This is a genomic window from Streptomyces sp. NPDC032822 (assembly GCF_055578825.1).
This window is the reverse complement of the sequence record NZ_JBVIOL010000009.1, coordinates 57672-115342: the sequence shown is the minus strand read 5'-3', so window position 1 is coordinate 115342 and position 57671 is coordinate 57672. Positions and strand designations below refer to the sequence as shown.

At 71.8% G+C, this 57671-nt stretch carries 39 protein-coding genes (1 of these 39 only partly in view); 27 read left to right on the top strand and 12 right to left on the bottom strand.

The window, feature by feature from the left end:
* Positions 1 to 157: 157 nt before the first annotated feature.
* The 4 genes from ACZ5VD_RS25530 to ACZ5VD_RS25515 all read left to right on the top strand — a co-directional run bounded on the left by ACZ5VD_RS25530 (position 158) and on the right by ACZ5VD_RS25515 (position 5220).
* Positions 158 to 763 (top strand): eCIS core domain-containing protein, encoded by a 606-nt coding sequence (locus tag ACZ5VD_RS25530; protein ID WP_468552438.1) that lies wholly within the window; start codon positions 158 to 160, stop codon positions 761 to 763.
* Between the two features lie 171 nt (positions 764 to 934).
* The gene (locus ACZ5VD_RS25525; RefSeq protein WP_468552439.1) at positions 935 to 2374 is read left to right on the top strand and encodes a hydrolase; all 1440 of its coding nucleotides are present in this window, start codon (positions 935 to 937) and stop codon (positions 2372 to 2374) included.
* A gap of 15 nt (positions 2375 to 2389) precedes the next feature.
* Positions 2390 to 3826 carry an RICIN domain-containing protein gene (locus ACZ5VD_RS25520; protein WP_468683436.1) on the top strand — a complete coding sequence of 479 codons (1437 nt, stop codon included), beginning with the start codon at positions 2390 to 2392 and terminating at the stop codon, positions 3824 to 3826.
* Positions 3827 to 3831: 5 nt separating this feature from the next.
* Complete coding sequence (locus tag ACZ5VD_RS25515) at positions 3832 to 5220, top strand: ricin-type beta-trefoil lectin domain protein (protein ID WP_468683434.1); 1389 nt, start codon at positions 3832 to 3834, stop codon at positions 5218 to 5220.
* 36 nt (positions 5221 to 5256) lie between these two features.
* Here ACZ5VD_RS25515 and ACZ5VD_RS25510 read toward each other — a convergent pair whose 3' ends face one another.
* The 3 genes from ACZ5VD_RS25510 to ACZ5VD_RS25500 form a co-directional block, all read right to left on the bottom strand.
* Positions 5257 to 7308, bottom strand: a complete 2052-nt coding sequence (locus ACZ5VD_RS25510) for an ATP-binding protein (protein ID WP_468683433.1) — start codon at positions 7306 to 7308, stop codon at positions 5257 to 5259.
* Complete coding sequence (locus tag ACZ5VD_RS25505) at positions 7305 to 7985, bottom strand: Pvc16 family protein (RefSeq protein ID WP_468552443.1); 681 nt, start codon at positions 7983 to 7985, stop codon at positions 7305 to 7307. Before ACZ5VD_RS25505 ends, ACZ5VD_RS25510 begins: the two co-directional genes overlap by 4 nt.
* A gap of 206 nt (positions 7986 to 8191) precedes the next feature.
* Positions 8192 to 8860, bottom strand: coding sequence for a helix-turn-helix transcriptional regulator (locus ACZ5VD_RS25500; RefSeq protein WP_468552444.1), 669 nt, complete (start codon positions 8858 to 8860; stop codon positions 8192 to 8194).
* A gap of 269 nt (positions 8861 to 9129) precedes the next feature.
* On the opposite strand from ACZ5VD_RS25500, the gene ACZ5VD_RS25495 reads away from it, so the two are divergent.
* Entirely contained in the window at positions 9130 to 12642 is a 3513-nt protein-coding gene (locus ACZ5VD_RS25495; protein ID WP_468683431.1) for a helix-turn-helix transcriptional regulator, read from the top strand.
* Positions 12643 to 12762: 120 nt separating this feature from the next.
* A complete protein-coding gene (locus ACZ5VD_RS25490; protein WP_468552446.1) occupies positions 12763 to 13284 on the top strand; it encodes a hypothetical protein in 522 nt (173 codons plus the stop codon).
* Between the two features lie 45 nt (positions 13285 to 13329).
* Here the strand turns inward: ACZ5VD_RS25490 and ACZ5VD_RS25485 are convergent, their stop codons facing one another.
* Positions 13330 to 14499: a serine hydrolase domain-containing protein gene (locus tag ACZ5VD_RS25485; RefSeq protein ID WP_468683430.1), complete on the bottom strand. Its 1170-nt coding sequence runs from the start codon at positions 14497 to 14499 to the stop codon at positions 13330 to 13332.
* 323 nt (positions 14500 to 14822) lie between these two features.
* Between ACZ5VD_RS25485 and ACZ5VD_RS25480 the strand changes: the two genes are divergently transcribed.
* A complete protein-coding gene (locus ACZ5VD_RS25480) occupies positions 14823 to 16520 on the top strand; it encodes an RNA polymerase sigma factor (RefSeq protein ID WP_468683428.1) in 1698 nt (565 codons plus the stop codon).
* A gap of 296 nt (positions 16521 to 16816) precedes the next feature.
* Here ACZ5VD_RS25480 and ACZ5VD_RS25475 read toward each other — a convergent pair whose 3' ends face one another.
* Positions 16817 to 17503 (bottom strand): glycerophosphodiester phosphodiesterase, encoded by a 687-nt coding sequence (locus ACZ5VD_RS25475; RefSeq protein WP_468552449.1) that lies wholly within the window; start codon positions 17501 to 17503, stop codon positions 16817 to 16819.
* Between the two features lie 35 nt (positions 17504 to 17538).
* Positions 17539 to 18600 carry an adenosine deaminase gene (locus tag ACZ5VD_RS25470; protein WP_468552450.1) on the bottom strand — a complete coding sequence of 354 codons (1062 nt, stop codon included), beginning with the start codon at positions 18598 to 18600 and terminating at the stop codon, positions 17539 to 17541.
* 156 nt (positions 18601 to 18756) lie between these two features.
* Between ACZ5VD_RS25470 and ACZ5VD_RS25465 the strand changes: the two genes are divergently transcribed.
* Positions 18757 to 19641 (top strand): DUF4190 domain-containing protein, encoded by an 885-nt coding sequence (locus tag ACZ5VD_RS25465; RefSeq protein ID WP_468683427.1) that lies wholly within the window; start codon positions 18757 to 18759, stop codon positions 19639 to 19641.
* A 347-nt stretch (positions 19642 to 19988) separates the two neighbouring features.
* On the opposite strand, the gene ACZ5VD_RS25460 is transcribed toward ACZ5VD_RS25465, so the two are convergent.
* On the bottom strand, positions 19989 to 20579 hold the full coding sequence (locus ACZ5VD_RS25460; RefSeq protein WP_468552452.1) for an NADAR family protein: 591 nt from the start codon (positions 20577 to 20579) through the stop codon (positions 19989 to 19991).
* A gap of 220 nt (positions 20580 to 20799) precedes the next feature.
* Between ACZ5VD_RS25460 and ACZ5VD_RS25455 the strand changes: the two genes are divergently transcribed.
* The 7 genes from ACZ5VD_RS25455 (at position 20800) to ACZ5VD_RS25425 (ending at position 28580) form a co-directional block, all read left to right on the top strand.
* On the top strand, positions 20800 to 22335 hold the full coding sequence (locus tag ACZ5VD_RS25455; RefSeq protein ID WP_468683425.1) for a gamma-aminobutyraldehyde dehydrogenase: 1536 nt from the start codon (positions 20800 to 20802) through the stop codon (positions 22333 to 22335).
* 59 nt (positions 22336 to 22394) lie between these two features.
* Positions 22395 to 23642 carry an ABC transporter substrate-binding protein gene (locus ACZ5VD_RS25450; RefSeq protein ID WP_468552454.1) on the top strand — a complete coding sequence of 416 codons (1248 nt, stop codon included), beginning with the start codon at positions 22395 to 22397 and terminating at the stop codon, positions 23640 to 23642.
* Entirely contained in the window at positions 23639 to 24802 is a 1164-nt protein-coding gene (locus ACZ5VD_RS25445) for an ABC transporter ATP-binding protein (protein WP_468683423.1), read from the top strand. Before ACZ5VD_RS25450 ends, ACZ5VD_RS25445 begins: the two co-directional genes overlap by 4 nt.
* Positions 24802 to 25725, top strand: a complete 924-nt coding sequence (locus ACZ5VD_RS25440; protein ID WP_468552456.1) for an ABC transporter permease — start codon at positions 24802 to 24804, stop codon at positions 25723 to 25725. Before ACZ5VD_RS25445 ends, ACZ5VD_RS25440 begins: the two co-directional genes overlap by 1 nt.
* Positions 25726 to 26553, top strand: coding sequence for an ABC transporter permease (locus ACZ5VD_RS25435; protein WP_468552457.1), 828 nt, complete (start codon positions 25726 to 25728; stop codon positions 26551 to 26553).
* 29 nt (positions 26554 to 26582) lie between these two features.
* Entirely contained in the window at positions 26583 to 28001 is a 1419-nt protein-coding gene (locus ACZ5VD_RS25430; protein ID WP_468683420.1) for an NAD(P)/FAD-dependent oxidoreductase, read from the top strand.
* Between the two features lie 126 nt (positions 28002 to 28127).
* Positions 28128 to 28580: a bifunctional DNA primase/polymerase gene (locus tag ACZ5VD_RS25425; protein ID WP_468552459.1), complete on the top strand. Its 453-nt coding sequence runs from the start codon at positions 28128 to 28130 to the stop codon at positions 28578 to 28580.
* Between the two features lie 79 nt (positions 28581 to 28659).
* On the opposite strand, the gene ACZ5VD_RS25420 is transcribed toward ACZ5VD_RS25425, so the two are convergent.
* Together ACZ5VD_RS25420 and gabT are read right to left on the bottom strand one after the other, a co-directional pair.
* On the bottom strand, positions 28660 to 29226 hold the full coding sequence (locus ACZ5VD_RS25420; protein WP_468683417.1) for a phosphatase PAP2 family protein: 567 nt from the start codon (positions 29224 to 29226) through the stop codon (positions 28660 to 28662).
* Between the two features lie 490 nt (positions 29227 to 29716).
* Positions 29717 to 31051 carry a 4-aminobutyrate--2-oxoglutarate transaminase gene (gene gabT / locus ACZ5VD_RS25415; RefSeq protein WP_468552461.1) on the bottom strand — a complete coding sequence of 445 codons (1335 nt, stop codon included), beginning with the start codon at positions 31049 to 31051 and terminating at the stop codon, positions 29717 to 29719.
* A gap of 250 nt (positions 31052 to 31301) precedes the next feature.
* Here gabT and ACZ5VD_RS25410 point away from each other — a divergent pair, with 250 nt between their 5' ends.
* From ACZ5VD_RS25410 to ACZ5VD_RS25400, 3 genes are all read left to right on the top strand, one after another.
* On the top strand, positions 31302 to 33431 hold the full coding sequence (locus ACZ5VD_RS25410; protein WP_468683415.1) for an ATP-binding protein: 2130 nt from the start codon (positions 31302 to 31304) through the stop codon (positions 33429 to 33431).
* Positions 33432 to 33563: 132 nt separating this feature from the next.
* A complete protein-coding gene (locus tag ACZ5VD_RS25405; protein ID WP_468552463.1) occupies positions 33564 to 35246 on the top strand; it encodes a PucR family transcriptional regulator in 1683 nt (560 codons plus the stop codon).
* Between the two features lie 471 nt (positions 35247 to 35717).
* Entirely contained in the window at positions 35718 to 37163 is a 1446-nt protein-coding gene (locus ACZ5VD_RS25400; RefSeq protein WP_468683414.1) for an aldehyde dehydrogenase family protein, read from the top strand.
* Between the two features lie 119 nt (positions 37164 to 37282).
* On the opposite strand, the gene ACZ5VD_RS25395 is transcribed toward ACZ5VD_RS25400, so the two are convergent.
* A complete protein-coding gene (locus tag ACZ5VD_RS25395) occupies positions 37283 to 40228 on the bottom strand; it encodes a glycoside hydrolase family 3 C-terminal domain-containing protein (protein WP_468683412.1) in 2946 nt (981 codons plus the stop codon).
* A 328-nt stretch (positions 40229 to 40556) separates the two neighbouring features.
* On the opposite strand from ACZ5VD_RS25395, the gene ACZ5VD_RS25390 reads away from it, so the two are divergent.
* From ACZ5VD_RS25390 to ACZ5VD_RS25360, 7 genes are all read left to right on the top strand, one after another.
* On the top strand, positions 40557 to 42242 hold the full coding sequence (locus ACZ5VD_RS25390; RefSeq protein ID WP_468683411.1) for an extracellular solute-binding protein: 1686 nt from the start codon (positions 40557 to 40559) through the stop codon (positions 42240 to 42242).
* 26 nt (positions 42243 to 42268) lie between these two features.
* Entirely contained in the window at positions 42269 to 43309 is a 1041-nt protein-coding gene (locus tag ACZ5VD_RS25385) for an ABC transporter permease (RefSeq protein WP_468683410.1), read from the top strand.
* On the top strand, positions 43306 to 44271 hold the full coding sequence (locus ACZ5VD_RS25380; RefSeq protein ID WP_468683409.1) for a carbohydrate ABC transporter permease: 966 nt from the start codon (positions 43306 to 43308) through the stop codon (positions 44269 to 44271). Before ACZ5VD_RS25385 ends, ACZ5VD_RS25380 begins: the two co-directional genes overlap by 4 nt.
* Before the next feature lie 148 nt (positions 44272 to 44419).
* On the top strand, positions 44420 to 46642 hold the full coding sequence (locus ACZ5VD_RS25375) for a WD40/YVTN/BNR-like repeat-containing protein (RefSeq protein WP_468683407.1): 2223 nt from the start codon (positions 44420 to 44422) through the stop codon (positions 46640 to 46642).
* Positions 46639 to 48621, top strand: coding sequence for a beta-galactosidase (locus tag ACZ5VD_RS25370; RefSeq protein WP_468683406.1), 1983 nt, complete (start codon positions 46639 to 46641; stop codon positions 48619 to 48621). Before ACZ5VD_RS25375 ends, ACZ5VD_RS25370 begins: the two co-directional genes overlap by 4 nt.
* A complete protein-coding gene (locus ACZ5VD_RS25365; RefSeq protein ID WP_468683403.1) occupies positions 48618 to 50828 on the top strand; it encodes a glycosyl hydrolase family 95 catalytic domain-containing protein in 2211 nt (736 codons plus the stop codon). The genes ACZ5VD_RS25370 and ACZ5VD_RS25365 overlap by 4 nt, the downstream gene beginning before the upstream one ends.
* A gap of 47 nt (positions 50829 to 50875) precedes the next feature.
* Positions 50876 to 51592 carry a glycoside hydrolase family 12 protein gene (locus tag ACZ5VD_RS25360; RefSeq protein ID WP_468683402.1) on the top strand — a complete coding sequence of 239 codons (717 nt, stop codon included), beginning with the start codon at positions 50876 to 50878 and terminating at the stop codon, positions 51590 to 51592.
* 85 nt (positions 51593 to 51677) lie between these two features.
* Here ACZ5VD_RS25360 and ACZ5VD_RS25355 read toward each other — a convergent pair whose 3' ends face one another.
* Entirely contained in the window at positions 51678 to 53729 is a 2052-nt protein-coding gene (locus ACZ5VD_RS25355; protein ID WP_468552473.1) for a glycoside hydrolase family 31 protein, read from the bottom strand.
* A gap of 76 nt (positions 53730 to 53805) precedes the next feature.
* Positions 53806 to 54819, bottom strand: coding sequence for a LacI family DNA-binding transcriptional regulator (locus tag ACZ5VD_RS25350; RefSeq protein WP_468552474.1), 1014 nt, complete (start codon positions 54817 to 54819; stop codon positions 53806 to 53808).
* A 708-nt stretch (positions 54820 to 55527) separates the two neighbouring features.
* On the opposite strand from ACZ5VD_RS25350, the gene ACZ5VD_RS25345 reads away from it, so the two are divergent.
* The gene (locus tag ACZ5VD_RS25345; protein WP_468552475.1) at positions 55528 to 57459 is read left to right on the top strand and encodes an acyl-CoA dehydrogenase family protein; all 1932 of its coding nucleotides are present in this window, start codon (positions 55528 to 55530) and stop codon (positions 57457 to 57459) included.
* Between the two features lie 94 nt (positions 57460 to 57553).
* A protein-coding gene (gene dxr / locus ACZ5VD_RS25340; RefSeq protein WP_468552476.1) for a 1-deoxy-D-xylulose-5-phosphate reductoisomerase crosses the window boundary here: on the top strand, positions 57554 to 57671 show its 5' end (the start). 1157 nt of this gene lie beyond the right edge of the window; only the first 118 of its 1275 coding nucleotides appear in the window; its start codon is at positions 57554 to 57556; its stop codon lies off the right edge, out of view.

Genomic DNA, 57671 nt, shown 5'->3' with positions numbered 1-57671 from the left:
CTGCCCTCGGGACTGCCCCTCAGGTCCTTCCGCCCGCCGGGGCCGGTCGGCTATCCCGGGAGGGCGGCGCACCGTTTTGACCGCTGTCACAGCACCCGTACGCCCGCTTCCACAGCACCCCAGCCTCAGAGCACCGCCGCCCGACCGGGAAGGGCCCATGCGCGCACACGAAGAGAACCGACCGTCAGGCGAGCGCGGCCCCGGGCGCGTCGTGCCCCCGCAGGCCGCCGCGCTTCCGCCGCTGCTCGCCCTGCAGCGCACGGCGGGCAACGCCGCGGTGGCGCGCGCGATCGAGGCGGACCGCCATGAGCACGGGTCGGGCTGCGGCCACGACGACCCGGCCGTCCAGCGGGCCGAGGCGCAGCCGGCCGTCCAGCGCCGGTCGTCGGTGTTCGACGCGGTGAACTCCCCGGCCACTCGCCTGGAGCCGCGCATCCAGCAGAAGGCCGAGCAGGCGTACGGCATGAGCTTCGACCATGTCCGGGTGCACTCGGGACCGGTGGCCCAGCGGTCGGCGCAGGAGCTGGACGCCCGCGCCTACACGACCGGCTCCAGCATCGTCGTGGGGCCGCAGGGCGCGGACGACGAGACGATGTTCCACGAGATCGACCACGTCCGTCAGCAGAGCCAGGGGCCGGTGGCGGGCACCGACAACGGGTCGGGAGCGAAGGTCTCCTCGCCCGACGACGCCTTCGAGCGCCGGTCCGCGGAGAACGGCCGCAGGGTGGACCAGGGCGTCGCCCCCGATCTGGGCAGTGTCTGACGCTCGGACGCCCGTCCTCGGCGTGGGCGGAGCCCGACGCCGGACCGCTTGCCCTCGGTGACCGCCCGCCGGTCCGCGGGGGCGGGCCGGGCTTCCCGGTGGGCCGTGAGGGCAGCGAGCTGTGCACGGAAGGCTCCTGACCTGCCGCCGGTGCCGCACTAGCGTCGACGCGTGAGCCTGTGGACTTCTCTGGAACCCGCCTCCGCGACAGTGGACCCGGGTGGCAGTACGCGTGTTCGGCTGCGGTTGCGCAACACCGGCGATGTCGTGGACGAGTACCGCTTCGAACCGGTGGGGCCCGTGGCTCCGTGGACGACGGTGGAGCCGCAGACGCTGCGGCTCTTTCCGGGGACGACGGGAACGGTCGAGCTGACGTTCTCGCCGCCCCGCACGCCGGATGCGACGGCGGGTCCGAACGCGTACGCGGTACGGATCACGCCGACCGAGCATCCCGAGGCGGTGACCGTCCCCGAGGGCAACCTGACGATCACTCCGTTCACCGAGCTGCGCGCCGAGTTGGTGCCGCCGACGGTGAAGGGCCGTTTTAGGGGTCGTCCTCGTCTGGCGATCGACAACCTGGGCAACACGAAGCTCACCGCGTCGCTGAACGGCAGTGACACGGGCGACCAGTTGTCGTACGACCTCCACCCGAGCAATGTGCAGATCGAGCCCGGCCGCGCCGCGTTCGTGAAGACGACGTTGAAGCCGCGGGACATCATCTGGTTCGGGTCGAAAGAGGAACGGCCGTACACGCTGTCGGTGATCCGTTCCGGGGCCACCCCGCTTCCCGTGGAGGGCACTTATGTCCAGCGCGGGTTCCTGCCGCGCTGGCTGGCCACGTTCTTCGGTATCTTCTTCGCCCTCGCGCTGACCTTCGTCCTGCTCTGGATCGCCTACAAGCCGCCCGTCAAGAGCGGGGCCAACCCGCAGGTCGTCGAAGCCGGCAGCACGCTCGCGCCCAGCCCCTCGGCGTCGGAGCTGCCGCCGGCGGCGCCCTCCGACGTGGCCACGACCCCCACGCCCGTGGCCTCGCAGCAACAGGAGGACTCGGCCGGTTCCAGTGCGGGCGGCGGCGGAGGCGGAGGCGGCGGTGCCACGGCCACCGTGACCGCGAAGCCGAGGCCGGACACCGCGGCCACCGCCGTGCGCCGCCTCGCCAAGGACGACCCGTCGGGACGGCACATCTGCTACCGCGCCTTCGTCACGGGACAGGGCTGGCAGAAGCCGGTGTGCGACGGCACGATCGCCGGCACGACGGGACAGCAGAAGCCGATCAGGGCCCTCAACATCGCGGTGGCGGGCACGGGGGGCTCGTCCGCCAACGCCTTCTCCTACTACGCGGACTCGACCGACGGCAGGGGCAAGTGGGCGCCGAACTGGACGGCCGTCAAGGCCGACGGCAAGGACGTCTACGTCGGCAGCTCGAAGCAGGGCGCCCCGTACATGACGGGCTTCGCCGTCAACATCGGCAGCGGCAAGATCTGCGAGTCGTCCCGTGGCAAGGACTACGGCTGGAGTCCTGCGGAGTGTGCCGACGCCCGCCCCGACTACGAGTTCGGCGGCAGCCTCGAAAACGCCCGCTGGCTCGAAGCCGTCAAGCTCACGGTCTGATGGGTGCTCGGTGACATGACCCTCTGGACTTCTCTGGAGCCCGCCTCCGCGACCGTGGATCCCGGTGGCAGTACGCGTGTTCGGCTGCGGTTGCGCAACACCGGTGACGTCGTGGACGAGTACCGCTTCGAACCGGTGGGGCCCGTGGCTCCGTGGACGACGGTGGAGCCGCAGACGCTGCGGCTCTTTCCGGGGACGACGGGAACGGTCGAGCTGACGTTCTCGCCGCCCCGCACGCCGGATGCGACGGCGGGTCCGAACGCGTACGCGGTACGGATCACGCCGACCGAGCATCCCGAGGCGGTGACCGTCCCCGAGGGCAACCTGACGATCACTCCGTTCACCGAGCTGCGCGCCGAGTTGGTGCCGCCGACGGTGAAGGGCCGTTTTAGGGGTCGTCCTCGTCTGGCGATCGACAACCTGGGCAACACGAAGCTCACCGCGTCGCTGAACGGCAGTGACACGGGCGACCAGTTGTCCTATGACCTGCAGCCGAGCAATGTGCAGATCGAGCCCGGTCGTGCGGCGTTCGTGAAGACGACGTTGAAGCCGCGGGACATCATCTGGTTCGGGTCGAAGGAAGAGCGTCCGTACACGCTGTCGGTGATCCGTTCCGGGGCCACTCCGCTTCCCGTGGACGGGACTTATGTCCAGCGTGGGTTCCTGCCGCGTTGGCTGGCGACGTTCTTCGGTATCTTCTTCGCCCTCGCGCTGACCTTCGTCCTGCTCTGGATCGCCTACAAGCCGCCCGTCAAGAGCGGGGCCAACCCGCAGGTCGTCGAAGCCGGCAGCACGCTCGCGCCCTCCCCGACCGCCACTCCGACCCTGACCCCCGCAGCGCCCGAGGCGCCCGCGCAGTCACCGGAGACGGCCGCCGCAGGCGACGGCGGCGGAGGTGGCGGCGGTGGCTCGGGCGGGGGAGGCGCGCCGCCCAAGCCCACCGCGACCAAGAAGGCCCCGAAACCCGTCGTGCCCGCGAAGAACGTCCTGCTGCGCAACCCCACCACCAAGAAGTGCGCGGACATCCCGAACTACGACAAGGGCAAACTCGACGGTCCTGTACGCCAGTTCACCTGTGACGGGACCTCGCGCGACAACCAGCTCTGGAACCTTGAGGTGGTGGACGAGAAGGGCGGGCCGGGAGGCCAGGCGCTCTTCCAGATCCGCAACGTCAAGGACCAGCTCTGCATGGACCTGCCGTACTACGGGGCGCAGCCCATCCGGACCCCGATCACCGAGTTCACCTGCGACGGCACGACCGCGGACAACCAGCTGTGGTGGATTCAGAAGCAGCCGAGCGGCGCCTACTGGATCCGCAACGTCGCCAGCAAGAACAAGTGCCTGGACGTGGCCGGCTACAGCACCGGTGGCAACGACGCCAACCTGACCCTTTTCGACTGCTCCAATGACGACGACCAGGAGTGGCTGATCGTCCGTACCTCGGGGGACTGACAGACATGACAGGGTTGTGGACTTCTCTGGAGCCCGCCTCCGCGACAGTGGACCCGGGTGGCAGTACGCGTGTTCGGCTGCGGCTGCGGAACACCGGTGACGTCGTGGACGAGTACCGCTTCGAACCGGTGGGGCCGGTCGCGCCCTGGGCGACGGTGGAGCCGCAGACGCTGCGGCTCTTTCCGGGGACGACGGGAACGGTCGAGCTGACGTTCTCGCCACCCCGCACGCCGGATGCGACGGCGGGCCCGAACGCGTACGCGGTACGGATCACGCCGACCGAGCATCCCGAGGCGGTGACCGTCCCCGAGGGCAACCTGACGATCACTCCGTTCACCGAGCTGCGCGCCGAGTTGGTGCCGCCGACGGTGAAGGGGCGTTTCAGGGGTCGTCCTCGTCTGGCGATCGACAACCTGGGCAACACGAAGCTCACCGCGTCTCTGAACGGCAGTGACACGGGCGACCAGTTGTCGTACGACCTGCAGCCGAGCAATGTGCAGATCGAGCCCGGTCGTGCGGCGTTCGTGAAGACGACGTTGAAGCCGCGGGACATCATCTGGTTCGGGTCGAAAGAGGAACGGCCGTACACGCTGTCGGTGATCCGTTCCGGGGCCACTCCGCTTCCCGTGGACGGGACTTATGTCCAGCGTGGGTTCCTGCCGCGTTGGCTGGCCACGTTCTTCGGTATCTTCTTCGCCCTCGCGCTGACCTTCGTGCTCCTGTGGATCGCGTACAAGCCGCCGGTCAAGTCCGGGGCCGACGAGCAGGTCGTCGAGGCCGGCAGTGCCCTCGCTCCCTCCCCGACCGCCACTCCGGCCCTGACCCCCGCGGCGCCCGAGGCACCTGCCGAGGAACAGCCCGGCAAGGAGGTCGAGGTGCCGAGCGGCTCGGGCGGGTCCGGCGGGTCCGGCGGGGCGGGGGGCTCCGGCGGTTCGTCCGGGGGCGGAGGGTCGGGCTCCGGCAAGTCGAAGGCCACGCCCAAGCAGTCCGCCCCGCCCGTGGGGCAGTTGATCATCGGGAACCCCTCGAACCGGTGCATCGACGTCACCGACGCGCAGGACGGCAAGGTCAAGGACGGCACCCGGCTCCAACTCTGGGACTGCGCGGGCACGGCCAACCAGACGTGGGACTTCCGCGGCGACGGCACCGTCCGCGCGGGCGGCATGTGCATGGACGTCGCGTGGGGATCCAAGGACGACGGGGCGGCGATCCAGCTGGCCCGCTGCAGCGGCAACCCCGCGCAGCAGTTCGTGATGAGCACGGCCGGTGACCTGGTGAACCCGCAGGCGGACAAGTGCGTGGACGCCCTGGACAACGGGACCGGCAACGGGACCAAGCTCCAGCTGTGGACCTGCTCGGGGACGCCGAACCAGAAGTGGCACGTGCAGGACTGAGCGGGACGAGCCCCGGCGGGCGGGGCCCTCGTCCCGCTACCAGGTCCCCTCGCCCGGAACCAGCCGCCCCGCCTTGCGGTACTCGCGCCGCGCGCCCTCCAGCAGGTCGGCGGTGGTGACCGGGTCGCCGCGTCCGGCGGCGAGATACGCGGCCGTCACCACGGCACTGCGGATGGAACCGCCCGCCAGCTCGAAGTCGTCGGACACCGCCCCGAAGTCGATGTCGTCCGTGCGCGGCACATGGGAGAGGCTGTGCCGCCACAGGGCGCGGCGCTGCCCGGCGTCCGGGAACGGGAAGTCGACGACCAGGTCCAGGCGCCGGGTGAACGCCTCGTCGATGTTGGCCCGCAGGTTGGTGGTGAGCAGCGCGATGCCGCTGAAGGACTCCAGGCGCTGGAGCAGGTAGGCGCTCTCCATGTTGGCGTACCGGTCGTGCGAGTCCTTCACCTCGGACCGCTTGCCGAACACGGCGTCGGCCTCGTCGAAGAGCAGCACGGCGTCGGTGCGGTCGGCCTCGGTGAAGATGCGTTCGAGGTTCTTCTCGGTCTCGCCGATGTACTTGTCGACCACGGACGACAGCTGGACCACATAGAGATCCAGGCCCAGTTCGGCCGCCACGACCTCCGCGGAGAGCGTCTTGCCGGTGCCCGACTCGCCCGCGAACAGACCGAGGACACCCCGGCCCCGGCCGCCGCCCGCGCTGAGCCGCCAGTCGCCGAGGACCCGGTCGCGGTGGCGGGCCCGCAGGGCGAGTTCGTGCAACTGGGTCAGGGGCCGCTCGGGCAGCACCAGGTCCTGCCAGTCGACGGCGGGCCGGATCCGCCGGGCATGCTGCTCCAGTCCCGACGCCGACTGCTGGCGGGCGCCGAGCCGCAGATGGGCGGGGGTCAGCGGGGTGCCGTCGAAGCCGGCGAGAGCCCGGGCCGCACGGGCGGCGCGGACGATGTGGTCGCCGGCCAGATGGTACGGGGCGACGGTGGCCGCCAGGTCGAAGCCGGGCTCCTCGCCCAGCGCGTCCGACCAGGTCCGCACCACTCCGGCGCGCTGCGGGGGCGCGTCCAGGACCAGGGGGTCGTGGTCGCACCAGTAGGGATCGTAGGGGCGTGGTCCGGCGATCAGCACGGACACGTCGGTCGTCGCGGCCAACTGCCGGACCAGCGCCGCCGGTTGGTCGGGCAGGCCGGAGACGACGACCGCCCGGCCGCCGAGTCGGGCCTCGCGCAGCAGGTCGGGGACGCGGTCCTCCGGGCCGGAGAAGCGCAGCGCGGGGAGGCCCGCCGTGTGCAGGGCGGCGGCGACACAGGCGAGTCCGTCGCCCTCGCGGGCCTCGCGGAGGTAGACGGTGAACGGCGGACCGGAGGCGAGTCGCGCGGCCAGCAGACGCACGAAGCGGGCGAACTCCCCGTCCGCGCCCCGCTCCTCGTCGTCGTACGACTCCGGCGGCGGGGTCAGCCGGTGCAGATGACCGGCGAGGGTGGCGTCGGGGGTGTCGTCGCCGAGGAGGTGCGCCACCAGCCGGTCCGGGACCCGCAACGAGCGGCTGAGGAAGGGGCGTTCGGGCTCCTCCACGGTGAGCAGGCCGAGCGTGGACAGCGGGGCCGAGGGGTGCAGCCGGGCCCGGGCGCCCACCAGATGGACCGGGACACCGCACAGGTCGAGGGCGAGCGCGACCGTGGCCCGCCGTCGGCTCACGTCGTCGTTGAGGTAGCCGTACAGCGGCTCGAAGGTGCGGTCCAGGTCCGGGGCGAGCGCGATGAGGAGGAGGGCGGCGTCGACTTCGGTCAGGCCCAGGCGTACGCACAGGTCGGTGAGCCGGTCGTCCGGAGTCGTGGCCCCCAGGGCGTCGACGCCGCCGAAGTGGTCGGCGTGGGGCGGCTCCACCGGGCGCAGGAGATGCCGTACGGCCTCCTCCGACAGGTAGAGGCCGCGCAGCGGATCGGAGGCGGTGGGGTCGTCGGCGGCACGGTGGTCGACCAGCAGGGCGACCCGGTCCCGCAGACCGTCGAGGCGGCCGAGCAGTGCGACGGCCGGATCGTCGTACGGCGGCTTCGGCTCGGTCGTCTCGCGTACGGGTGACTCCGTGGTCACGTCGTCCTGTCCCGGCCTCGGCCGCGCCGCGCGGCGTTGCGGGCGGCACGGATCGCGGCCACCTGCCGGGGCCGGTGCGCGCGTTCCTCCGCGTCCGCCGTGCCGTCCAGGGGGCGCACCCGGAGCGCCGCGCCCTCGGTGACCGGCGGACCGACGTCGTACTCGGGGTAGGCCGGGAAGGGGGCGGTGACCACGAGGTCGAGGGACGGCTTGAGTTCGCCGCCGAGCGCGGACCAGATCTCCGCGAGGGACCGCGACTCGGTCTGGATGCCCGCCACCGACATCGGCACCGACAGACCCAATTGGGACAGCGAGGGGGGCAGTTCGGAGGGGGCGAGCAGTTCGCGCGGGATCAGTGTGGCCAGCACGGCGGACAGCAGCCGGTGTTCGTCCTGGGGCAGCTTCGTCCACGCCGTCAGCAGATACGACAGCCGGAACCAGCGCGGTGGTTGGCGGCGCTTGACCACGATGTCCTGCTCGTCGTAGACCGGGACCTGCCCCCGCTGGCGGCGGTTGATGTCCTCGCGGATGTCGTACAGGTAGGCGTTGATCGTGGGGGCGTTGCGGCGGGCCGCCCAGTCGCGGGTGGGTGCCTCAAGGGCCACGTCGATACCGGAACCCGCCAACGCACCGCTCTTGAGCAGGTTCTTGAGTACCTCGTCCACTTCGTGGATCACCGTCGTGCTCCCGCCCTGCCGTGCTCAACCCCGCGTGTCACCGGCCGTCGTACCCGCTGCGGCACCGCGGCCGCCGTACTGGATCCGGCACTTCGCGGCCGTCGTATCCGATCCTGCCCTCCGTGCCGCCCGTCCCGCAGGCACGCCGGGGACGACGAGGGGGCAGACCGAGTTGCCCGGAGAGTCGATTTCGGATGCACGTTCGGTCAGATGTAGCCTTCCCGAAGGGCATACGCCACGGCGTGCGCCCGGTTACGCAGATGCAGTCGGGTGGTCAGCCCGTGCATGACGTTCTTGACGGTGCGTTCGGAGTAGGACAGCTTGCTGGCGATCTCTCCGGTGTCGAGCCCCTCGGCCACCAGCCGAAGGACGTCCACCTCACGGGGTGACAGCCCCGACGACGGCGTGCCGGACCGGCCGGCGGCGCTGCGGTGCAGCGTGCCCACCTGGTTGATGAGCCGGCCCAACAGGTCGGACGGCAGATCCCCGTCACCGCGCGCGGCGGCGACGACGGCCTGCACCAGCCGGGTCGCGGTGGCCTCCCGGCGCCACACGATGGCACCGACCCCACACTCGATCACATCGAGCAGTTCGCTCTCCCGCAGCGCGCCCACCACGAGCACCGCCCGCGTTCCCTCGCTGCGCACCAGACGGCGCAGCCGGGTCAGGGCGGTCTCGTCGAGCACGTCCTCGATGAGCAGCGCCACCGTGCCGGGCCCGGATTCGCTCTCCTCCCGGAGGTCGACCTCCGGGAACCGGCGCAACTGGCTGAGCGCTCCCTCGCGCGAGATCGGGTCCGGGGCGTGCACCGTCACCGGTATCCGCTCCGGTGTGTCGGCGGCGCCGGAGCCTGTGGTCCGCGTAGAGCTGAGCAACCGTCTCCCCTATGTCCACGTACGCGCCACCCGGGTGGAGTCGGTGGCAGGCGTGCGCTGTTCACACTCGTGGGGCGGGTGGGACCGGCGCAATCGTGGAGCACCACGAGCAGCACCACGAGATCGGCCGCACGACCACCACGAGAGCGACGGTTCGTCCGGTTCCCGGGGGTCTGGATCCGGCCGTCGTGGCACTTGTCACGGCACCGCCTGCCCACGGTCCTCGTCCTCGTCGGCAGAAGACGTCACGTCCGAGCAAGGAGGCAGGGATGTCCGAACCTCAGCGTGAACAGCTGTGTGCACCTACCCACGAACAGCCCCGCGAACACCGGGAAGCCGCCGCCTTGTTGGCGGACCGGGCCGCGCGCGCCCGGGCCGGCGCCGGCGGCCTCGTCCTGCTGCGCGGCGCCACCGGCACCGGCCGGACCACCGTCCTGGACGCCGCCGCGGAGGCCGCCGCCGGACACGGCATGCGGGTGCTGCGCGCCCGGTGCTCACCCGGCGACGCCACCGTGCCCTTCGCCGCCGTACTCCAACTCCTCGGCTCGGAAACGGGCTTCGCCCACGACGACCTGCGGGGCAGCGAACGGGAACAGGCCACCGAGCTGTGGCGGATCCTGCGCTCGTACGCCGACACGTCCCCGTTGCTGGTCGCCGTGGACGACGTCCACCTCGCCGACGCGCCCTCGCACCGCTGGCTGGTGGAGTCCGCCCGGCACGTGGGCCGATTACCCGTACCGGTCCTGCTCGCCGTCACCGAGCGCAGCCAGTACGACATCGACCCGCCCGTGCCCGGCTTCGCCCACACCCTGCCGCCCGCCCTCGTGCACACCCACACCCTCGCCCCGATCGGCCCGGACTCGGCCGCCGCTCTCGTGCGCGCCCGGTTCCCGGACGCCGCCGACTCATGGGTCGAGGACTGCGTGCGGGCCGGCGCGGGCAGCCCGGTGCTGCTGCGCGCCCTCCTCGACGACCTCGACGCCCCCGGCCGCCACCCGGCGTTCCCGGCGACGACCGCGGCGCTCTACCCCGGGGCCTACCCGGAGGCCGTGTCGTGGTGGCTGGACAGTGCCGGACCCGGCACGGCGGAGGTGGCGCGGGCCCTCGCCGCCCTCGACGAGGGCTGGGACCACACGGTCGCCCAGGACCCCGGCTGTCCCGCCGAGAACCTCGTCGCACTGCTCGCCGGCCTGGCGGACGCCGACCCGGCCCGGGTGGCGGGCTGGCTCACCGCGATGACCGGTCTCGGCCTCCTGCGCCCCGGCCCCGCCGCCTGCCCACACCGGCCCACCTGCACGACACCGTGCACCGATCCGCACCAGGTACCACGACAGCGCCGGGCGGGGGACCGGGAAGAGCGCCGAGGCGAGGAGCCGGAAGAGCGCTGGGCGGGGGACCGCGGAGAAGTCTGGGCGGAGCACCGAGGGGGACGTCGGGCCGAGGACCGGCGGGGAGAGGACGGGGAAGGGCGCCGGGCCGGTGACCGAGGGGAACGCTGGGCGGAGGACCGGAGAGAAGTCTGGGCGGAGCACCGAGGGGGACGTCGGGCCGAGGACCGGCGGGGAGAGGACGGGGAAGGGCGCCGGGCCGGTGACCGAGGGGAACGCTGGGCGGGGGACCGGGGAGAAGTCTGGGCGGAGCACCGAGGGGGACGTCGGGCCGAGGACCGGGGAGAGCGGCGAGGCGAGGAGCCGGAGGGGCGCTGGGCTGGGGACCGCGGAGAACCCTGGGCTGGGGACCGCGGGGGACGTTGGGCGGAGGGCGGGGGAGAGCCCCGAGGTGAGGAGTCGGAAGAGCGCTGGGCGGGGGACCGTGGAGAACCCTGGCCGGAGGGCCGGGGAGGGCGTTGGGTGGCGGGGCGAGGGGAGCGTCCCGTGGGGGACTGGCGGGGGCGCCGGGGGGAGTACGTGCCCACGGCGACACGGGCCGGCGGCCCGAGGGCCGTCCTCCGGGCGGACGGCGAGCGCGCGACGGGAGGGCCCGGCGGCCGGCCTCACTACGCCCATCCCCTGCTGCGGGACGCGGTGCTCACCGGCGTGCCCGCGACCCGGCGCCGCGCGGCGCACCGGGCGGCCGCCGAGGCGATGCTGCACCGCGGCGCCCCGACCGAGACGGTGGCCCGGCAACTCCTGCTGTCCGACCCGGTGGGCGCCGACTGGACGCCCGCCGTGCTCCAGGACGCCGCCGCCCAGGCCCTGAGCGAGGGCCGGCCCGACGACGCCGTCGACTTCCTGCGCCGGGCCCTGGACGAGCCGCTGTCCGACGGGCGCCGCCAGCGGCTGCTGACCGAACTGGGCTCCCTGGAGGTCGCGGTACGGGAGTCCGCGGCCGGGATCCCCCGCCTCACCGAGGCATTGAACCTGCCGGGCGCACCGCAGGACCGGGTGCGCGCCGCCGTGGCGCTGGGCACCGCGCTCGCCGGACGCGGCCGGACCCGCGCCGCCGTGGAGGTGCTGCTCACGGTGGACGGCCAGCTCGACGACCGCCCCGAACTGGCCACCATCCTGCAGAGCGCGTCCGCCCTCCTGTCCGACCAGGACCAGACGGTCCGCCGGGAGGTGTACCGGCGGCTGAGCGACACCGCCGAACGCTCACCCGAACTCGTCGGCCCGCCCGTCCGGGCCCTCCTCGTGCGGTACGCGGCCACCGCGGGCCTCACCTCGGCGGCCGACGCCATGCGGCGGGTGCACGACCTGCTCGCCGAGTCGGCCGATCCGCTCACCGAACCCTTCCTGTTGGGCACGGCCGCCGTGGTCGCCCAGTGGGCCGACGAACTCGACGAGGCGGACCGGCTGGTGGACCGCGGCCTGGCCGGGCAACGCCCCGACCTGCTGCACCCCATGCACGAGGCGCTCCTCAACACCCGGGCCGACATCGCGGCGGCGCGCGGCGAGTACGCGCACCTCCCGGCCGAACCCCCGGTACTCTCCGCCGCGGGCCCCTCCAACGTGCACGCCCTCACCCTGGTCGCGCTCGTCGACACCGGCCGCACGGCCGAGGCGGCCCGCCTCGCGAACGGCTTCGACCTGCGGGAGGCGCCCGACTCCTGGGAACTGAACCGCTTCCTGTACGCGCGGGGCGTACAGCGCGCCGCCGCGGGAGACCGGGCCGGAGCACTGCACGACTTCCTGGAGTGCGGCCGGCGCCAGACCGCCCGTGAGGTGGTCAGCCCGGTCGTCACCCCCTGGCGGACGGCCGCCGCCGAGTGCCGGCTCGCCCTCGGCCACCCCCGGGAGGCGCTCACCCTCGCCGCGGAGGAACTGCGCCTGGCCCGGGTCTGGGGCACCCCCCGCACGGTCGGCCGCGCCCTGCGCGTCCTCGGCACGGCCACCGGGGGCCGCCGGGGTCTGGAACTGGCCGAGGAGGCCGTACGACTGCTGCGGGACGCGTCGGCCGCGACGGAGACGGAACTGGTGGCCGCGCTGATCGCCCAGGGCCGGCAGCTGACCGCCGCCGGGGACCGTACCCGGGCCCGCGCCTGCCTGCGGGAAGCGGCCGAACGCGCCGAACGACGGGGCGTGCTGCGGCAGTTGGCCCTCGCGGAGGAAGCCCTGCGGGAGGGCGGCGGGCGCGGCGTGACCACCGCCCGCACCGGATCCCGCTCCCTCACCGACAGCGAGCGCCGCATCGCCCGGCTGGCCGCCGACGGCCACACCAACACGGAGATCGCCGCCCTGCTCCACCTCGCCCGACGCACCGTGGAGACCCATCTCACCAGCACCTACAAGAAGTTGGGCATCAGGCGGCGCGGGGAGCTGAGCGGGCTGCTGGGCGCGGACTAGTCGGCAGGCGGCGGAGGCGGACCCGTGGCCTCGCGCGTGCCCACGCGTCGTTCTCCGGGCCCGAGGCACCCTGTCCGGAACTCTTTTGAACATGTTCAATTCGGGGCGTAGGCTGCTGCCATGAACGACAGAGCCGCCCTGCTCAAGGGCATCCGCGTCTGGCTGGCCCTCTTCGTCGTCTGCCTGGTGCTCAGCGGCGCCACCGCCTTCCCCCTGGTCCACGAACTGCGCTGGACCGAGGAGCTGCTGGGACACCTGCCCGTGCCGGACGCCCTGATGGACTGGATCGTGCGCGTACGGCAGGGGCTCGACACCGCCGACGCCGACTACCCCTTCCTCCTCTACGGCACGGACTGGCTCGCCTTCGCGCACCTCGTCATCGCGGTCGCCTTCTACGGCCCCTACCGCGACCCCGTACGCAACATCTGGGTCGTCGAGTTCGGCATGATCGCCTGCGCCGGGATCGTGCCGCTCGCGCTGATCTGCGGGCCGCTCCGGGGCATCCCCTTCTGGTGGAGCGTGATCGACCTGTCGTTCGGGGTGTTCGGGGTGATCCCGCTGTACGTCGTGCGGAACAAGATCAAGCGCCTGGAGGGGCTGACCGCGAACGCGCGCCCGGCGCCCGCCACTTGGGCTACGTGAACCGTGTGAAGCGCATGAACCGCATGAACTACTTGACCGCGTGGGCTACTTGAGCGCCGCGCGGGCGATCTGCTCCGTCACGGGGTTCATGCCCTCGCCCTTCGCGTCCGTCGCGCCGACGGAGACGACCAGGGTGCGCGAGAGGTCGCGGGTCGCGGCGATCAGCGTGCCGTAGCCGTAGCGGGCGCCCGACTTGAGCCAGTAGACCCGGCCCTCGAACTCGAACCTCTGCAGGCCGGCGCTCATGGTGGCCCCCTCGATCCGCGAGGGGACGGTGAACATCTCCTTCAGCTGCGGCCGGGGGACCAGGTCGCCGCGGAAGAGCCGGACGACCAGCCGCTCCAGGTCGGCGGTGGTGGAGATCATGTCCCCGGCCGCGAAGCGGTCGGCCTGGTTCCATTCGGTCACGTCGAGGAACTCCGTGGTGCCGTCGGCCCGCTTCACCGCCTGGTAACCCCGGTTGTGCGGCCCCCGGATCGCCGGGTCGGTGCCGGGGAAGTAGGTGTCCCGCATCCCGGCGGGCCTCAGCACCCGCCGGGCCGCCGCGTCGGCGTACGACTCCCCGGTCACCTTCTCCGTCAGCAGCCCGAGGATCGTGTAGTTGATGTTCAGGTAGTGCTGCTGACGGCCCGGCCGGAACTCCGGTCCCTTCGCCGCCGCCGACGCCACGACCCGGCGCGGGGCGAGCGTCTCGAACCGGTGCGCGTACACCTCCTCGAAGGTGTCCCCGAGTCCGTCGCCCGGCTGGATGCCGCTGGTGTGGTTCAGCAGCTGCCGTACGGTGATCGGCTCGAAGTCCTTGCCGAGCAGCCCCGGCAGGTAGCGCTGCACGGGCGTGTCCAGCCGCACCTTCCCCTCCGCCACCAGGTGCAGGACGACGGCCGCCGTCACCACCTTCGTCGTCGACCCGGCCCGGAACCGGGCGTCCGGATCCGCCGCCGACCCGCTCGCCAGATCGTGCACGCCCGCGCTGCCGCGCCAGGTGCCGTCCGTGCCGCCGACCCGGACGAGCGCGGAGGTCGCGTCCTGGTCGGGGAGGTTCCGCAGCGCGGCGCGCAGGGCCTCGGTGTCCAGGGCGTGGGCCGGCCTGTGGTGCGCGGATATCGGGGCGGCGGCCGGTCCGGAGGCGGCGAACGCGGGCGCGGCCATCGAGGCGGCACCGAGGGCCAGGGCGAGCGAGGTGGCGAGGACGGTCGTACGACGGCGGGCGCGCATGCGACTGCTCCAGAGGTCGGCGGATGTGGTGGTGATCAGCCTCCGATGGCACGTCCTTCCTTCGGATCGTCGGCGAGGAGGACATCGACCCTGGGCCTGCCCCAAGTAAGTCCCTTACAGGGAAAGGAGGTTGTCAGGGCCCACCCCTAAGGGCGCGCCCGGGGCGGCGAAAAACCGTTATCCGCGTCCCCTTCACGCCGTCTCCGCACTGTGATCCCGGACATACGACAGCCCCGGCCCGCCTGAGAGGGTGCGTGCAGAAACCCACAGACCCCAGCCGTCACCCTCATCGCTCCCAGCACCCCCGTCACCGAAAGGGCCCCGTGGAAACCCAGCACTGGCGCTCCACCATCGCCGCCGCGCAGGCCGGTGACCGGCGGGCGCTGGACGAGCTCGTCGCGGGCTGGCTGCCACTGGTGTACAACATCGTCGGCCGGGCCCTGAACGGTCACGCCGACGTCGACGACGTCGTCCAGGAGACGATGCTGCGGGCCGTCGGCAACCTCGGCTCCCTGCGCGACCCGGACAGCTTCCGGTCCTGGCTGGTGGCCATCGCCATGCGGCAGATCCGGGACCGGGCCCGCCGCCGGACCACCGACCGGCTGGACGAGTCGGCCCCCCAGAGTGCCTCCGACGCCGCCGACTTCGCCGAACTGACCGTCCTCAGGCTCCAGTTGGAGGGACAGCGGCGCGAGGTCGCGGAGGCGGTGCGCTGGCTCGACGACGAGGACCGCCCACTCCTGTCCCTGTGGTGGCTGGAGGTCGCCGGCGAACTGACCCGGCGCGAACTCGCCGCGGCCGTCGGCGTCAGCCGGCAGCACGCCGCCGTCCGCGTCCAGCGGATGAAGGAACGCCTGGAGACCTCGCGCGGCATCGTGCGCGCCCTCGACGGCGCCTGCCCGGACCTGCGCGAGGTGACCGCCCGCTGGAACGGCCGGCCCGACTCGGTCTGGCGCAAACGGCTGGCCCGGCATCTGCGCGGCTGCGGCTACTGCGGTGACACCCGCGAACCGGTCGTCCCCGCGGAACGCCTCCTCGTCGGGATCGCGCTCGTCCCGGTCCCCGTCGGCTTCACCCTCTCGCTGGCCTTCGGCGGCAAGACGGCCGCCGCCACCGCGGCCACCTCCGTCGGCTGGTCCACCAAGGTGCTGGGCGCACTCACCAAACCGGCCGTCGCCATGACGGCGGGCGCGACCCTCGTCGCGGGCGGCGCGTACGTCGTCACACGCCCCCCGGACCCCACCCCGCCCCCGCGCGCCCTCGTCACCAGCTCCGCCCCGCCGGCCACTTCCGCGCCCGCACCCCCTCCGTCCGCCTCCCCGCGCACGACCCCGACCCCCACCCCCTCGCCGTCGAAGACGAAGGCCGACCCGTACGGCACGGTCGTCGACGCGGTCGACCGGGCACCGGACCCGGACACCGAGCCCGCGCCGCTGCCGCACCGCCCCGAGAGCGGGATCACCAGCACCTGGGGCGCGAAGGCCGTCATGCAGCACCGCGGCGAGAAGGTGACGCTCAGCGGCCAGGGCTACGTCCTGGTGCGCTGGCAGATCTCCCCGCAGTCCCGCCCCGGCGCACTGGTCATGCCGGCCTGGACCGGACTCGACGGCCGGATCCTCCACGTCGCCTCGGGCGGCGGACGCCGCATGGACGACCCCGTCAGCGCCACCGACAGCTCCGCCACCGGCATGGGCAACCGGACCACCGGCTACACGGTCCTGCCGGACGGCACCCAACAGATGTGGCAGAACGAGTACTTCTACGTCGACGGCACCGTCACCCTCAACCAGAACGAACGCGGCGCCGACTACGGCGTGATCGTCTTCCCCACCACCTGGGACGCGGTCGACCAGGACATCCGGACCGGTCCCCCCGAGGGAGTGACCCGCTACGGCCTGACCCGCGACACCGGCGGCGACGACACCCCCGTCCCGCAGTACGCCACCCGCGCAACCCCCACCGACCCGGCGACCGTCCCTCAGGAATCACGCGTCCAGCGCTCTGGTGCCTCCCTCACCTGATCGCCGTCGTGAAGGCCTTCGACCTCCGTCGTGCCGACGTCCGGCGCCTCACCGCACCCGTCTTCGACGGCCGCCCGCTCGCCGTTCCCCGGTGCGGGGCGCTTTCTCCGTCGTACGACGACGCGTACGCGACCTCGGCTGCGAGTCCCCGAACGCCGGGGGACCGGACCGGTCCGGACTGCCGGAGACGACGGCCGCGCCGCTGATCGGGCTGCGGGTGGGGAGGGGTGCGGACGCCCAGGTGGTCGCCCCGCCGGTGGAGTCCGCGTGGCCGAGAGCCCGGGCGCCGTCGGTCGTCAGTCGCCGTCCCGCAGTGCGCAGAGCACGTCGACGCGGTTGCTGGTGATCGAGTCGACGCCCGCAGTGACGAGTCGACGCATCGAGCGGCGGGTGTCGGGGGTCCAGACGGAGAGCAGGTAGCCGTCGTGGTGGACGCGTTCGGCGAGGGCGTGGTCGACCAGCCCGAAGCGGTAGTTCAGCCAGCGCGGCCGGACCGCGGCCAGCAGGGCGGGCCGCGGCGGGGCGAGAGTCGTCCAGGTCAGGGCGATCTCGGCGGCCGGGTCGGCGGCGCGCACGGCGAGCATGGCCGTGGCGTCGGCGCAGTAGTACACGCGCTCCTGGGCCCCGTGCTCCCGCACGACGTCCACGATCCGGCGCGCCACCCGCACCTCGGACGTGCCGGGCAGGTCGAGCATCACCCGGCCGCCCTCGGTCGCGGCCAACGCCTCGGCCAAGGTGGGCACTTGGCCGTCGGTGAGGCCGCGCACCTCGTCCGCCGACAGTGACCGCAGCGGGCGGTCGTGCTCCCACAGCCGCTTCAGCGTCTCGTCGTGCAGCAGGACGGGCACGCCGTCCCGGGTGAGCCGTACGTCGATCTCGACCGCGTCCGCGCCCCGTCGGAGCGCGGAACGCAGCGAGTCGATCGTGTTCTCACGGACGCGGTAGGGGTCGCCGCGGTGGGCCACGGCGGTCAGCTTCTGCATGCGTCCATTGTGTCGGCGTCAGCAGCCCTTCGGACTCAGGGGGCGAGCCAGGCCGCGGTGTAGGTGTCGATCTCTTCGTTGATACGGGCCTTGCCGGCCGGGTCGAGGAAGGACGCCTCCACCGCGTTCTTGGCCAGCTCGGCCAGGCCCCGCTCGTCGAGGTCGAGGAGCCGGGCGGCGACCGCGTACTCGTTGTCGAGGTCGGTGCCGAACATCGGCGGGTCGTCCGAGTTGATGGTGACCAGCACGCCGGCCCGCACGAACTCCTTGATCGGGTGCTCGTCGAGGGTGCGGACCGCGCGCGTGGCGATGTTGGAGGTCGGGCACACCTCCAGCGCGATCCGGTGCTCGGCGAGGTGGGCGAGGAGCTTCTCGTCCTGCGCGGAACTGGTGCCGTGCCCGATGCGCTCGGCGCGCAGGTGGGTCAGCGCGTCCCACACCGTCTCCGGTCCGGTCGTCTCACCGGCGTGCGGCACCGACCTGAGGCCCGCCGCGATGGCCCGGTCGAAGTACGGCTTGAACTGCGGCCGAGGTACGCCGATCTCGGGTCCGCCGAGCCCGAACGACACCAGCCCCTCCGGCCGCAGCCGGTCGTCGGTGGCCAGCCGTGTGGTCTCCTCGGCGGCCTCCAGACCGGCCTCGCCGGGGATGTCGAAGCACCAGCGCAGCGCGGTCCCGAAGTCGGCCTCGGCCGCCTTGCGGGCGTCCTCGATCGCCTCCATGAAGGCGCCCTCGTCGATACCGCGGCGGGTCGAGGAGAACGGCGTGATGGTCAGCTCGGCGTACCGCACCTGCTGCCGGGCCAGGTCCCGGGCCACTTCGTACGTGAGCAGCCGGACGTCCTCCGGGGTGCGGATCAGGTCGACGACGGACAGGTACACCTGGATGAAGTGCGCGAAGTCCGTGAACTGGAAGTAGTCGACCAGGGCCTCGGGGTCGGTGGGCACCTGCGAGTCGGGGTGGCGGGCGGCCAGTTCCGAGACGATCCGCGGGGAGGCGGAGCCGACGTGGTGCACGTGCAGTTCGGCCTTGGGCAGCGACGCGATGAACGCGTGCAGGTCGCGCGGGACGCTGGGTTCGATGAGGTGTTCGGTCAAGGTTCCTCCCCGGGAACGGCGTCCCCGTCCGGAGTACGGCACGGAGGGACGCGGGTGATCGGCTGATCGGTGACTCGGGATCATCGTAGGCCGGGGTCCCGCCGGACGGGCTCGGGCCTTAGCATGACGGCACGTTCAACAGAGGGGGGCCCGCGCATGTCCGACGACGCGCAGCAGCCGCAGACGCCGGAAGCGCAGGACGACACCGCACACCGGTCCGCACCGGCGGGGGGAACCGGCGAGCCCGCCGAGGCTCCCCGCGACCCGTGGGCCGCGCCGGCCGACCCCGCCCCGAAGACCTGGCCGACCCCGCCGCAGGACGCCGTCCCCGGCCCCGGTGCCACCATCGCCGACATCCCCCCGACGGCCGTCCCGGAGATCTCCGCGACGCAGGCCTCCGCCCCGACGTCCCCCCTCCCGGCCTCCTCCGTGCACGACCAGCAGACGGTCACGTCCATGCCGGGCGTGGGCGGAACCGGGCCGGCCGACGCCGTACCCCCTGCCGACCGCGCCGGAACCCCGCAGCCCTGGTCCTCGCCCTTCGCCCCGCCGAACTCGACGGCCCCGGTGAACGGCTCGGACAACCCCTTCGCCCCGCCGAACCCCGGGCCCGTCCCGGGTGCGCCCTACGGGCACGAGCAGGTCCCGCCGCCGCCCGTCGCCCCGGGCGGTCCCGGCCAGGCGCCGTACGGCTACCCCGGCGGCTACGGCTACCCGGCCCCGCCCGGCTACGGCGCCCACGGCCCGCAGGCCCACGGCGTCGGCGGCTACTACGGCTGGCCCGGCATGGCACCCGCCCCGAACAACGGGATGGGCACGGCCGCGCTGGTGATCGGCATCGTCTCCGTCGTCGGCTTCTGCCTCTGGCCCCTCGCCATCCTCGGCGGCATCCTGGCGATCGTCCTCGGGGTGATCGCCCGCCAGAAGACACGACGGGGGGAGGCCACGAATCCCGGCCAGGCGCTGGCCGGGATCATCTGCGGCTCGACGGGACTGATCCTGGCCGTCGGCATGATCGCCCTGCTGTTCTTCGTGTCGTAGGGCGACCCGGACCATCCGTGGGTCCCAACCATCCGGTCGATCCAGCACCATCCGTCGATCCGGAGCCATCCGCAGGGCCGGGTCATTCGTGGAGCCGGGACCATCCGCGGAGCCGGGTCATTCGTGGAGCCGGCGTCTTCCGTGGGACCGGAGCAGCCGCAGGGCCGGGCAGCCCTAGGGCCGGGCCAGCCGCAGGGCCAGGGCCTCCGTGGATCCGGCGCCATCCGCAGGGCCGGACCAGCCGTGGAGCCGGCACCATCCGCGGGGCCGAGTCGGACGTGCAGTCGGCCACCCGTCAGCCGCGTGGCCGGCACCATCCGTCCGGCCATGTGGCCGGACCGAGGGCGTCAGTGTGGGCCGAGCGGCCCCCGTAGCCGCTCCCGCGCCTCCATCAACGCGAACCCCAGCAGGTTCGGCCCCCGCCACCGCCGCGGATCCCCGGCCGCCTCGTCGTCCGCGGTGAGGCCGATGCCCCACACGCGGTCCACGGGGCTCGCCTCCACCAGCACCCGGTCACCGGTGCTCAGCAGGAACGCCCGCAGCGCGGGGTCCGCGGCGAACTTGTGGACGCTGCCCTCGACCACGATCCCGAAACGCTCCCGCTCCCAGACCGCCTCGTCGAAGCCGCGCACGAGCCGCCCGGCCTTCTTGGCCTCGGCCGGATGCCCGGCCGCCAACACCCGCCGTTCCGCCTCCGGGTCTGCGAAAAGCCGCGCCTTGCCCGCCATCATCCAGTGCTCGGCGGTCGCGTAGACCACCGAGTCGACCACGAACGGTGACGGCCACCACTGGCTCAGACAGCTCGCCCCGACACGGCCGTCAGGTCGCGGCCGATGTCCCCAGAAGTGCAGATACTTGATCCTCGCGCCCGCCAGGACCGCCTTGACCAGCGTTTCCCGTGAGTCGATCTTTCCCGTCCGCCCCGTTTGACCTTCCATGCACGCGAGTCTGGCAGGCACCACTGTCACTCCGTCCTCCCTTTTCCATGGTGACTCGACACCTGGTCGACAGATTCCGTCGCGTAACCAAAAGGCAACAACGGAATCACTTGTTGGACGCCCTTTGCTCTGCCAGGATCGGCACTCAAATCGAGCTGGAGCTACGCCATACCCGCCTTCGCGCCGACGCGGGGCGACGGCGGAGGAGAGCGAGAGCGACATGCACAACCCGGGCAATACCACCCCGGAACGATTTCCGGCCCAGGAACGCTTCGCGGACGGCGCGCAGTTCATCGCCGGGCGCCCGACCCGCGGCACCTCCGGCCGCACGCACGCGGTCGTCGACCCCTCGACCGGCGAGCCGGTGTACACGTACGAGCTGGCGGGCGCCGCCGACGTGGACGCGGCCGTCGCCGCCGCCCGCGCGGCCTTCCCCGGCTGGTCCGCGGCCACCCCGGGCGAGCGCTCGGACGCCCTGCACCGCTTCGCCGCCGTGGTCGCCGAGCGCGCCGAGGACTTCGCCCGCGCCGAGTCCCTCCAGTGCGGCAAGCCGCTCAAGCTGACCCGGGAGTTCGACGTCCCGGGAACGATCGACAACATCGCGTTCTTCGCCGGTGCCGCCCGCCACCTCCAGGGGCAGTCCGCCGGTGAGTACTCCGGCGACCACACCTCCTACGTCCGCCGTGAGCCCATCGGTGTCGTCGGCTCCATCGCGCCCTGGAACTACCCCCTCCAGATGGCCGCCTGGAAGATCCTCCCGGCGATCGCCGCGGGCAACACCATCGTCCTCAAGCCCGCCGAACTCACCCCGCTCACCTCGCTGCTGTTCGCGCGGGCGGCGACCGACGCCGGGCTCCCCGACGGGGTGGTCAACATCGTCACCGGCACCGGGAAGGAGGCCGGCGAACACCTCGTCGCCCACCCGGACGTGGCCATGACGTCCTTCACCGGTTCCACCGCCGTCGGCAAGCGCGTCGCCGAGGTCGCCCTCGCGACCGTCAAGCGCCTCCACCTGGAGCTGGGCGGCAAGGCGCCCTTCGTCGTGTTCGACGACGCCGACCTGGAGGCCGCGGCCAACGGCGCGGTCGCGGGCGCGCTCATCAACACCGGGCAGGACTGCACGGCCGCCACGCGCGCGTATGTGCAGCGGCCCCTCTACGAGGCGTTCGTCGAGCGGACGGCCGCCCTCATGGAGACCGTCCGGCTCGGTGACCCCTTCGCCCCCGGCACCGACCTCGGCCCGCTGATCTCGCACGCCCAGCGCGACCGGGTGGCCGGTTTCGTCGACCGGGCGCGTGCCCACGCGCGCGTGGTGACCGGCGGCGAGGCCCCACAGGGTGAGCTCAAGAACGGTGCGTACTATCGCCCCACCCTGGTGGCGGACGCCGCCCAGGACAGCGAGATCGTCCAGTCGGAAATCTTCGGCCCGGTGCTGGTCGTACTGCCGTTCGACGATGATGATGAAGGTGTCCGGCTGGCCAACGACACTCCCTACGGCCTCGCCGCCTCCGCCTGGAGCCGTGACGTCTACCGGGCGAACCGCGCCACCCGCGAGATCAAGGCGGGCTGTGTGTGGATCAACGACCACATCCCGATCATCAGCGAGATGCCCCACGGCGGATACCGGGCGTCCGGCTTCGGCAAGGACATGTCCGCGTACTCGTTCGAGGAGTACACCCAGATCAAGCACGTCATGTTCGACAACACGGCGGTGGCCCGCAAGGACTGGCACCGCACGATCTTCGGGGACCGATAGCCGTATTCAGGCCGCCTGACCCGCGGCCGCTCCCATCCTCCCGAAAGGGCAACACGCGCATGGAGCAGTACGAGCCCGACCGCCTGTCCCCGGCCCAGGTGGCCGCCATGCGGCGCAGCCTCCGCAGCGGCAGGGCCGCCATGACCCGGCGGTCCGTGTTGCGCGCCTCCGCGGGCGGCGCGCTCGCGGTCGGCGGAACGGGCGCCCTGAGCGCCTGTGGCATCCCCGCGGCGGGCAAGACCCAGGGCGGCGTCTCCGCGGACGACCTCTCGGCGAAGGAGAAGACCGTCAGCTTCTCCAACTGGACCGAGTACATGGACGTCGACGACGGCAACAAGCACCACCCGACGCTGGACCAGTTCACCGAACAGACCGGCATCAAGGTCAAGTACACCGAGGACATCAACGACAACAACGAGTTCTTCGGCAAGATCAAGCCGCAGCTCGCCGCCGGCCAGGACACCGGCCGCGACCTCATCGTCCTCACCGATTGGCTGGCCGGCCGCCTGATCCGCCTGGGCTGGGTCCAGAAACTCGACCCGTCGAACCTCCCGCACGCCTACGCCAACCTGTCGGCGCAGTTCCGCAACCCCGACTGGGATCCCGGCCGCGCCTACTCGTACGTCTGGCAGGGCATCTCCACCGTCATCGCCTACAACAAGAAGGCGCTCGACGGCGTCGAGGTGAAGTCCCTCTCCGACCTCCTCGACAACCCCAGGCTCAAGGGACGCGTCGGCTTCCTCTCGGAGATGCGCGACAGCATCGGCATGACCCTGCTCGACATGGGCAAGGACCCCGCGAACTTCACCGCCGACGACTACGACGCGGCCATCGCCCGCCTCCAGAAGGCCGTCGACAAGGGCCAGATCCGCCGCTTCACCGGCAACGACTACACCTCCGACCTGACCAGCGGCGACTTCGCCGCCTGCGTGGCCTGGGCCGGGGACGTGGTCCAGCTGAAGGCGGACAGCCCCGACATCGACTTCGTGATCCCGGACAGCGGCTACATGACGTCGACCGACAACCTGCTGATCCCCAACAAGGCCCGTCACAAGACGAACGCCGAACGGCTCATCGACTACTACTACCAGCCGAAACCGGCCGCCGAACTCGCCGCGTACATCAACTACGTGTGCCCCGTCGACGGGGTGAAGACCGAGCTGGAGAAGATCGACAAGGATGCGGCGAACAACCCGCTGATCATCCCCGACCGGGCCACGGCCGAGAAGTCCCACGCCTTCCGCTCCCTGAGCGCGAAGGAAGAGACGGCCTTTGAAGAGAAGTTCGCCAAGCTGACTGGGGCGTGACCACCGTGACGACGAACAAGACCGACCACGGCGGCGACGTCCGCCTTACGGGCATCAGTAAGACCTACGGCTCCTTCACCGCCGTACAGCCGCTGGAACTGACCGTGCCGCAGGGCTCCTTCTTCGCGCTGCTCGGCGCCTCCGGCTGTGGCAAGACCACCACCCTGCGCATGATCGCGGGCCTGGAGGAACCGTCCTCCGGCACGGTCTTCCTCGGCGACCAGGAGGTCACCCGTCTCCCGCCGTACAAGCGGCCGGTGAACACCGTCTTCCAGTCCTACGCCCTCTTCCCGCATCTCGACATCTTCGAGAACGTCGCCTTCGGCCTGCGCCGGCGCGGCATCAAGTCGGTGAAGAAGCAGGTCGAGGACATGCTCGACCTCGTGCAGCTCGGCGAGCAGGCGCGCAAGAAGCCGCACCAGCTCTCCGGTGGCCAGCAGCAGCGCGTCGCCGTGGCCCGGGCGCTGATCAACACCCCCAAGGTGCTCCTCCTCGACGAGCCGCTGGGCGCCCTCGACCTCAAGCTGCGCCGTCAGATGCAGCTGGAGCTCAAGCGCATCCAGACCGAGGTCGGCATCACCTTCATCCACGTCACGCACGACCAGGAGGAGGCCATGACCATGGCCGACACGGTCGCCGTGATGAACGCCGGCCGCGTCGAACAACTCGGCTCGCCCACCGACCTCTACGAGAACCCGCACACCACCTTCGTCGCCAACTTCCTCGGCACCTCCAACCTCATCGAGGCCGAGGTCGACTCCAAGAGCGGCGAGGACATCGTCCTCAAGGCGGGCGACGGCAAGCTCGTCCTGCCCGAGGCACGCTGTTCCGCCCCGACCCGCACCGGCGGCAAGGTCCTGGTCGGCGTCCGCCCCGAGAAGATCGCCCTCACCCACGCCGACGACGCGGGCGAGATCCCCGAGGGCCGCAACCGCATCACCGGCACGATCGCGCACGGCAGCTTCATCGGCGTCTCCACGCAGTACGTCATCGACAGCGCGGTCTGCCCCGAGTTCGAGGTCTACGTCCAGAACGTCGACCGCGACCCGCGCCTGGTGCCCGGCGCCGACGTCGTCCTGCACTGGAGCCCGGCCCACACCTTCGGCCTGGACGCCGCGCAGGACATCGACGCGGGTGTCGAGGAAGGGGCGGCGGCCTGATGGCCACGGTCACCGAAGCGCCACCCCTGGCGCCCGTCCCCGAGAAGAAGCCCCCGCGCGGACGCGGTCGCCTCGTCCCGTACTGGCTGCTGCTGCCCGGCATCCTGTGGCTGCTGGTCTTCTTCGCGCTGCCGATGATCTACCAGGCCTCCACGTCCGTGCAGACGGGCTCCCTGGAGGAGGGCTACCAGGTCACCTGGCACTTCGCCACCTACTGGGACGCGCTGACCGAGTACTGGCCGCAGTTCGTGCGCTCGGTGCTCTACGCGGGCTCGGCGACCGTCCTGTGCCTGGTCCTCGGCTACCCCCTCGCCTACCTGATCGCCTTCCGGGCCGGCCGCTGGCGGAACCTGATCATGATCCTGGTGATCGCGCCGTTCTTCACCAGCTTCCTGATCCGCACCCTCGCCTGGAAGACGATCCTCGCGGACGGCGGCCCGGTCGTCGGCGCCCTCAACACCCTGCACGTCCTGGACGTCACCGGCTGGCTCGGCTGGACCTCCGGCGACCGCGTGCTGGCCACCCCGCTCGCCGTCGTCTGCGGTCTGACGTACAACTTCCTGCCCTTCATGGTCCTGCCGCTGTACTCCTCGCTGGAACGCATCGACGGCCGGCTCCACGAGGCGGCGGGCGACCTCTACGCGCGGCCGGCCACCGTCTTCCGCAAGGTGACCTTCCCGCTGTCGATGCCTGGCGTGGTCTCCGGCACGCTGCTGACCTTCATCCCGGCGGCCGGCGACTACGTCAACGCGGACCTGCTCGGCTCCACCGACACCCGCATGGTCGGCAACGTCATCCAGTCCCAGTTCCTGCGGATCCTCGACTACCCGACGGCGGCGGCGCTCTCCTTCATCCTGATGGCCGCGATCCTCGTGATGGTCACGGTCTACATCCGCAAGTCCGGAACGGAGGATCTGGTCTAGATGGTCACGCGAAGGAGTCGTACCTTCGGCACGGGCGTCGCCTGGCTCAGGCGCCATCTCGTCGTCATCGGCGGCCTGCTGACACTCGGATATCTCCTGCTGCCGAACATCGTCGTCACGGTGTTCTCCTTCAACAAACCGAAGGGGCGCTTCAACTACGAATGGCAGCGGTTCTCCACGGACGCCTGGAAGGACCCCTGCGGCGTCGCCGGCATGTGCGGCTCACTGTCCCTCAGTCTCCAGATCGCCTTCTGGGCGACGCTCGGCGCGACCGTCCTCGGCACGATGATCGCCTTCGCGCTGGTCCGCTACCGCTTCCGCGCGCGGGGCGCCGTCAACTCGCTGATCTTCCTGCCGATGGCGATGCCCGAGGTCGTCATGGCGGCCTCACTGCTCACCCTGTTCCTCAACATGGGGGCGCAGCTGGGCTTCTGGACGATCCTCATCGCCCACATCATGTTCTGCCTCAGCTTCGTCGTCACGGCGGTGAAGGCCCGCGTGATGTCGATGGACCCGCGCCTGGAACAGGCGGCCCAGGACCTGTACGCCGGACCGGTGCAGACCTTCGTCCGGGTCACCCTGCCGATCGCCGCACCGGGGATCGCGGCGGGCGCGCTGCTCGCCTTCGCGCTCTCCTTCGACGATTTCATCATCACCAACTTCAACGCGGGCTCGACCGTCACCTTCCCCATGTTCGTCTGGGGATCGGCACAGCGCGGAACGCCCGTTCAGATCAACGTCATCGGTACGGCCATGTTCCTCGTCGCCGTCCTGTTCGTGCTGACCTCGATGGTCATCTCGAACCGCCGCAACAGGCAGAAGGCATAACCGGAAACACCGTGTAGGGAGTTGGGATCATGGCCCCGAGCGCCATGAGCAGGTGGACGAAGTCGCTCTCCGAAGCCCAGCCGGTGCCGTACTGGCTGGACGACCCCGGCAAGCCGCACCCCGAGCCCGCGCTCACCGGCGCCGAGACCTGCGACCTGCTGGTCGTCGGCGGCGGCTACAGCGGACTGTGGACCGCGCTCCTCGCCAAGGAGCGCGACCCGTGGCGGGACGTCGTCCTGCTGGAGGGCCGCGAGGTGGGCTGGGCCGCCTCGGGCCGCAACGGCGGCTTCTGTGCCGCCTCCCTCACCCACGGTCTGCCCAACGGCCTGACGCGCTGGCCGGGCGAGATCCACCGGCTCCAGGAGCTGGGCGCCCGCAACCTCGACGAGATCGAGAAGGCGGTCGCCCGGCACGACCTCGACTGCGACTTCGAGCGCACCGGCGAGATCGACGTGGCCACCGAGCCGTACCAGGCACGTGAACTGCGCGACTGGTACGAGGAGATGGAACGCGAGGGTCTCGCCGAGGGCGTCGAGTTCCTGGACGCCGAGGCCGTGCGCGAGCAGGTGTCCTCACCGACCTTCCAGGCCGGCCTGTACGACCGACGGGGCGTCGCCCTCCTCCACCCGGCCAAGCTCGCCTGGAACCTGAAACGGGCGTGCGTCCGACTCGGCGTCCGCGTCCACGAACACACCCCGGCCCTCACCCTGAAGCCGTACGGCTCCGGGATGGCCGTCCGCACTCCGTACGGCTCGGTCCGGGCCCGCCGGGTCGCCCTCGGCACCAACATCTTCCCGAACCTGGTCAGACGGGTACGGGCGTACACGGTCCCGGTCTACGACTACGCGCTGATGACCGAGCCGCTGACCCCCGAGCAGTCGGCGTCGATCGGCTGGAAGAACCGGCAGGGCCTCGGCGACTCCGCGAACCGGTTCCACTACTTCCGGCTGTCCGCCGACAACCGCGTCCTGTGGGGCGGCTACGACGCGATCTACCCGTACGGTGGCCGGGTGCGCGCCGAGTACGACGACCGCCCCGAGACGTACGCCAAGCTCGCCGAGCACTTCTTCACCTGCTTCCCGCAGCTGGAGGGCGTCCGCTTCACGCACGCGTGGGGCGGCGCGATCGACACCTGCTCGCGCTTCTCCGCCTTCTACGGCACCGCCCACCAGGGCAAGGTGGCGTACGCGGCGGGCTACACGGGGCTCGGCGTCGGGGCCACCCGGTTCGGCGCCGACGTGATGCTGGACCTGCTGGCGGGGGAGCGGACGGAGCGCACCTGCCTGGAGATGGTCCGCAAGAAGCCGCTGCCCTTCCCGCCGGAGCCCTTCGCCTGGACCGGCATCGCCCTCACCAAGTGGTCACTGGCCCGGGCCGACACGCACGGCGGGCGCCGCAACCTGTGGCTGCGGACGATGGACCGGCTCGGACTCGGCTTCGACAGCTGAGCCGTGATCCGATGACATGTGATCCGGTTCACTCCAACGAGGGCCGGAAACCCGCGTAATGCGGCGACGGGACCTCCCTCTCTCTCGTGACGCGACCCGCGTCCGATGAGAAAGAGAGGTCCCCTCATGACTGGGGCGAAGACGGCCGTGGAGTGGCTCGCATCCGTCGCACCGGATCCAGAGGCCTGCCGCTGGGAGTGGGAGCGCAACCCCCTGGGGGTCGCGCTGCTGCCCGCCGGCAGGGCCTGGGACGTACTGATCCTGCCGGGAGAACTCGGCTACCCCACGCTCGACGTCCTCACCCGCATCCTCGACCAGCCGGGCCCGGTGCTGGTCGACTTCGGCGACGCCCGCATGGGCTTCTTCGTGCCGCCGGGCACCGCGGCCCGCTGGCTCGGCACCGGCATCCGTACGGCGGGGGCGGGCACCTGGATCGTGGTGCCGTATCCGGGCCGCGCCACCGGAGGGGTCCGCTGGCTGGTCTCCCCCGACGGCTCCGGCACCCTCACCGACCCGGCACTTCTCGAACTGGCGATGCACGAGGCGGCGGCGGGCCTGGCGACGGAGGAGACCGACTAGGCGGGCCCGGACCCCTTCACCGATCATTCGTCGGCCGCCCGTGCGGCCGGCGCGGACGACCGCACCTCCGCTCCCGCCCCTACGTCCCTTGTTCCTTCCGCCGACCGGGCGTCCCCCGCCCGAGCAGCAGCCACAGCGACGAGAGCAGTACCCCACACAGACACCAGCTGGCCACGACATCCAGTGGCCAGTGGTAGCCGCGGCGGACCAGGCCGAAGGAGACCGCGAGAACGAGCGTGGCGCAGGTGACGACGAGCGCGCGGCGGGCAGCCCGCGAGCGCAGCCAGGGCAGGAGGAGCAGGGCCGCGCCGCCGTACGCGATGGCGGCGGTGGCCGTGTGGCCGGACGGGAAGTAGCCGGTGCCGGGTGGCATGACCGGGGTGCCCGGACGGTCGGTGAGTTCCTTGAGCGGGATGATCAGCACCGGGACCAGCGCCATGAGGAGGGCCGCGGCCGTGGCGGGCAGCCACCAGCGGTCCGTCCCGGCACGCCGGGTCCGCCGGGCCACCCACACCAGGGCGAGCGCCAGGGCCGGCACCGCGACCTGGACATTGCCGAGGTCGGCGAGGAGTTCGGAGACGCGGTCCGGGTGGACCAGCGAGCGGCTCAGCCGCTCGTCCAGGCGCAGCAGGGGGCCGTCGGCCACGACCTGCCAGGTGATCAGCGCGAAGAGGAGGGCCGGAAGCCCGAGAAGGAAGAAGGAGGTCGGCCGCCCCGGAACAGGGGGGGTGGTTCCGGGGCGGCCGATCAGATCGGATGGTCGCGCGCCCCGGGGGGTTTGGGGCGGGCGACTGTCCGATCGGTGAGGAGATCCGGAGCCAGAGGCCCCGGTTGTGTGCGCGAGGGCACGACCAGGTCGAAGCTGGGGAGGCCCCGGCCTGAAGTCGCCCACAGTCCCCTGTGGGCGGGGTGTATCTCTCATCTGGAAGAGAACCTACGGCAGGGAATGGGCCCGGGACAGGCGGAATCGAGTCCTGACAGCGACCTCGCACACCTTCTTCACACGCTCTGCCGTTCGTCGCCGCAGCCCCGGAAACCCCTGTGGACTCCTGAGCTGCGGTGAGCGCGAACGAGCGCGATCCGGTGACGCCGGACGCGCCGGAAGGCCTGCGACAGATGGGGTACGACGGCCTGCGTCAGATGCGCGTGAAGGCCTGCTCGATGATGTCGAGGCCCTCGTTCAGGAGGTCCTCGCCGATGACCAGCGGGGGCAGGAAACGCAGCACGTTGCCGTAGGTGCCGCAGGTCAGGACCAGCAGGCCCTCCTGGTGGCAGGCCTTGGCGAGGGCCGCGGTGGCCTCCGGGTTCGGCTCCTTGGTGGCGCGGTCCTTGACCAGTTCGATGGCGATCATCGCGCCCCGGCCGCGAATGTCCCCGACGATGTCGAACTTCTCGGCCATGGCGGTCAGCCGGGCCTTCATCGTCGTCTCGATGGCCTTCGCCCGGGCGTTGAGGTCCAGCTCCTTCATCGTCTCGATGGAGCCGAGCGCACCGGCGCAGGCGACCGGGTTGCCGCCGTAGGTGCCGCCCAGGCCGCCCGCGTGCGCGGCGTCCATGATCTCGGCGCGGCCGGTCACGGCGGCGAGCGGGAGACCGCCGGCGATGCCCTTCGCCGTCGTGATCAGGTCCGGGACGATGCCCTCGTCCTCGCACGCGAACCACTGGCCGGTACGGCAGAAGCCGGACTGGATCTCGTCCGCGACGAACACGATGCCGTTGTCGGCGGCGAACCGGCGGATCGCGGGCAGGAAGCCCTTCGCCGGCTCGATGAAGCCGCCCTCGCCGAGGACCGGCTCGATGATGATCGCGGCCACGTTGTCCGGGCCGACCTGCTTGGTGATCTGGTCGATGGCCTGCGCGGCGGCCTCGGGGCCCGCGTTCTCCGGGCCGGTCGGCCAGCGGTAGCCGTAGGCCACCGGGACGCGGTAGACCTCGGGCGCGAACGGACCGAAGCCGTGCTTGTACGGCATGTTCTTCGAGGTCAGCGCCATCGTGAGGTTCGTCCGGCCGTGGTAGCCGTGGTCGAAGACGACGACGGCCTGGCGCTTCGTGTACGCGCGGGCGATCTTCACGGCGTTCTCGACGGCCTCGGCGCCCGAGTTGAACAGCGCGGACTTCTTGGCGTGGTCACCCGGCGTGAGCTCGGCGAGGGCCTCGGCGACCTCGACGTACCCCTCGTACGGCGTGACCATGAAACAGGTGTGGGTGAAGTCGGCGAGCTGGGCGGAGGCCCGGCGGACGACGGCCTCGGCGGAGGCGCCGACGCTGGTCACGGCGATGCCGGAACCGAAGTCGATCAGCCGGTTGCCGTCGACGTCCTCGATGATCCCGCCGCCCGCGCGCGCGGTGAACACCGGCAGCACGGAGCCCACACCCTGCGCGACCGCGGCGAGACGGCGGGCCTGCAACTCCTGCGACTTCGGGCCGGGGATGGCGGTGACGACGCGGCGCTCCTGCGGAAGTGCGGTCATGGGGGGCTCCTGGGATGGTGCTGGCACGTGCCTGGTCCTTTCTCGCAGGCTAGGGCGGGGACCGGAGGGTGGGCATGCTCCATGTGGGCGTTCTCGGTGAAGTGGCTTGTCCGACTTGGACATAGAGGAGCAGGGTCCTTGTACGGGCCGGTGAGCCGGGACCCGGCCGTGTAAGCGGTGAACTCCCTTGGCAGGGGCATTAGATTGACCGCTGACGGTGGACGGAACGGCTGGTCAAGGGGCGAGGGCGATGGACAGCGACGGGACGCGGGACGCGCGGAGCACGCATGCGAACCCGGTGCCACGTCCGGCGGGGCCTCCCGAGGTTCCGGCGATGCCGCCGCGGCCCGCGGCGGCCCCGGCGCCGGGCGTGCCGCCGATGCCGGACGGGTCGGCCTTCCTCGCCTGGCTGCGGACGGCCCGGCCGGAGGCGGCACCGGGGGTGTGGCGCCTCGGACACCGGCCGCGGGCCGCGGAGGAGCCGGAGCAGGTTCCCACGCGGCAGCTGCTCAGCGGTGCGGTGATCGCGTTCCTCTGTGGATGGCTGCTCTGCTCGCTGTTGTGGAACGGCTACCTGGGCGGCTTCTGGCAGTGGCCGTGGTACGTACTGGCTCCGGATTCATGGACACAGGGGCGATCTGAGCTGGGCGGTATGTTCTCCTACGCCTATTTCATCCTGGTATTCGCCGGTATCTTTGCCATGTTCGGGAAGATCGGTCGTTGGGATGTGCTGTGGCGGCGCTTCGGCCCCTCCGCCTGGCGTCGGTCCGCGCCCGTGGCGGAGCGGCCGCCCGCCCCCGAGCAGGACCCCGCCGAGTGGCCGCAGCTGCGGGCCGCCGGAGCCGTGGACGCCGCCGAGCGGCTCGCCGCCGAGGCCCGGGCCGGGCTGATGCGGGACGTCGACCACGCTCGGATCGAACGCGCCTGGCAGGGCGTACGCAGCGGCCGGCACCGCCTCGCCGACTTCACCGGCGCGGTGCTCGGCGAGGGTGCTGCCGCCTGTCCGCACCCCTCCGGCGCACGCGACCTGCCGACCCGGATCGCCCGGCACGACCTGGTCACCGGTCAGGTGCGGCTCGGCACCACGGCCGACGACGCCCGCAACCCGTACGCCTACCGCGCCACCGGTCTCGGTCTCGGCCCCGACCTCCTCGGCACCTCCCTGCTCGCCGTCGGACCGGCCGGCTCCGGCAAGACCGGGACCGTCGTCGGCCCGCTCACCGAGTCGCTGTGCCTGCACGCGCTCGCCGGGCGTGCCGCCGTCGTGGTGGTCGGCGCGGCCGGCGCCGGGCTCGGTCCGGCCGACTCCTACGACGTCGTCGTACGGATCGGGAACCCGGAATCGGTCTACGACCTCGACCTGTACGGCGGTACCACGGACCCGGACGAGGCGGCGGCCGTGCTGGCCGAGGCGCTGGTCGGGGACCTCGCCGAACCGCACCAGGGCGGGGACACCAGGCGCTCCACCACCGTCCTCGCCCAGCTCCTCGGCCCGTTCCGGGCGGTCCACGGGCGCTTCCCCTCCGTACCGGAGCTGCGCCAGCTGCTCGACGGGGCGCCCGTGCCGCTGGCCGCGCTGCGCAAGGGCCTGGAGGACGCCGGACAGGAGTCGCTGCTGCGTGAACTAGACGCGCGGGAGCGGCAGTTGGGGCATCCCGGCGATGTCGGCGGGGTGCTCGCCGACCGGGTCGCGCTGCTCGACCGGCCGGCCTTCGCGGGCTTCTTCGACACCTCCGGACGGTCCCGGCCCTTCTCGCTGAAGGCGCTGGACCACCCCGTGCGGGTACGCGTCGACCTGCCCCGGCGCGGCCACGCGGACGCCTCCAAGATGCTGGCGCGGCTGGTGCTGGCCCAGTTCACGGCGAGCGTGGCGGTACGGGAGGACCGGTCGCTGTTCGCCTGCCTGGTGCTCGACGACGCCACCGGCGTGGTGACGCCCGAGGCCGTCCGGGGCATCCAGCGGCTGCGGTCGGGCAACGCCGGGGTCGTGCTGACGCTGCGCTCCCTGGACGACGTACCGAGGCCGCTGCGGGGACCGCTGCTCGGGGCCACCGGGTGCCGGATGGCGCTGTCCGGGATCACCCCGTGGGACGGGCAGGACTTCGCCGAGGTCTGGGGCAAGGAGTGGATCGAGGCCCGGGACGTCACCGACCGGCAGATCATCGCCGAGACCCCGGCCGGCAAGGCGCTGCACGCGGTACGGCGGGTGATCACCGGCAAGGCGCCGACCGCGCGGGCGGTGACCGTACGGCAGGTCGAGCGGGAGCGGTGGTCCGCGTCCGAACTGGCCCACGGGGTGCCCCCCGGGCACGCGGTGCTGTCGCTGACGAGTGTGAAGGGGGAGCACGCGCCGCCGCTGCTGGTGGATCTGCGGGACTGAGGGCACGCGGGGACCGTACGGTGAGGCAGAATCGGCACAGGCCGTTCATACGTCACGGCCAAATGGACACAAAGATCACGATCACCGCACGCGCGCCCGTAGTCTCCGCCGTCGTCCCCACCTGAAGGCCCCATGCCCCCCACGCTCGCCTCGCTCGTCCACCACTCCGCGCTGAAGCTGACCGTGCGGGCGGGAGCGGACCGCCTGGACGTGCCGGTCCGCTGGGCGCACGTCAGCGAGCTCGCCGACCCCGTGCCCTACATGGAGGGCGGGGAGCTGCTGCTGATCACCGCGCTGAAGCTGGACGCGGCGGATCCGGAGGCGATGGCGCGCTATGTGAAGCGGCTGGTGGGCGCCGGTGTGGTCGGGCTCGGCTTCGCCGTCGGGGTCACCTACGAGGAGATCCCCGAGGCGCTCCTCGACGCCGCGGGCAAGGAAGGCCTGCCGGTCCTGGAGGTACCGCGCCGCACCCCCTTCCTCGCCATCAGCAAGGCCGTGTCCGCGGCCATCGCCGCCGACCAGTACCGGGCGGTGACCGCGGGCTTCGCCGCCCAGCGCGAACTGACCAGACAGGCCCTGACGGACGGCCCCGAAGGGCTGCTCGGCGCCCTCGCCTCGCAGGTCGACGGCTGGGCGGCGCTCTACGACGCCTCGGGCGCCGTCGTCGCCACCGCGCCCGAGTGGGCCGGGCGGCGGGCCGCCCGGCTCACGGCGGACGTCGAGCGGCTGCGGGAGCGGCCCGCGCCCGCCTCCTCCGTGGTGGGCGGCCCCGAACACGAGGACCGGGTCGAACTGCACTCGCTGGGCACGGGACGACGGCCCCGAGCCGCCCTGGCCGTCGGCACGGCGGCGGCCCTCGGCACGGCCGCGCGGTACGCCGTCCACTCCGCCATCGCCCTGCTGACCCTCACCACGGAACGGTCCCGCGCGCTCCAGGAGGCCGAGCAGCGGATCGGGGTGGCGGTGCTGCGCATGCTGCTCGCCGGGGAGCCCGACCACGCGCGGACGGTCGCCGGGGATCTGTACGGCGAACTCCTCGACGCCCCCTTCCGGATGATCGTCGCCGAGTCGGCCTCCGCCGCTTCCGCGGCACGCGTGCACGGCGACGACCACCCGCCCGTGCCGCCCACCCAGCCGACGGCCGCGACACTCGCCGCCGCCGACACCCACGGCGATCCGCTGGGCTCGCTCACCGAGGTGGTGGAGTCCGCGGCGGCCCGCTCCGGCGAGGCGGTGCTGGTCGTGCCGGAGAACGAGGGCGAGGACGGGGAGCGGCTGGTCGTGCTCGTCGCGGACGGCGGCGCCGCGCTGGCCGTGTGCGGGGAGTACGCGGCGGCCCTGGAGGCCGCGCGGGCGGGGATACGGGAGCAGGCGGCCGGCGGGGACGAGGACGAACTGGTCGTGGGGGTGTCGGCGCCGGTCGGGCCGATCGCCGCGGCGGCGGCGTACAAGCAGGCCGAGCAGGCGCTGTCGGTGGCCCGGCGGCGGGGGCGGGTGCTCGTCGAGCACGAGCTGCTGGCGTCGGGATCCGTGCTGCCGTTGCTGGCCGACGACGCGGTGAAGGCCTTCGCGGACGGGTTGCTGCGGCCCCTGTACGAGCACGACGCGACCGGGCGGGGCGACCTGGTGGCCTCGCTGCGGGCGTGGCTGTCCCGGCACGGCCAGTGGGACGCGGCGGCGGCCGACCTCGGTGTCCACCGGCACACCCTCCGCTACCGCATGCGCCGCGTCGAGGAGATCCTCGGCCGCTCCCTGGACGACCCGGACATGCGGATGGAGCTGTGGCTGGCCCTGAAGACAACCGCGACGGACTAGACACCCGCCGCCGGCACGAACCACCCTGGGAGCTCCGCCCCCCGGACCCCCGGACCCCCGGACCCCTGGACCCCCGGACCCCCGGACCCCTGGACCTCCGGGCCCCCGGACCGCCGGACTGCCGGGCCCTCCGGACTCCCGGACTCCCGGGCCTCCGGACTCCCGGACTCCCGGACCTCCGGACCGCCGGGCCCTCGGACCTCCGGACCGCCGGGCCCTCGGACCGCCGGGCCCCTGGACTCCCGGACCGCTGGACCGCCGGACTCCCGGGCCTCCGGGCCCCCAGACCCCGGGCCCCCAGATCTGTGCCCACCCACCACCCGCTCGGTTGGATGAACGGTCGGCCAACGGGGGTCCGGGGGCGAAGCCCCAGGGAGGCGTCCCCCCACTTCGCCAATCCGGCGCACCCACCCCGCCCACCCCTACGCGCCGTACAACCACCCCCGCCCCGCCCCGCCCTACCGTGGACCCATGACTTCCACCCACGCCTTCTGGCTCGCCGGCCGCCGGGTCACCGGCGAGGACACCTTCGACGTCACCTCGCCCTGGGACGGCCGCCTCGTCGCCAGGGCCGCCGTACCGGACGACGCGCAGATCGAGGAGGCCGTCGCCGCCGCGTACGCCGTCCGCGAGGACTTCGCGGCGACCCCCGCCCACGTCCGCGCCGCGGCCCTCGACCACGTGAGCCGACGGCTCGTCGAACGCACCGAGGAGATCGCGCGGCTCATCTCCGCCGAGAACGGCAAGCCGGTCAAGTGGGCCCGTGGCGAAGTCGGCCGGGCCGTCTCCGTGTTCCGGTTCGCGGCCGAGGAGGCGCGGCGGTTCAACGGCGGCGAGGCCCAGCGCCTCGACACCGACGCCGGCGGTCAGGGCCGCCTCGCCCTCACCCGCCGTTTCCCGAAGGGTGTCGTGCTCGGCATCGCGCCCTTCAACTTCCCGCTGAACCTGTGCGCCCACAAGATCGCCCCGGCGATCGCGGCCGGCGCGCCGATCATCCTGAAGCCGGCGCCCGCCACCCCGCTCTCCGGCCTGGTCATCGGCGAGCTGCTCGCCGAGACCGAGCTGCCCGCCGGCTCCTGGAGCATCCTCCCCGTCCCGAACGACCGGATGCCCGCCCTGGTCCAGGACGAGCGCCTGCCGGTCATCTCCTTCACCGGCTCGGAGAAGGTCGGCTACGCGATCATGGACTCGGTGCCGCGCAAGCACTGCACCCTGGAGCTGGGCGGCAACGGTGCCGCCGTCGTCCTGGGCGACTGGGCGAGCGACGAGGACCTCGACCTGGCCGCCACCCGTATCGCCACCTTCTCCAACTACCAGGGTGGCCAGTCCTGCATCTCCGTGCAGCGGGTCATCGCGGACGCGTCCGTGTACGACCGCCTGCTGCCGCGCCTCGTGGCCGCCGTGGAGGCGCAGGTCACCGGCGACCCCTCCGACGCCAAGACCGACGTCGGCCCGCTGGTCAGCGAGGACGCCGCCCGGCGCGTGGAGGCGTGGGTGAAGGAGGCCGTGGAGGCCGGCGCCACCCTGCTCACCGGCGGTGACCGCGACGGCGCCTCCTACGCTCCGACCGTCCTGGCCGATGTGCCGGCGGACACGACGATCTCCTGCGAGGAGGTCTTCGGCCCGGTCCTCACCGTGCGGAAGGTGGACGGGGAGGCGGCGGCCTTCGCCGCCGTCAACGACTCCAAGTACGGCCTCCAGGCAGGCGTGTTCACCCACGACCTCCAGGCCGCCTTCCGCGCCCACCGTGCGCTGGAGGTCGGCGGTGTCGTCATCGGCGACGTGCCCTCCTACCGGGCCGACCAGATGCCGTACGGCGGTGTCAAGCAGTCCGGAGTCGGTCGCGAGGGCGTGAGGTTCGCGATGGACGACTACACGTACGAGCGGGTCCTGGTGCTGACCGGGATCGCCCTCTAGCTCATGGGAACCATTTTCATATAGAGTCGCGGTCATGCGGCTCACGCCGTCCCTGAAAGGGCCCGGCACCGATGCCTTCCGGTGCCGGGCCCTTTTCTGTGCCGGTCTCCCGCGGACCCTCAGCCGGAGAAGCCGACATGCGCGAGCCGCACCGAGCCGCGCAGACTGAGATGGACGTCCCGCACACCCTCGGCGACGATCCCGGCGCCGAGCGTGGTGTACGCGTACGGCCCGGACCCGGATTCCTCCGATGACTCCGGCCCTTGTCGCCCCTCGCGCTCCCCTCGCTCTTCCCGTGCGTCCCGCTCTTCCCACGCCTCGGTCGTCAGCGCTGCCAGCACCGCGCCCCCGTCCAGCGACAGCTCGACCACGCCCTCGCCGGACACGGTCACCGTCACCTCGGTGACGCCGTCGCCGAAGTCGCAGTCCCGGTAGACCAGTTCACCGGTCCGGCCCTGTGCGGCCGTCACCGCGTCGCCCGCGGTCTTCGTGCGGTCGACGATCTCGATGTCGGCGAGGTCGTCGAAGTCGGCCGCGTCCAGGCCGCGTTCGAGCACCGGGCGCGGGGCCGAGGGCTCGCCGTCCAGCAGCACGGTCGTCCGCAGGCGGACGTCCTCGCTGGAGGCGCCGGCCAGCAGCTCGTAGGGGCCCGGTTCCAGGCGCCACCTGCCCTGGGCCACATCCCAGAACGCGAAGGCGGACAGGGGGAGTTCGAAGGAGAGCTCCACCCGGGCGCCCGGTGCCAGCGTGACCCTGCGGTGGGCCAGCAGTTCGCGGCGCGGGCGCGGGAGCACCGGGTCCACGGCCCGGGTGTAGAGCTGGGCGACCTCGTCGGCCCTCACGTCTCCGGTGTTGGTGACGGTGAAGGTCGCGGTCAGCGTCCCGTCGGTCACCCGCACGTCCAGGTCGCCGTACGCGAAGGACGCGTACGACAGGCCGTGTCCGAACGGAAACAGGGGCGTGCCCTCGAAGTAGAGGTATGTCTGGCGGCTGCCGATGATGTCGTAGTCGAGGAGGCCGGGCAGATCGGCGTCGTCGGCGTACCAGGTCTGCGGGAGGCGGCCGGCGGGGGAGACGTCGCCGGCCAGGACCCGGGCGAGGGCGGTGCCGGCCGCCTGGCCCCCGTGGGCCGTCCACAGCACCGCGGGCAGGTCGGCGGTGTCGACGGCGTAGGGATAGGCCGAGGTCAGCGCCAGCACGGTGCGCGGGTTGGCGGCGCGGGCGGCACGCAGCAGCCGCTCCTGCTGGGCGGGCAGGCGCAGTGTGGTGCGGTCCTCGGTCTCGCGGCCGTTGATGTGCGGGTCGTTGCCGGCGACCACCAGGACCACATCCGCCTGGGACGTGACGCGGGTCACTGCGTCCTCGCCGTATTCGACGACGATGAGCTCGAAGACTTCCGCAGCCCCGACCGTTTCCGGGGTCTCGCCCGTCTCCGGATTCTCGTCGGCAACCTTTACCCCGCCGGCGGAGACAGAGACGTGGCGATCCGTGCCGACATGCCTGAGGAGGTGTCCGTGTTCGTGCGGTTCCAGTCGGAACGTCTCCTGGACGATCCAGCCTCCCGGCTGGTCGGCGGAGGCGCGCAGGTAGCCGTCCTCGGCGACCGAGAGGTAGCGGCCGTCGGGCGCGCGCAGCGTCAGCACGCCCTCGCCCCAGTCGACGAGCGCGAACTCGGTGCCGGTGGCGTCCGTGGTGAGCGGGGGCAGGTCGGTGCGGCCCGCGAGCAGCGCCGGGTCGATGGCACCCTCGGCGCCGCGCACCTCGTCGGCCGCCCCCCGCGCCTCGGGTACCTGCAGGAACGTACCGGCGGACGTCTTCAGCCGGACCCGGTCCACGCCCTCCGCGAACTCGACGCGCTCCGCGCCGAACCGCTCGTACAGGCCCTCCAGCGGGGTCGAGCGGTGGATCAGGGTGCCGCTGTACCAGTCGAGCTTGCACTCGTCGGCGAGCAGGCCGACCACGGCGATCCGGGTGTCGGGGGCCAGCGGCAGCAGCTCGTCGTTCTTGAGCAGGACGACCGCCTGCTCGGCGCTCTCCAGGGCGAGCGCGCGGTGCGCGGGGGTGTCGAAGTCGTTCGTGTCCGCGTACGGGTCGTAGTGCGGGTCGAACTCGCCGAGCCGGAAGCGGACCGAGAGCTGGCGGCGGACCGCGGTGTCGACGTCGGCCTCGGTCAGCAGTCCCTTGTCCAGGGCGCCCCGCACGCGCGCGACGATCTGCGAACCGTCCGTGCCGTGGTCGGTGAAGCTGTCGACCCCGGCGAGGAGCGAGGCCGCGGTGGCCTCCTCGTGGGTGTCGAAGTAGTGCTCGGAGTCGACCAGGTTCGAGGGCGCGCCCGCGTCCGAGCAGACCAGCAGCTCCTCGTCGGTCCAGGCCCGCAGGTGTTCGCGCAGGGAGGGCGAGACATGGTTGGGGCGCCCGTTGACCAGGTTGTACGCCGGCATCACCCCGGCCGTCGCGCCCGCCTCGACCGTCTCGCGGAAGGCGCGCAGGTCGTACTCGTGCAGCACCCGCGGGCGGACCGAGCTGGACGCGGTGGACCGGTCCGTCTCGTTGTTGTGCGCGAGCCAGTGCTTGAGGACGGGCGCCGTGCGCCAGTACGTCGGATGGTCGCCGCGCAGACCGTGCGTGTAGGCGATGGCGATGGCCGAGGTGAGCTTCGGATCCTCCGAGTAGCCCTCCTCGTTACGGCCCCACAGCGGATGCCGGAGCAGGTTCACCGTCGGCGACCAGACGTTGAGGCCGACGCGGTCGTCGCGGGCGCGCATCGCGCGGGTCTCCTTGGACACCGCCTCGCCGACCCGGCGTACGAGATCGGTGTTCCAGGTCGCGCCGAGGCCGACGGCCTGCGGGAACACGGTGGCCGGGCCCATCCAGGCCACGCCGTGCAGGGCCTCCTGGCCGGTGCGGAACGCGGCGACGCCCAGCCGCTCGACGGCGGGCGCGAACTGGTGCAGGAAGCCGACCTTCTCGTCGAGGGTCAGCCGGGACAGCAGATCGTCGATGCGCTTCGCGAACGGCAGGCGCGGATCGCGGAAAGGCGTCGTAGGCGGCGTTTGTGCGGTCACGTGGGGATCCCCTTGCGATGGAGCGGCGAAGCGCTTTCGAAGCGCTTCGATGCTCATTCGATCCAGGGGCGGGTGTCAAGAGAGCAGCGCCATCACTTCAAGCGGTACATAAGGAAAGGTCACGTCACGCAGCTCCGAGGAATCTTGGGAACGACCCTTGTGCACCCTGAGACGTTCACTTAACCTCACAGCAACATCGAAGCGCTTCGACTACGGGAATCCGGTGTAAGCGTCGGAGATCCGCTTCAGCTCAGCCAGTTCCACTCAAGACACCGCAGCCGACGGCTCCACCGCCGGGTGTCCTGGTGCGCCATGAAGGGTTGACGCAATGACGCCGAACGCCGCCACCTCCTCCTCCGCCCCCAGTCGGAGAAGCTTCCTCGCCTCCACAGCGGTCGCCACCGCCGCGGTGGCCGGGGGAATGCCCCTGCTCGCCGCCTGCGGCGGCGGTCAGGAAGGGAGCAAGGACGGCACGACCTCCGGCAAGGCGGCCGAGAAGATCCTCCCGGCCTTCGTGGCGTCGAGCGTCGTCGTGCCGGACCTGCCGTCGAAGAACGGCTCGTCGGCCGGCTTCACCAAGGCGATCGACCTGAACGCCCTGAAGACCTCGGTGCCCAAGAAGCTCGGCGGCGGCAGCCGGCTGAAGATCATGGCGCCGATGTGGGGCAGCCCGCCCTCCAACGACAACCCGTACTACACGGCCATGAACAACGCCGCCGGCGTCAAGGTCACCTGGCAGAACCAGGACGGCACCACCTACGACGAGAAGCTGGGCGCCGTCCTCGCCTCCAGCACCATCCCGGACGTGGTGGTCGTCCCGGGCTGGAACCTGAACGGCAAGATCCCCAGCGCCATCAACGCCAAGTTCGCCGACCTCGGCCCCTACCTGTCCGGCGACAAGGTCAAGGCGTACCCGAACCTCGCGGCCGTACCGACCGACGCCTGGCAGCGCTCCATCTTCGGCGGCCAGCTGCGGGCCGTCCCGATGCCCGCCTCGTACGTCACCAACATCGTGCCCTTCTACCGCAAGGACATCTTCGACGCGAAGGGCTACGAACTCCCCAAGACCGCCGACGAGTTCCTGGCCTGGGCGAAGGAGGCCACCGACGCCAAGGGCAAGGTGTGGGCCTGCGACGACCTGAAGTGGACCGCCTTCAACATCTACGGCGTCCTCAACGGCAGCGACAAGGCGCTCTGGTGGGACCTCAGGGACGGCAAGCTCGTCAACCGCATCGAGACCGACGAGTACCTCGAAGCCCTGGAGTGGATGCGCAAGCTCTACGCCGCCGACGTGGTCCACCCCGACGCCAAGGCCGCCAAGGGCGACGCGTCCAACCGCTTCACCGCCGGCCAGTCCCTCGTCTTCAACGGCGACATCTCCTACTGGTACGCCTCGACGGCCGAACAGAAGATCCAGAAGACCGACTTCGAGATGGGCGCCTTCGACATCTTCGGCCCCGACGGCGGCGACCCCACACTCTGGGCGACCCAGCCCGCCGGCATCTTCACCTTCGTCAGCAAGAAGGCGTCCAAGCAGCAGATCAAGGACTTCCTGGCGCTCGCCGACTACTGCGCCTCGCCGTACGGCACCAAGGAGTACATGCTCACGGTCTACGGCGTGGAGGGCACCGACTACACGCTGAAGGACGGCATGCCCGTCAAGACCACCAAGGGCAACAACGAGGTCTTCGGCGCCTACGACTACACCGGCGACCCCGCCGCCTACCTCGCCCACCCCGACCTCCCCGAGATCGCCAAGCTCCAGGTCGAGTGGCAGCAGCGGATGGGCGCCTTCACCAAGAAGTCCTCCTTCTACGGACTGACCATCACCGAGCCCAACCGCTACACCAACCTCGCCAACGACTTCGAGCAGCTGGAGGACGACGTCGTCCGCGGCCGCAAGAAGATCAGCGACGTCCAGCAGGCCGTGTCCGACTGGAAGACCAAGGGCGGCGACGGGCTGCGGGACTGGTACCAGAAACTGCTCGACGACAACGGCTCCGCGGCCAACTGACCCAGGGCTGAGGCAAGGAGAAAGCCGTGTCCCACAGCACGGTGCCTCGGACCAGGGCCGAGGCGAAGACCGACGAGAAGACCGACCGTCGGACCTCGGCGTCCGGCGGCGCCGGCCGCAAGGCCGAGAAGCGCGCCGGCAAGGTGAGCCTCCGGCTCAGATTCCGACGCGACCGCACACTGATCCTGATGACCCTGCCGGCCGTACTGCTGCTGCTGGTCTTCAACTACATACCGATCTTCGGCAACGTGGTCGCGTTCCAGGACTACGACCCCTACCTCAGCGACAACGGCTTCGTCGCCATGTTCGAGAGCGCCTGGGTCGGCCTGGAGAACTTCGAGCGGATCTTCCAGGACTCCGGCTTCTGGCACGCGCTGCAGAACACCTTCGTCCTGTTCTCCCTCCAGCTCGTGCTGTTCTTCCCCATCCCGATCGTGCTCGCGCTGGTCATCAACAGCGTGATCAGGCCCCGGGTCCGGGCGGTCGCCCAGGCGATCATGTACCTGCCCCACTTCTTCTCGTGGGTGCTGGTCGTCACCGTCTTCCAGCAGATCTTCGGCGGCGCCGGCATCATCGCGCAGACCCTGCGCCAGCACGGGTACAACGGCTTCGACCTGATGACCGACCCCGGGATCTTCAAGTTCCTGGTCACCGCCGAGGGCGTCTGGAAGGACGCCGGCTGGGGCATCATCGTCTTCCTCGCCGCGCTCTCCGCCGTCTCCAACGACCTGTACGAGGCCGCCGCGATGGACGGCGCCGGCCGCTGGCGCCGGATGTGGCACATCACGCTGCCCGCACTGCGACCGGTGATCGCCCTGCTGCTGGTGCTGCGGGTGGGTGACGCGCTGACCGTCGGCTTCGAGCAACTCCTGCTCCAACGCGACTCGGTGGGCCCAGGGGCCTCCGAGGTCCTCGACACCTACGTGTGGTGGAACGGCATCCGCAACCAGGACTTCAGCTACGCCGCGGCGGCCGGCCTCATCAAGGGCGTGGTCGGTCTGGCCCTCGTGCTGACCGCGAACAAGGTCGCCCATCTCATGGGTGAGCAGGGGGTGTACAAGAAGTGAGCGCCGTCATCGACCAGCAGCCCGACAAGTCCGCGGCACCCGACCGGGCCCCGTTCCGGCCGAGCCTGTGGGCGGCCCCGGAGCGGCCCGCCTGGGAGGAGGAGCCCTCGAAGGCGGGCGTCGCCGGCAAGGGGCTCGTCCTCACCCTCGCCTGCTTCGGGATCCTCTTCCCGCTGTGGATCGTCATCGTCACCAGCCTCGCGTCGAAGAAGACCATCGACGCGACCGGCGGCCTGGTGGTGATCCCCAAGGACATCACCTTCATCGCCTACCAGGAACTCCTCAGCGGCGGACAGGTCCAGCGCGCCGCCCTGGTCAGCGTGGGAGTGACCCTGGTCGGCACCCTGTTCAGCATGACGGTGTCCGTCCTGTCCGCGTACGGCCTCTCGCGCACCGGGTCCCTCGGGCACCGCTGGTTCCTGATGCTGCTGCTCGCCACGATGTTCTTCGGCGCCGGCCTCATCCCGACCTACCTGCTGGTGCAGGGCCTCGGGCTGACCGACAGCTACCTCGCGCTGATCCTGCCCAGCGCGGTGAGCGTCTTCAACATCCTGGTCCTGCGCGCGTTCTTCATGGGCATCTCGCCGGAACTCATCGACAGTGCCCGCATCGACGGGGCCGGGGACTGGCGGATCCTCTGGAAGATCGTGATGCCGCTGTCCCGGGCGGTGCTCGCGGTGATCGCGCTGTTCTACGCGGTCGGGTACTGGAGCGCCTGGTTCAACGCGTCGATCTATCTGACCGACCAGGACATGATGCCGCTGCAGAACGTCATGATCCAGCTGGTGCAGAAGCAGGAACGGCCGGTGGGGCTGGCCACGCAGATCAACACGGGTCAGCTGTCGCCGCTGGCCGTCCAGATGGCCGTGATGGTCATGGCGCTGATACCGGTCGCGGTGCTCTCGCCGTTCGTCCAGCGGCACTTCAAGAAGGGCATGCTCACCGGCGCGGTGAAGGGCTGACCGTCCGCCCGGCCGACGGGCGTCTTGGCCCGTCGGCGGCCGTGGGTTCGTCGTGGCGGGTCGCGCCCACGCGGCGGAGCCGCGTGTCGGGACAGCCCTCGCGCCCCTGAGGCGCGCCACTTCCCCTTATCCCAGAGCGAGGTTCGTCATGCTTACGTCCAGGCCCAGCCGTCGTGCTGTTCTCGCCGGGACCGCGGCCGCCGCCGCGATCACCGCCGTCCCGCTGCTCCCCGGGCCCGCCCAGGCCGGGGAGGCGGCCAAGGCCGCCACCCCCTCCTACCGCTGGCGCACCGCCGTCATCGGCGGCACCGGCTTCGTCACCGGCGTCCTCTTCCACCCCACCGTCCGGGGTCTCGCCTACGCCCGTACCGACATCGGCGGCGCCTACCGCTGGGACGACCGGGCCGCGCGCTGGACCCCGCTGACCGACCATCTCGGCTGGGACGACTGGAACCTCCTCGGCGTCGAGGCGATCGCCGTCGACCCCGCCCACCCCAACCGTCTCTACCTCGCCCTCGGGACCTACGCCCAGTCCTGGGCCGGCAACGGCGCGGTCCTGCGCTCCGACGACCGTGGCGCGACCTGGAAGCGCACCGACCTCACCGTGAAGCTCGGCGCCAACGAGGACGGCCGGGGTACGGGGGAGCGGCTCCTGGTGGACCCGCGTGACAGCGACACCCTCTGGCTGGGGACCCGGCACGACGGACTCCTCAGGTCCACCGACCGCGGCGCCACCTGGAGTGCCGCGACCGGCTTCCCGGGCACCGCGAGCGCCACCGGCCAGGGCATCACCCTCCTCGTCGCGGCCGGCCGCACCCTCTACGCCGGCTGGGGCGACGGCGACGGCAGCTCCGCCAACCTGTACCGCACCACCGACGGCACCACCTGGGAGGCCGTCCCCGGACAGCCCTCCGGCACCGCCGCCAAGGTCCCGATCCGCGCCGCCTACGACCGCCACACCCACGAGCTGTACGTGACGTACGCCAACGCGCCCGGCCCCAACGGACAGTCCGACGGCAGCGTGCACAAGCTGCGCACCACGAACGGCAGGTGGGCCGAGGTCACGCCGGTGAAGCCGGGCGGGACCGCGGGCGACGGTTCCTCCGACACCTTCGCCTACGGCGGTGTCGCCGTCGACGCCCGGCGCCCCGGAACCGTCGTAGTCTCCACCAACAACCGCTGGGCGGCGCTCGACACCCTGTACCGGACCACCGACGGCGGCCGGAACTGGACGTCCCTCAAGGACACCGCCGTGCTCGACGTGTCCGAGACCCCCTATCTCAAGTGGGGTGCGGACAAGCCGAAGTTCGGCTGGTGGATCCAGGCGGTCGGCGTCGACCCCTACGACTCGAAGCACGTGGTCTACGGCACCGGCGCCACCCTCTACGGCACCCGCGACCTCAAGCACTGGGCCCCGCAGATCCGCGGCCTGGAGGAGACGTCGGTGCGCCAGTTGATCTCGCCCCCGGTCGGGGAGGCGCACCTGCTCAGCGGGCTCGGGGACATCGGCGTGATGTACCACGAGCGGCTCACGGCGTCCCCCTCGCGCGGTATGGCGTCGAACCCCGTGTTCGGGTCGGCGACGGGCCTCGCGCAGGCCGCCGCCAAGCCGTCGTACGTCGTCCGGACCGGATGGGGCGACAACGGCAACGGGGCGTTCTCGAACGACGGCGGGCGCAGCTGGGCGCCCTTCGCCGCCCAGCCCGCCATGGCCAAGGACGCACCGGGGCCGATCGCCACCGACACCGACGGCAGCGTGCTGCTGTGGACCTTCGTGCACTGGGACGGCACGAAGTACCCGGCCCACCGCTCCACGGACAACGGCACGACATGGTCCGAGGTCCCCTCCTTCCCGAAGGGCGCCACGCCGGTCGCCGACCCGGCCGACCCGAAGCGCTTCTACGCCTACGACACCGATGCGGGAACGCTGTACGCCAGCACCGACAGCGGCCTCACGTTCACCGCACGGGCGAGCGGACTGCCCTCCGGTGACAGCCAGTTCGCGCTGGTCGCGGCGCCGGGAAGATCCGGTGACCTGTGGCTGAGCACCAAGGGGAACGGGCTCTACCGGTCCACCGACGGGGGCGCCGGCTTCACCAAGGTGGCCGGCTGCTCGGCGTCGCACGCGGTCGGGTTCGGCCGGGCGGCCAAGGGCGCCGCCTACCCGGCGGTCTACCTGGTCGGTTCCACCGAAACCATCACCGCCCTCTACCGTTCCGACGACGGGGCGAAGACCTGGACGCGGATCAACGACGACGCCCATCAGTGGGGGTGGACCGGCGCGGCGATCACCGGCGACCCGCGGATCCACGGCCGCGTCTACGTCGCCACCAACGGACGCGGGATCCAGTACGGGGAGCCCGTCCGATGACCTCGCACAAGAACCCGACGCTCGGTGACGCCACCCGCGGACGCGTCCTCTACGGCGGCGACTACAACCCCGAGCAGTGGCCCGAGGAGACCTGGCCCGACGACGTCCGGCTGATGAAGGACGCCGGCGTCAACTCCGTCACCCTCGGCGTCTTCTCCTGGGCCAAGCTCGAACCCCGGCCCGGGGAAAGGGACTTCGGCTGGCTGGACCGGCTGATGGAACTGATGCACGCGGGCGGGATCGGGGTCGTCCTCGCCACGCCCACGGCCTCCCCGCCGCCCTGGATGGGGCATCTGCACCCCGACACCCTCCCCGTCGACCAGGACGGCCGTACCGAGTGGTGGGGCGGGCGCCAGCACTTCTCGCACTCCAGCGCCACCTACCGCCGGCACGCCGCCGCCATCACCGAGGACCTCGCCGCCCGCTACGGCACCCACCCGGCCCTCACCATGTGGCACATCAACAACGAGTACTGCACCTACGACTGGAGCGACCAGGCCGCCGCCCGCTTCCGGGACTGGCTGCGGAGCAGGTACGGCACGCTCGACGCGCTCAACGAGGCCTGGGGCACCGCCTTCTGGAGCCAGGGATACGGCGACTGGGCGGAGATCCACACGCCCCGCCACGCCCACTACATGAAGAACCCCGCCCAGCAGCTGGACTTCAAGCGGTTCACGTCCGACATGCTCCTGGAGTGCTACGTCGCCGAGCGGGACATCGTCCGCCGGGCCTCCCCGCACCTCCCGGTCACCACCAACTTCATGCCGCTCTGGGTCGGCCAGGACGCGTGGCGCTGGGCCGAGGAGGAGGACGTCGTCTCGGTCGACATCTACCCCGACCCGCGCGACCCGCTCGGCGGCCAGAACGCCGCCCTCGTCCAGGACATGACCCGCTCGCAGGCCCACGGGCCCTGGATGCTGATGGAACAGGCGGCGGGACCGGTCAACTGGCGGGGCGTCAACCACCCCAAGCCGCGCGGCCTGAACCGCCTCTGGTCCCTCCAGGCCGTGGCCCGCGGCGCCGACGCCGTCTGCTACTTCCAGTGGCGGCAGTCCCGGCAGGGCGCGGAGAAGTTCCACTCCGGAATGGTCAGTCACGCGGGGGAGGAGGGCCGGACCTACCAGGAGGTCAAGCAGCTCGGCGCCGAACTGGCCCGGATCTCACCCGAGGTGACAGGCCGTCACACGGACAACGACATCGCGGTCCTGCACGACTGGCACGCCTGGTGGGCCGGCGCCCAGGACGGCCGCCTCTCCCACGAGGTCGACCACACCGCCGTCCTCCGCGCCTGGCACCGCGCCCTGTGGGAGGGCCACCTCACCACCGACTTCGCCCACCCCGAACACGACCTGAGCGCCTACAGACTGGTCGTCGTCCCCCAGCTGTACGCCCTCACCGACGCGGCCGTCGAGAACCTCCTCGGGTACGTGCGCGGCGGCGGCACCCTCGTCTCCGGCTTCCTGACCGGCGTCGCCGACCAGGACGACCGGGTACGCGCCGGCGGCATGGACGCCCGGCTGCGCGACCTGTTCGGCATCCGCACCCTGCACGAGTGGTGGCCGCTGGACGCGGACGAGAACGTCGAGTGCGACGGCTTCCGCGGCACCCTGTGGTCGGAGGAGATCGAGGCGTCCCCGGACGGCGAGGTCGAGGCCGCCTACAAGGGCGGGGAACTCGACGGACTGCCGGCCGTGCTCCGCAAGGGGCGCGCCTGGTACGTCTCGACACTCCCCGAGCCGGACGCGATGCGCGACCTGCTCGCCCGGATCGCCACCGGCGCGGGCGCCCTCCCGGTGCTCGACGGGCTGCCCGACCAGGTCGAGGCCGTGCGCCGCGGCGACCTGCTGTTCCTCCTCCACCACGGGCGCGACCCGGTGACCGTCGAGGTCCCGGGCACCCACCACGACCTGCTGACGGGGGCGAGAGTCCAGGGCGAACTGACCCTCGGCCGCTACGGAGTGGCGGTGCTGAAGCCATGACCGACGGCCCTGTGCACGGCACCTGGGAGCCGACGCCCGCCACCCGCTGGGAGGACGGCTACCTGAGCGGCAACGGCCACCACGGCGCCCTGGTGTTCGGCGACCTCGACGACGAGCGGGTCGTCGTCACCCACCACACCCTCGTCCGCCCGAACGGGGCCGAGCACGCCCACCCGCCCGAGCTGGCCGCCGAACTCCCCGCACTCCAGGACCGGTTGCTCGGCGGGGAGACGGACGCCGCGGAGAGCTTCACCGACGGCCGCCCCCTCCAGTGGGTCCAGCCCTTCCACCCGGCCTTCCAGATCCGGCTGCGGAGCACGGCACCCCTCGAACCGCACCGCTACCGACGCTCGGTCGACTTCACCACCGGCGTCGCCACGGCCGAGTGCGCCGACCGGACCAGCCGCGTCTTCGTCTCCCGCGCCGACGACGTCGTCGTCCAGCAGATCACCACCCCCGACCTGGACCTCTCCCTCGACCACCGGCTCCCGGGCGCACCCCACGACCTCGCCGTCGGCCACGGCGCCGTCCTCACCCCCGAGGGCGCCCTGCTCACCCTGCGCGCCCGCTACCCCGGCAGCGACCGCGTGTACACCGGCGTGACCCTGGTCCAGGTCACCGGCGGCCGGACCACGCTCACACCCCCCGGACTGCGGATCACCGGCGCCGACTCCGTCCTGCTGCTCACCCGCGTGCTGCGCCACCGGGACGGCCCGGACGGCGACGAGCCGGACGCCCTCGCCCACGCCCGCGCCCTCGGCGACCTCGTCGCGGACGACACCGACCCGTACGCCGGCCTCCTGGACCGCCACACCGCACAGCACCGCACGGCCTACGCGCGCGTCACCCTCGACCTCGACGGGAACCGGGCCGAACGCGCCCTGCCCGGCTCGGAGCTGCTCACCCGCCCGGACAGCCCCGCCCTCCTGGAACGCCTCTTCGCCGCCGGCCGCTACCACCTGCTCTCCGCGGCCGGCCTCCTCCCGCCCCGCCTCGTCGGCCTGTGGACCGGCGACTGGAACACCGCCTGGTCGGGCGCGTTCACCAACGACGCCAACCTCAACCTCCAGACCGCGTCCGCCGCGGCCGCCGCCCTCCCCGAAGTCACCGAGGCCCACGCCCGTCTGATCCACCGTCAGCTCGACGACTGGGCGGCCAACGCCCGCGCGATCTTCGGCGCCCGGGGCGTGGTGGCCCCGCCGCACAGCGACGGCGAGTCCGGGCTGACGTACCACTTCAGCCGTGAATACCCCCTCCACCTGTGGACCGCCGGCGCCGACTGGCTGCTCAAGCCGCTCGTCGACCACGACGAGACCCGCGGCGAGCGCGACCCCCGCACCGCCCACGCCCTCGCCCAGGTGGCCCTGTTCTACGAGGACTTCCTCACCCGCGTCGACGCCGACGGGCGCCTGGTCGTCGTCCCCTCCTACTCGCCGGAGAACCGTCCGGCGAACGCGAGCTGGGGCGCGCTCAACGCGGCGATGGACCTCTCGGCGGCCCGGCACGCCCTGCACACCGCCGCCGACCACCACCCGGAGCGGGCGGAGCACTGGCGGGCCCTCGCCGACCGCCTCCCACCGCACCGGATCAACGCCGACGGAGCCCTCGCCGAGTGGGCCTGGCCGGGCCTCGACGACACCTACGACCACCGCCACCTCAGCCACCTCTACGGTGTCTGGCCGCTCGACGAGATCAACCCGTACGACACCCCGGACCTCGCGGCGGCCGCCCACCGCGCGCTCGCCCTGCGCGGCGCCGAGAACGACTCCGCCCACGGCCATCTCCACCACGCGCTCGTCGCCGCCCGGCTCCGCGACGGCGAACGGGTCGCGCACGCCCTCGGACAGGTCCTCAAGGGGGACTTCTTCCACACGTCCCTGATGAGCGCGCACTACCCGCGCCGGGACGTCTACAACGCGGACGCGGCCCACACCCTGCCCGCCGTGCTCATCGAGACACTCGTGCAGTCGACGCCGGACCGGCTGGTCCTGCTGCCCGCCCTGCCGAGCGCCTACCCGACGGGCCGGCTCCTCGGCATCCGCACCCGCTTCGGGGCCGAACTCGACCTCACCTGGACCCGACACCGAGTGACCGCGGTACTGCGCCCCACCCGCACCCACCGCGTCGAACTCCGGACTTCCTCCGGCGCCGAGCCGCTCGACCTCGTCGCCGGAGAAGACCACGTCCTCACGCTCGGGGCGTGGTAACTCCCCGCACCATCCGCGCAATTCCCCCCACCCATGGAAGGGACACCATGGCAACAACCCGCACGCTCAGCAGGATCAGCAAGGCCCTGCTGGCCCCGGCCCTCGCGCTCGGCGTGACCGTCGGCATCGCCTCCGCCCCCGCCTCCGCCGCCGTCTGGAGCTCCTGCGACCAGTGGGCCAACACCAGCCTGAACGGGTACACGCTCTACAACAACATCTGGGGCTCCGGCGCCGGCAGCCAGTGCATCTGGGCCAACTCCGGCACCAACTGGGGCGTCAACGCCAACCACCCCAACACGGGCGGCATCAAGTCCTATCCCGACTCCAAGAAGGTGATCAACAAGACGATCACCTCGCTGGGCTCGCTCAACAGCAGCTACAACGTCAGCGTCCCGTCGTCCGGCGCGTACAACACGTCGTACGACATCTGGGACACCGACTACGACTACGAGATCATGCTCTGGGTCAACTACAACGGAGCCGTCGGCCCGCTCGGCACCTCGCAGGGCAACGTCACCCTGGGCGGCCACACCTGGACCGTCTACAAGGGCACCAACGGAGCCAACGAGGTCTTCTCGTTCCTGCGGACCTCCGACTCGTCCTCCGGCACCGTGCAGATCCTGCCGATCCTCAAGTGGATCAAGGACACCAAGCGCTGGATGGGCAACGAGACCATCGGGGACGTCCAGTTCGGCTTCGAGATCACCTCGTCGTCCGGCGGCCTCGACTTCACCGCCAACAACGTGACGGTCAGCAGCAGCTGATCCGCCCCACCGCATGAGAGAGCGGCCGGTCCCCGAGGGGACCGGCCGATTCTTGTTGCCCGGTTGCCCGGTTGCCCGTTGCCGGCTACTCCGCCACCGGCAGCCGCGCCCCGTCCCGCAGGAACAGCGGTATGCGGTCCAGCGGAGCGTCGACCGTCACGGCCGTGCCGCCCTCGTACGTCTCGCCGGTCCACGCGTCCGTCCAGGTCGCGCCCGCCGGAAGATACGTCGTACGGGCCGTGGCACCCGCCGTGAGCACCGGTGCGACCAGCAGGTCCCCGCCGAAGAGATAGGCGTCGTCGACCGACCAGGCCGCCGGGTCCTCGGGGAACTCCAGGAACAGCGGCCGCATCACCGGCAGGCCCTCCTCGTGGGCCTCGCGCATCACCTTCAGGACGTACGGCTTCAGCCGCTCGCGCAGCCGCAGGTACCGCTCCAGGATCGCCCCGGCCTCCTCGCCGTACGACCACACCTCGTTGGGGCCGCCGGTCATGTCCGGGCCCAGCGGCATGCCCGGGTCGCGGAAGCCGTGCAGGCGCATCAGCGGGGACAGCGCGCCGAACTGGAACCAGCGGACCATGACCTCGCGGTACGCCGGGTCGTCCGGGTCGCCGCCGTGGAAGCCGCCGATGTCGGTGTTCCACCAGGGGATGCCCGACAGCGAGGTGTTGAGGCCGGCCGCGATCTGACGGCGCAGGGTCGCGAAGTCGGTGCCGATGTCACCGGACCACAGGGCGGCGCCGTAGCGCTGACTGCCCGCCCACGCCGAGCGGTTGAGGGTGATGATCTCGTCCTCGCCGGACGCCCGCAGGCCCTCGTGGAAGGTGCGGGAGTTCTCGGCCGGGTAGCTGTTGCCGACCTCCAGGCCGGGGCCCGTCCAGTAGCGCAGGTTCTCCTGGAAGCCCGGCTTCAGCTCGGGCTCGCAGGCGTCCAGCCAGAAGGCCGTGATGCCGTACGGCTCCAGGTAGTTCTGCTTGATCCGGGACCAGAGGAAGTCGCGGGCCTCCGGGTTGGTGGCGTCGTAGAAGGCGACCTGGACGGTGGAGGCGACCCCCTTGTCCGGCCAGTCGGCGTGTGCCATCGGACCGTACTGGGTGCCTATGAAGTGGCCGCGCTGCTCCATGAGTTGATGGTTCTCGGAGAGCGGGGACACCGAGGGCCAGACGGAGACGACGAGCTTGACGCCCAGCTCCTCCAGCTCGCGGACCATCGCCGCCGGGTCGGGCCACTCCGTCAGGTCGAACTTCCAGTCGCCCAGGTGCGTCCAGTGGAAGAAGTCGCAGACGATGACGTCCAGGGGCAGCCCGCGGCGCTTGTACTCCCGGGCCACACCGAGGAGTTCGTCCTGGGTGCGGTAGCGCAGCTTGCACTGCCAGAAGCCCGCCGCCCACTCGGGCAGCATCGGGGTGCGGCCGGTCGCCGCGCTGTAGTGGCGCTGGGCGGCGGCCGGGTCGCCCGCCGTGATCCAGTAGTCGAGCTGTCGGGCCGAGTCCGCCACCCAGCGGGTGCCGTTGCCGGCCAGCTCCACCCGGCCGATCGCCGGGTTGTTCCACAGCAGGGTGTAGCCGCGGCTGGAGGTGAGGACCGGGATGCCGACCTCGGCGTTGCGCTGGACCAGGTCCAGGACCAGGCCCTTCTGGTCCAGCCGGCCGTGCTGGTGCTGGCCGAGGCCGTACAGCTTCTCGTCGTCGTAGGCGGCGAAGCGCTGCTCCAGGCGGTGGTAGCCGTTGCCGACCGCGGTGTAGAGGCGCGAGCCGGGCCACCAGAAGTGGGCGCGGTCCTCGGCGAGCAGCTCCGAGCGGTCGTCCGTCCGCAGGAAACGGATCAGACCCTCGGCGTCGACCTCGACGGTCAGCGCGCCGACGGTCACCGACCCCCGCCCGTCCTCGGTCTTGACGGTGGACTCGGTGGCGGGAGCCTCGTCGAGCAGTGCGCCCGGCAGCCCGTCGAGGACCGGACCGCCGAGCCGGGCACGGACCCGGACCGCGTCCGGACCCCACGGCTCGATCCGTACGGTCTCCTGGCGTCCGCTCCACTCCAGCGCGCCGTCCCGCTCGCGGAAGGTGCCGACGGTGGGTGACGACTGCGCGAGGCTGACCGCGCCGGTCGGGGGCTGGTTTTCGGCAGGCTGGTTCACGTGGAGCGCTCCCGGAGTAAGGAGGACGGGGTGCGGACACAGAGGTGCCCCGGCGGGGCACGGTGGTGAAAGGGCGTCAGGAAGCGGCCGGTGCGGGGCCCGTGCTGGCCCGGACCGTCAACTCGGGTGCGATCAGCACGACTTCGTCACTCCCGTGACCGTCGAGCTTGGCGACCATCTGCTCCACGGCGTGCCGGCCCATGTCCTGGGCCGGGATGGCGACCGAGGTCAGCCGCACCGAGGCCTGGACGGCGACCTGGTCGGGGCAGATCGCGACCACCGACACGTCCTCGGGCACGGCCCGCCCCTGCTGGCGCAGCAGGGCGAGCAGCGGTTCGACCGCCGACTCGTTCTGCACGACGAACCCGGTGGTGCCCGGCCGTTCGTCGAGCACCCGGGCCAGCGTCACGGCCATCGCGTCGTACCCGCCCTCGCAGGGCCGGTGCAGCAGCCGTACGCCCAACTCCTGGGCGCGGGAGCGCAGTCCGTCGAGGGTGCGCTCGGCGAAGCCGGTGTGCCGTTCATAGACGGCCGGGGCCTCGCCGATGACAGCGATGTCGCGGTGGCCGAGTTTCGCGAGATGCTCGACGCACAGCGCGCCCGTCGCCCTGAAGTCGAGGTCGACGCAGGTCAGTCCGGAGGTGTCGGCGGGCAGTCCGATCAGCACGGACGGCTGGTCGGTGCCGCGCAGCAACGGCAGCCGCTCGTCGTCGAGTTCGACGTCCATCAGGATCATCGCGTCGGCGAGCCCGCTGCCGGTGACGCGTCGGACGGCGTCCGGGCCCTCCTCGCCGGTCAGCAGCAGCACGTCGTAGCCGTGGGTGCGGGCCGAGGTGGCCACCGCGATGGCGATCTCCATCATCACCGGCACGTACATGTCGGTGCGCAGCGGGATCATCAGCGCGATGATGTTCGACTTGCTGCTGGCCAGGGCACGGGCGCCCGCGTTCGGGTGGTAGCCCAGTTCGCGGATGCTGTGCTCCACCCGCTGCCGGGTGGCCCCGGAGATGGACCGCTTGCCGCTGAGGACATAGCTCACCGTGCTCGCGGAGACTCCGGCGTGCTGGGCGACCTCGGCGAGGGTGACCATCCAGCTCTCCAAGCTTTGTGAAGCGCTTCGACAGTGCGCGTGGTGAATAAGGGCGGGTGAGGGTGGTTCGACAGTAGCTCCACCGGAGGTGGGTGTCCATAGGTTGTCGAAGCGCTTCGACAGAGACTTCCGGACGCAAGGCCGGGCGGGGGTTCCTGCCTACCACGACCGGCCCCGGAGGGCCATGGAACAGGGGTGGCGGAGATCGCAGGTCCGGCAGCCCGAACCGCACCTGCCCGGAGCGGTGGAAGGGGTGGGGCGAGTCCGGACGGGACGACCGGCGGCGCTGGGTCGCAGTCCCCGCCGATGAGGCCGAGCCGGCCGACGGACTGGTCCCTTGCCCAAGGGCGTTCGCCTCGTTCGCCTCGTTCGGCACGGCCGGGAAGGGCGAGCCGACGGAGATCGACGGCACCCCGGTGATCGCCCTGGCGGTGACCGACGGGGCGGACGAGCGCGGTGCCCACACCACGCGACCGACGGCACCCCCTGACCCCACCGGTGCCCGCAGAGGGGACGCCCCCCGAAGAGGGCCGTCGGCACCCGGTACGGCCGTCTCGGCGGCGCGTGGGGGGACAGCCGGCGGGGCGACATCGGCTGAACGGCGTCCAAAGGGTGGTGGGTCGGCCGGTATCGGGGTACATACGATCGAGTAGCACCCGTCGGTAACCAAACGGCCCCAAGATCCCGATTCGCGGCGAGGTGAGCCTCATGTCCGCACCACCCACCCAACCCACCGTCACCGAGCGTGAAGCACGCGAGGTGGCGGAGGCCGCCCGGGAGCAGGACTGGCGCAAGCCCAGCTTCGCCAAGGAACTGTTCCTCGGCCGCTTCCGGCTCGACCTCATCCATCCCCACCCGATGCCGCCCGACGAGGACGCCCGGCGCGGTGAGGAGTTCCTCGCCACCCTGCGCGACTTCTGCGAGACGAAGATCGACTCGGCGCGCATCGAGCGCGAGGCGCGGATCCCGGACGAGACGATCAACGGGCTCAAGGAGCTCGGCGCCCTCGGTATGAAGATCGACACCAAGTACGGCGGCCTCGGCCTCACGCAGGTCTACTACAACAAGGCCCTCGCCCTGGTCGGCTCCGCGAACCCGGCGCTCGGCGCGCTGCTCTCCGCCCATCAGTCGATCGGGGTACCGCAGCCGCTGAAGATCTTCGGCACCCAGGAGCAGAAGGACACCTTCCTGCCGCGCCTGGCCCGCACCGACATCTCGGCGTTCCTCCTGACGGAACCCGACGTCGGCTCCGACCCCGCCCGGCTGGCCACCTCGGCCGTCCCGGACGGCGAGGACTACATCCTCGACGGGGTGAAGCTCTGGACGACCAACGGCGTGGTCGCCGACCTCCTCGTGGTCATGGCCCGCGTCCCGAAGTCCGAGGGCCACAAGGGCGGCATCACCGCGTTCGTCGTCGAGGCCGACTCCGAGGGCGTCACGGTCGAGCGCCGCAACGCCTTCATGGGCCTGCGCGGACTGGAGAACGGTGTCACCCGCTTCCACCGGGTCCGCGTCCCCGCCGCCCACCGCATCGGCCCCGAGGGCGCGGGCCTCAAGATCGCCCTCACCACCCTCAACACCGGCCGCCTCTCCCTGCCCGCCATGTGCGTCGGCGCCGGCAAGTGGTGCCTGAAGATCGCCCGCGAATGGTCGGCGGCCCGCGAACAGTGGGGCAAACCGGTCGCCTTCCACGAGGCGGTCGGCTCGAAGATCAGCTTCATCGCCGCGACCACCTTCGCCCTGGAGGCCGTCCTCGACCTGTCCTCCCAGATGGCCGACGAGGACCGCAACGACATCCGTATCGAGGCCGCCCTCGCCAAGCTCTACGGCTCCGAGATGGCCTGGCTCATGGCCGACGAACTGGTCCAGATCCGCGGCGGCCGAGGCTTCGAGACCGCCGAGTCCCTCGCGGCCCGCGGCGAACGCGCCGTCCCCGCCGAACAGGTCCTGCGCGACCTGCGGATCAACCGCATCTTCGAGGGCTCCACCGAGATCATGCATCTGCTGATCGCCCGCGAGGCCGTCGACGCCCACCTGTCCGTCGCCGGCGACCTCATCAACCCCGAGAAGTCCCTCCCGGACAAGGCGAAGGCGGGCGCCCAGGCCGGTGTCTTCTACGCCAAATGGCTGCCCAAACTGGTCACCGGGCCCGGCCAACTCCCGAACTCCTACGGCGAGTTCAAACGAGACGTCGACCTCTCCGGGCATCTGCGCTACGTCGAACGCACCTCCCGCAAACTCGCCCGCTCCACCTTCTACGCCATGTCCCGCTGGCAGGGCCGGATGGAGACCAAGCAGGGCTTCCTCGGCCGGATCGTCGACATCGGCGCGGAACTCTTCGCGATGAGCGCGGCCTGCGTCCGGGCCGAACTCCTGCGCAGCACCGGCGACCACGGCCGCGAGGCCTACCAACTCGCCGACGTCTTCTGCCGCCAGTCCCGCATCCGCGTCGAGGAACTCTTCGGCCGGCTCTGGACCAACACCGACGACCTCGACCGCAAGGTCGTCAAGGGCGTCCTCTCGGGCACCTACACCTGGCTGGAGCAGGGCATCGTCGACCCGTCGGGCGAGGGCCCGTGGATCGCGGACGCCACCCCCGGCCCCGCCGAACACGAGAACGTGCACCGCCCGATCCGCTGACCGACCCGTCACGGTGCGTCCCCCTCGGCCCCCGTGCGGGGGAAGAGGGGGACGCGCTGTCCTCACACACGGTCCTTACGGCCACAATGGAGGGATGAGCGACAGTCCAGCCCTCTCAGAGCACGGGTCGCAGGCCCTGGCCGACCCGCATCTCGTCTACGACCCGGTGGCGGGCGACGGGCCGAAGGACGTGGTGATCCTCGGCTCGACCG

Coding starts and splice junctions, on each gene's coding strand:
- ACZ5VD_RS25365 (WP_468683403.1), top strand. CDS start 48,618: ATGACCGACGGCCCTGTGCACGGCACCTGGGAGCCGACGCCCGCCACC.
- ACZ5VD_RS25465 (WP_468683427.1), top strand. CDS start 18,757: ATGTCCGACGACGCGCAGCAGCCGCAGACGCCGGAAGCGCAGGACGAC.
- ACZ5VD_RS25440 (WP_468552456.1), top strand. CDS start 24,802: ATGGCCACGGTCACCGAAGCGCCACCCCTGGCGCCCGTCCCCGAGAAG.
- ACZ5VD_RS25515 (WP_468683434.1), top strand. CDS start 3,832: ATGACAGGGTTGTGGACTTCTCTGGAGCCCGCCTCCGCGACAGTGGAC.
- ACZ5VD_RS25520 (WP_468683436.1), top strand. CDS start 2,390: ATGACCCTCTGGACTTCTCTGGAGCCCGCCTCCGCGACCGTGGATCCC.
- ACZ5VD_RS25360 (WP_468683402.1), top strand. CDS start 50,876: ATGGCAACAACCCGCACGCTCAGCAGGATCAGCAAGGCCCTGCTGGCC.
- ACZ5VD_RS25530 (WP_468552438.1), top strand. CDS start 158: ATGCGCGCACACGAAGAGAACCGACCGTCAGGCGAGCGCGGCCCCGGG.
- ACZ5VD_RS25485 (WP_468683430.1), bottom strand. CDS start 14,499: ATGCGCGCCCGCCGTCGTACGACCGTCCTCGCCACCTCGCTCGCCCTG.
- ACZ5VD_RS25405 (WP_468552463.1), top strand. CDS start 33,564: ATGCCCCCCACGCTCGCCTCGCTCGTCCACCACTCCGCGCTGAAGCTG.
- ACZ5VD_RS25410 (WP_468683415.1), top strand. CDS start 31,302: ATGGACAGCGACGGGACGCGGGACGCGCGGAGCACGCATGCGAACCCG.
- ACZ5VD_RS25400 (WP_468683414.1), top strand. CDS start 35,718: ATGACTTCCACCCACGCCTTCTGGCTCGCCGGCCGCCGGGTCACCGGC.
- ACZ5VD_RS25435 (WP_468552457.1), top strand. CDS start 25,726: ATGGTCACGCGAAGGAGTCGTACCTTCGGCACGGGCGTCGCCTGGCTC.
- ACZ5VD_RS25495 (WP_468683431.1), top strand. CDS start 9,130: ATGTCCGAACCTCAGCGTGAACAGCTGTGTGCACCTACCCACGAACAG.
- ACZ5VD_RS25475 (WP_468552449.1), bottom strand. CDS start 17,503: ATGCAGAAGCTGACCGCCGTGGCCCACCGCGGCGACCCCTACCGCGTC.
- ACZ5VD_RS25450 (WP_468552454.1), top strand. CDS start 22,395: ATGGAGCAGTACGAGCCCGACCGCCTGTCCCCGGCCCAGGTGGCCGCC.
- ACZ5VD_RS25430 (WP_468683420.1), top strand. CDS start 26,583: ATGGCCCCGAGCGCCATGAGCAGGTGGACGAAGTCGCTCTCCGAAGCC.
- ACZ5VD_RS25460 (WP_468552452.1), bottom strand. CDS start 20,579: ATGGAAGGTCAAACGGGGCGGACGGGAAAGATCGACTCACGGGAAACG.
- ACZ5VD_RS25425 (WP_468552459.1), top strand. CDS start 28,128: ATGACTGGGGCGAAGACGGCCGTGGAGTGGCTCGCATCCGTCGCACCG.
- ACZ5VD_RS25455 (WP_468683425.1), top strand. CDS start 20,800: ATGCACAACCCGGGCAATACCACCCCGGAACGATTTCCGGCCCAGGAA.
- ACZ5VD_RS25350 (WP_468552474.1), bottom strand. CDS start 54,819: ATGGTCACCCTCGCCGAGGTCGCCCAGCACGCCGGAGTCTCCGCGAGC.
- ACZ5VD_RS25490 (WP_468552446.1), top strand. CDS start 12,763: ATGAACGACAGAGCCGCCCTGCTCAAGGGCATCCGCGTCTGGCTGGCC.
- gabT (WP_468552461.1), bottom strand. CDS start 31,051: ATGACCGCACTTCCGCAGGAGCGCCGCGTCGTCACCGCCATCCCCGGC.
- ACZ5VD_RS25390 (WP_468683411.1), top strand. CDS start 40,557: ATGACGCCGAACGCCGCCACCTCCTCCTCCGCCCCCAGTCGGAGAAGC.
- ACZ5VD_RS25370 (WP_468683406.1), top strand. CDS start 46,639: ATGACCTCGCACAAGAACCCGACGCTCGGTGACGCCACCCGCGGACGC.
- ACZ5VD_RS25345 (WP_468552475.1), top strand. CDS start 55,528: ATGTCCGCACCACCCACCCAACCCACCGTCACCGAGCGTGAAGCACGC.
- ACZ5VD_RS25375 (WP_468683407.1), top strand. CDS start 44,420: ATGCTTACGTCCAGGCCCAGCCGTCGTGCTGTTCTCGCCGGGACCGCG.